This is a genomic window from Saccharopolyspora elongata, assembly GCF_004348985.1.
Classification (GTDB): Bacteria; Actinomycetota; Actinomycetes; order Mycobacteriales; family Pseudonocardiaceae; genus Saccharopolyspora; species Saccharopolyspora elongata.
In genome coordinates this window covers 113823-170583 of the sequence record NZ_SMKW01000007.1, presented here as the reverse complement: position 1 = coordinate 170583, position 56761 = coordinate 113823, and the positions used below count along the sequence as shown (strand labels likewise).

At 70.3% G+C, this 56761-nt stretch carries 54 protein-coding genes and 1 riboswitch (1 of these 55 running past the window's edge); of the genes, 22 read left to right on the top strand and 32 right to left on the bottom strand.

Annotated elements, in window-relative coordinates:
* Positions 1-2 precede the first annotated feature (2 nt).
* Positions 3-605 (bottom strand): hypothetical protein, encoded by a 603-nt coding sequence (locus E1288_RS08380; protein ID WP_132482946.1) that lies wholly within the window; start codon positions 603-605, stop codon positions 3-5.
* A gap of 108 nt (positions 606-713) precedes the next feature.
* Here E1288_RS08380 and E1288_RS08375 point away from each other — a divergent pair, with 108 nt between their 5' ends.
* The 3 genes from E1288_RS08375 (at position 714) to E1288_RS08365 (ending at position 3907) form a co-directional block, all read left to right on the top strand.
* Positions 714-2228, top strand: a complete 1515-nt coding sequence (locus E1288_RS08375) for a N5-glutamine methyltransferase family protein (protein WP_132482944.1) — start codon at positions 714-716, stop codon at positions 2226-2228.
* Positions 2225-2650 (top strand): D-aminoacyl-tRNA deacylase, encoded by a 426-nt coding sequence (gene dtd, locus E1288_RS08370; protein ID WP_132482942.1) that lies wholly within the window; start codon positions 2225-2227, stop codon positions 2648-2650. Before E1288_RS08375 ends, dtd begins: the two co-directional genes overlap by 4 nt.
* 285 nt (positions 2651-2935) lie before the next feature.
* A complete protein-coding gene (locus tag E1288_RS08365; protein ID WP_132482941.1) occupies positions 2936-3907 on the top strand; it encodes a sigma-70 family RNA polymerase sigma factor in 972 nt (323 codons plus the stop codon).
* A gap of 607 nt (positions 3908-4514) precedes the next feature.
* On the opposite strand, the gene E1288_RS08360 is transcribed toward E1288_RS08365, so the two are convergent.
* Positions 4515-5237 carry a tyrosine-protein phosphatase gene (locus tag E1288_RS08360; RefSeq protein ID WP_132482940.1) on the bottom strand — a complete coding sequence of 241 codons (723 nt, stop codon included), beginning with the start codon at positions 5235-5237 and terminating at the stop codon, positions 4515-4517.
* Between the two features lie 190 nt (positions 5238-5427).
* On the opposite strand from E1288_RS08360, the gene E1288_RS08355 reads away from it, so the two are divergent.
* Positions 5428-7080, top strand: a complete 1653-nt coding sequence (locus E1288_RS08355) for a fumarate hydratase (protein WP_132482939.1) — start codon at positions 5428-5430, stop codon at positions 7078-7080.
* A gap of 98 nt (positions 7081-7178) precedes the next feature.
* Here E1288_RS08355 and E1288_RS08350 read toward each other — a convergent pair whose 3' ends face one another.
* Positions 7179-7514, bottom strand: coding sequence for a hypothetical protein (locus tag E1288_RS08350; RefSeq protein ID WP_207954247.1), 336 nt, complete (start codon positions 7512-7514; stop codon positions 7179-7181).
* A 268-nt stretch (positions 7515-7782) separates the two neighbouring features.
* Between E1288_RS08350 and E1288_RS08345 the strand changes: the two genes are divergently transcribed.
* Positions 7783-9027: a YeeE/YedE family protein gene (locus tag E1288_RS08345; protein ID WP_132482938.1), complete on the top strand. Its 1245-nt coding sequence runs from the start codon at positions 7783-7785 to the stop codon at positions 9025-9027.
* Between the two features lie 55 nt (positions 9028-9082).
* Here E1288_RS08345 and E1288_RS08340 read toward each other — a convergent pair whose 3' ends face one another.
* The 4 genes from E1288_RS08340 to E1288_RS08325 form a co-directional block, all read right to left on the bottom strand.
* Positions 9083-9997 carry an alpha/beta hydrolase family protein gene (locus E1288_RS08340; protein ID WP_132482937.1) on the bottom strand — a complete coding sequence of 305 codons (915 nt, stop codon included), beginning with the start codon at positions 9995-9997 and terminating at the stop codon, positions 9083-9085.
* Between the two features lie 54 nt (positions 9998-10051).
* On the bottom strand, positions 10052-12778 hold the full coding sequence (locus E1288_RS08335) for a bifunctional acetate--CoA ligase family protein/GNAT family N-acetyltransferase (protein ID WP_235883421.1): 2727 nt from the start codon (positions 12776-12778) through the stop codon (positions 10052-10054).
* A complete protein-coding gene (locus tag E1288_RS08330; RefSeq protein WP_132482936.1) occupies positions 12747-13922 on the bottom strand; it encodes an acetoin utilization protein AcuC in 1176 nt (391 codons plus the stop codon). Before E1288_RS08330 ends, E1288_RS08335 begins: the two co-directional genes overlap by 32 nt.
* Positions 13923-13997: 75 nt before the next feature.
* On the bottom strand, positions 13998-14849 hold the full coding sequence (locus E1288_RS08325) for a sulfurtransferase (protein WP_132482935.1): 852 nt from the start codon (positions 14847-14849) through the stop codon (positions 13998-14000).
* A 122-nt stretch (positions 14850-14971) separates the two neighbouring features.
* Here E1288_RS08325 and E1288_RS08320 point away from each other — a divergent pair, with 122 nt between their 5' ends.
* From E1288_RS08320 to galE, 3 genes are all read left to right on the top strand, one after another.
* Positions 14972-15667 carry a metal-dependent transcriptional regulator gene (locus E1288_RS08320; protein ID WP_132482934.1) on the top strand — a complete coding sequence of 232 codons (696 nt, stop codon included), beginning with the start codon at positions 14972-14974 and terminating at the stop codon, positions 15665-15667.
* Positions 15664-16842, top strand: a complete 1179-nt coding sequence (galK, locus tag E1288_RS08315; protein ID WP_132482933.1) for a galactokinase — start codon at positions 15664-15666, stop codon at positions 16840-16842. Before E1288_RS08320 ends, galK begins: the two co-directional genes overlap by 4 nt.
* A 72-nt stretch (positions 16843-16914) precedes the next feature.
* Positions 16915-17877 (top strand): UDP-glucose 4-epimerase GalE, encoded by a 963-nt coding sequence (galE, locus tag E1288_RS08310; protein ID WP_132482932.1) that lies wholly within the window; start codon positions 16915-16917, stop codon positions 17875-17877.
* A 44-nt stretch (positions 17878-17921) separates the two neighbouring features.
* On the opposite strand, the gene E1288_RS08305 is transcribed toward galE, so the two are convergent.
* On the bottom strand, positions 17922-19031 hold the full coding sequence (locus tag E1288_RS08305; protein WP_132482930.1) for a DUF4192 domain-containing protein: 1110 nt from the start codon (positions 19029-19031) through the stop codon (positions 17922-17924).
* A 202-nt stretch (positions 19032-19233) separates the two neighbouring features.
* Positions 19234-21015: a Xaa-Pro dipeptidyl-peptidase gene (locus E1288_RS08300; RefSeq protein WP_132482928.1), complete on the bottom strand. Its 1782-nt coding sequence runs from the start codon at positions 21013-21015 to the stop codon at positions 19234-19236.
* 158 nt (positions 21016-21173) lie between these two features.
* On the opposite strand from E1288_RS08300, the gene E1288_RS08295 reads away from it, so the two are divergent.
* Positions 21174-21473 (top strand): hypothetical protein, encoded by a 300-nt coding sequence (locus E1288_RS08295; RefSeq protein WP_093265065.1) that lies wholly within the window; start codon positions 21174-21176, stop codon positions 21471-21473.
* Here E1288_RS08295 and E1288_RS08290 read toward each other — a convergent pair.
* From E1288_RS08290 to E1288_RS08270, 5 genes are all read right to left on the bottom strand, one after another.
* Positions 21421-21834: a hypothetical protein gene (locus tag E1288_RS08290; RefSeq protein WP_132482925.1), complete on the bottom strand. Its 414-nt coding sequence runs from the start codon at positions 21832-21834 to the stop codon at positions 21421-21423. The genes E1288_RS08295 and E1288_RS08290 overlap by 53 nt on opposite strands.
* Positions 21835-21836: 2 nt before the next feature.
* Positions 21837-22592, bottom strand: coding sequence for an SDR family oxidoreductase (locus E1288_RS08285; protein WP_132482923.1), 756 nt, complete (start codon positions 22590-22592; stop codon positions 21837-21839).
* Between the two features lie 205 nt (positions 22593-22797).
* Positions 22798-23946 carry a methyltransferase gene (locus E1288_RS08280; protein WP_132482921.1) on the bottom strand — a complete coding sequence of 383 codons (1149 nt, stop codon included), beginning with the start codon at positions 23944-23946 and terminating at the stop codon, positions 22798-22800.
* A 281-nt stretch (positions 23947-24227) separates the two neighbouring features.
* A complete protein-coding gene (locus tag E1288_RS08275; protein WP_132482918.1) occupies positions 24228-25409 on the bottom strand; it encodes an MFS transporter in 1182 nt (393 codons plus the stop codon).
* Between the two features lie 73 nt (positions 25410-25482).
* The gene (locus E1288_RS08270; RefSeq protein ID WP_132482915.1) at positions 25483-26079 is read right to left on the bottom strand and encodes a TetR/AcrR family transcriptional regulator; all 597 of its coding nucleotides are present in this window, start codon (positions 26077-26079) and stop codon (positions 25483-25485) included.
* A 160-nt stretch (positions 26080-26239) separates the two neighbouring features.
* Between E1288_RS08270 and E1288_RS08265 the strand changes: the two genes are divergently transcribed.
* Entirely contained in the window at positions 26240-26635 is a 396-nt protein-coding gene (locus E1288_RS08265; RefSeq protein ID WP_132482913.1) for a hypothetical protein, read from the top strand.
* A 1-nt stretch (position 26636) separates the two neighbouring features.
* Positions 26637-27560, top strand: a complete 924-nt coding sequence (locus tag E1288_RS08260) for an NAD-dependent epimerase/dehydratase family protein (protein WP_132482910.1) — start codon at positions 26637-26639, stop codon at positions 27558-27560.
* A gap of 163 nt (positions 27561-27723) precedes the next feature.
* Here the strand turns inward: E1288_RS08260 and E1288_RS08255 are convergent, their stop codons facing one another.
* Positions 27724-28116: a cupin domain-containing protein gene (locus tag E1288_RS08255; protein WP_132482908.1), complete on the bottom strand. Its 393-nt coding sequence runs from the start codon at positions 28114-28116 to the stop codon at positions 27724-27726.
* Positions 28117-28167: 51 nt separating this feature from the next.
* On the opposite strand from E1288_RS08255, the gene E1288_RS08250 reads away from it, so the two are divergent.
* Positions 28168-29175: a helix-turn-helix domain-containing protein gene (locus E1288_RS08250; protein WP_132482906.1), complete on the top strand. Its 1008-nt coding sequence runs from the start codon at positions 28168-28170 to the stop codon at positions 29173-29175.
* Between the two features lie 59 nt (positions 29176-29234).
* Positions 29235-29663, top strand: coding sequence for a hypothetical protein (locus E1288_RS08245; protein ID WP_132482904.1), 429 nt, complete (start codon positions 29235-29237; stop codon positions 29661-29663).
* A gap of 14 nt (positions 29664-29677) precedes the next feature.
* On the opposite strand, the gene E1288_RS08240 is transcribed toward E1288_RS08245, so the two are convergent.
* Both E1288_RS08240 and E1288_RS08235 read right to left on the bottom strand, forming a co-directional pair.
* Entirely contained in the window at positions 29678-30511 is an 834-nt protein-coding gene (locus E1288_RS08240; protein WP_132482901.1) for a bifunctional 5,10-methylenetetrahydrofolate dehydrogenase/5,10-methenyltetrahydrofolate cyclohydrolase, read from the bottom strand.
* A 52-nt stretch (positions 30512-30563) separates the two neighbouring features.
* A riboswitch (ZMP/ZTP riboswitch) is annotated at positions 30564-30659 on the bottom strand.
* A gap of 117 nt (positions 30660-30776) precedes the next feature.
* A complete protein-coding gene (locus E1288_RS08235) occupies positions 30777-31358 on the bottom strand; it encodes a hypothetical protein (RefSeq protein WP_132482898.1) in 582 nt (193 codons plus the stop codon).
* Between the two features lie 14 nt (positions 31359-31372).
* On the opposite strand from E1288_RS08235, the gene E1288_RS47910 reads away from it, so the two are divergent.
* A complete protein-coding gene (locus tag E1288_RS47910) occupies positions 31373-31963 on the top strand; it encodes a TetR/AcrR family transcriptional regulator (RefSeq protein ID WP_207954246.1) in 591 nt (196 codons plus the stop codon).
* Between the two features lie 276 nt (positions 31964-32239).
* On the opposite strand, the gene E1288_RS08225 is transcribed toward E1288_RS47910, so the two are convergent.
* From E1288_RS08225 to E1288_RS48670, 3 genes are all read right to left on the bottom strand, one after another.
* The gene (locus E1288_RS08225; protein ID WP_132482895.1) at positions 32240-35068 is read right to left on the bottom strand and encodes a vitamin B12-dependent ribonucleotide reductase; all 2829 of its coding nucleotides are present in this window, start codon (positions 35066-35068) and stop codon (positions 32240-32242) included.
* Between the two features lie 178 nt (positions 35069-35246).
* Positions 35247-35741 (bottom strand): transcriptional regulator NrdR, encoded by a 495-nt coding sequence (gene nrdR, locus E1288_RS08220; protein WP_132482893.1) that lies wholly within the window; start codon positions 35739-35741, stop codon positions 35247-35249.
* Between the two features lie 376 nt (positions 35742-36117).
* Complete coding sequence (locus E1288_RS48670; RefSeq protein ID WP_235883420.1) at positions 36118-36582, bottom strand: LysM peptidoglycan-binding domain-containing protein; 465 nt, start codon at positions 36580-36582, stop codon at positions 36118-36120.
* A gap of 228 nt (positions 36583-36810) precedes the next feature.
* On the opposite strand from E1288_RS48670, the gene lexA reads away from it, so the two are divergent.
* Positions 36811-37536 (top strand): transcriptional repressor LexA, encoded by a 726-nt coding sequence (gene lexA / locus E1288_RS08210; protein WP_132482891.1) that lies wholly within the window; start codon positions 36811-36813, stop codon positions 37534-37536.
* A gap of 154 nt (positions 37537-37690) precedes the next feature.
* Here lexA and E1288_RS08205 read toward each other — a convergent pair whose 3' ends face one another.
* From E1288_RS08205 to E1288_RS08185, 5 genes are all read right to left on the bottom strand, one after another.
* Positions 37691-38746 carry an NHL repeat-containing protein gene (locus E1288_RS08205; RefSeq protein WP_132482889.1) on the bottom strand — a complete coding sequence of 352 codons (1056 nt, stop codon included), beginning with the start codon at positions 38744-38746 and terminating at the stop codon, positions 37691-37693.
* On the bottom strand, positions 38743-40110 hold the full coding sequence (gene hflX, locus E1288_RS08200) for a GTPase HflX (protein WP_165968034.1): 1368 nt from the start codon (positions 40108-40110) through the stop codon (positions 38743-38745). The genes E1288_RS08205 and hflX overlap by 4 nt, the downstream gene beginning before the upstream one ends.
* A gap of 182 nt (positions 40111-40292) precedes the next feature.
* Positions 40293-41135, bottom strand: a complete 843-nt coding sequence (gene dapF, locus E1288_RS08195; protein ID WP_132482887.1) for a diaminopimelate epimerase — start codon at positions 41133-41135, stop codon at positions 40293-40295.
* Between the two features lie 9 nt (positions 41136-41144).
* Entirely contained in the window at positions 41145-42092 is a 948-nt protein-coding gene (miaA, locus tag E1288_RS08190; protein WP_132482885.1) for a tRNA (adenosine(37)-N6)-dimethylallyltransferase MiaA, read from the bottom strand.
* Positions 42093-42233: 141 nt separating this feature from the next.
* Positions 42234-42938 carry a class III extradiol ring-cleavage dioxygenase family protein gene (locus E1288_RS08185; protein WP_132482882.1) on the bottom strand — a complete coding sequence of 235 codons (705 nt, stop codon included), beginning with the start codon at positions 42936-42938 and terminating at the stop codon, positions 42234-42236.
* A 352-nt stretch (positions 42939-43290) separates the two neighbouring features.
* On the opposite strand from E1288_RS08185, the gene E1288_RS08180 reads away from it, so the two are divergent.
* Complete coding sequence (locus E1288_RS08180) at positions 43291-44616, top strand: DUF349 domain-containing protein (RefSeq protein ID WP_132482880.1); 1326 nt, start codon at positions 43291-43293, stop codon at positions 44614-44616.
* Between the two features lie 17 nt (positions 44617-44633).
* Here E1288_RS08180 and E1288_RS08175 read toward each other — a convergent pair whose 3' ends face one another.
* The 3 genes from E1288_RS08175 to miaB all read right to left on the bottom strand — a co-directional run bounded on the left by E1288_RS08175 (position 44634) and on the right by miaB (position 47382).
* Entirely contained in the window at positions 44634-45353 is a 720-nt protein-coding gene (locus E1288_RS08175) for a tyrosine-protein phosphatase (RefSeq protein ID WP_132482878.1), read from the bottom strand.
* 89 nt (positions 45354-45442) lie between these two features.
* A complete protein-coding gene (locus E1288_RS08170) occupies positions 45443-45919 on the bottom strand; it encodes an Rv2732c family membrane protein (RefSeq protein ID WP_165968030.1) in 477 nt (158 codons plus the stop codon).
* A complete protein-coding gene (gene miaB, locus E1288_RS08165; protein ID WP_268951807.1) occupies positions 45907-47382 on the bottom strand; it encodes a tRNA (N6-isopentenyl adenosine(37)-C2)-methylthiotransferase MiaB in 1476 nt (491 codons plus the stop codon). Before miaB ends, E1288_RS08170 begins: the two co-directional genes overlap by 13 nt.
* Positions 47383-47625: 243 nt before the next feature.
* Here miaB and E1288_RS08160 point away from each other — a divergent pair, with 243 nt between their 5' ends.
* The 4 genes from E1288_RS08160 (at position 47626) to E1288_RS08145 (ending at position 50859) form a co-directional block, all read left to right on the top strand.
* A complete protein-coding gene (locus E1288_RS08160; RefSeq protein ID WP_207954252.1) occupies positions 47626-48354 on the top strand; it encodes an amino acid ABC transporter ATP-binding protein in 729 nt (242 codons plus the stop codon).
* A gap of 31 nt (positions 48355-48385) precedes the next feature.
* The gene (locus tag E1288_RS08155; protein ID WP_132482870.1) at positions 48386-49285 is read left to right on the top strand and encodes a glutamate ABC transporter substrate-binding protein; all 900 of its coding nucleotides are present in this window, start codon (positions 48386-48388) and stop codon (positions 49283-49285) included.
* 66 nt (positions 49286-49351) lie between these two features.
* Positions 49352-49999, top strand: a complete 648-nt coding sequence (locus tag E1288_RS08150) for an amino acid ABC transporter permease (protein ID WP_165968033.1) — start codon at positions 49352-49354, stop codon at positions 49997-49999.
* Positions 49996-50859, top strand: a complete 864-nt coding sequence (locus E1288_RS08145) for an amino acid ABC transporter permease (protein WP_132482864.1) — start codon at positions 49996-49998, stop codon at positions 50857-50859. Before E1288_RS08150 ends, E1288_RS08145 begins: the two co-directional genes overlap by 4 nt.
* A 59-nt stretch (positions 50860-50918) precedes the next feature.
* Here the strand turns inward: E1288_RS08145 and E1288_RS08140 are convergent, their stop codons facing one another.
* Positions 50919-52358, bottom strand: a complete 1440-nt coding sequence (locus tag E1288_RS08140; RefSeq protein ID WP_235883419.1) for an FAD-dependent monooxygenase — start codon at positions 52356-52358, stop codon at positions 50919-50921.
* A 64-nt stretch (positions 52359-52422) separates the two neighbouring features.
* On the opposite strand from E1288_RS08140, the gene E1288_RS08135 reads away from it, so the two are divergent.
* Positions 52423-53154, top strand: a complete 732-nt coding sequence (locus E1288_RS08135; protein WP_132482859.1) for a TetR/AcrR family transcriptional regulator — start codon at positions 52423-52425, stop codon at positions 53152-53154.
* Between the two features lie 12 nt (positions 53155-53166).
* Here E1288_RS08135 and E1288_RS08130 read toward each other — a convergent pair whose 3' ends face one another.
* Positions 53167-53856: a nitroreductase gene (locus E1288_RS08130; RefSeq protein WP_235883418.1), complete on the bottom strand. Its 690-nt coding sequence runs from the start codon at positions 53854-53856 to the stop codon at positions 53167-53169.
* A gap of 105 nt (positions 53857-53961) precedes the next feature.
* On the opposite strand from E1288_RS08130, the gene E1288_RS08125 reads away from it, so the two are divergent.
* Positions 53962-54558, top strand: coding sequence for a TetR/AcrR family transcriptional regulator (locus E1288_RS08125; RefSeq protein WP_132482857.1), 597 nt, complete (start codon positions 53962-53964; stop codon positions 54556-54558).
* 47 nt (positions 54559-54605) lie between these two features.
* Here the strand turns inward: E1288_RS08125 and E1288_RS08120 are convergent, their stop codons facing one another.
* On the bottom strand, positions 54606-56090 hold the full coding sequence (locus E1288_RS08120; protein ID WP_132482855.1) for a DHA2 family efflux MFS transporter permease subunit: 1485 nt from the start codon (positions 56088-56090) through the stop codon (positions 54606-54608).
* A 209-nt stretch (positions 56091-56299) separates the two neighbouring features.
* Positions 56300-56761 carry the 3' portion of a transporter substrate-binding domain-containing protein gene (locus E1288_RS08115; RefSeq protein ID WP_132482853.1) on the bottom strand. 153 nt of this gene lie beyond the right edge of the window, so 462 of the gene's 615 nt are visible here — the last part of the coding sequence; its start codon lies beyond the right edge, outside the window; its stop codon occupies positions 56300-56302.

The window sequence follows — 56761 nt, the reverse complement described above, 5'->3', positions numbered from 1 at the left end:
CCTCACCGGTGAGTCGCGCTCGGCCCTCCGGGGCGCCACGTTCCGAGCCAGTCGTCGATCAGCTCGACAACCCGATCCGGTGTGGCTCCTCTTTTCACCAGGGCGCTCACGCGCTGGGCCTCCGCGGTCGTCGGTAGGAAGCCGACCAGCAGCGCAGGCAGCAACAGCCGCCTGACGAGCAGTTCCTGCGCCGACGTCACGTGCGGCCGGCGGACGACCGAGACGTTCACGCGAACCGCGTGCTCGTTGAGCGGCGAAGCACCGGGACGATCGGTCTCGACGGCGGCGTACCGGAAGCCGTGGGCGAGGTTGCACGCGCCGCAGTCCACCGGCCCGCGGCTGAGCCGGCCTCCGCATTCGTCGCAGGCGATCCGGTCGAGCGCGGCGTCCACCACCCGCCAGTCGTGCCGGTCCGGCTCGGCCACCACTAGCCCGGCGACCTCCGCCTCCGGTTCCGCCGCCCACTCGGCGCGGAAGCGCCGCCATTCCTCTTCGACGACGTCGTCCACCAGCGCCCGGCAGCGGCTGCAATCGGGCGCGCCGCTGTATTCGTGCCCGCCGCATTCGCCGCACCGGACGAGGACGGCACCGACCGCAGGTCTCATCCACTCATGTTCCTGCAGGACGAGCTCGGGGCGCGATCGGTTTTCCGGAGCCCCGCGCCGCGGGTGCGCCCAGATGCGCGAACGGGTGGCCGTGTGAGGATCGGGATCGTGATTCCAGACCTGTCCCATGACCGCATCGATCGACTTCGCGACGCCTTCCGAACCGCCGGCTACGACGCCGACGGCGTCGTGCAGCTCCTCGGTTCCGAAGCGCACGCCGCGCTGGGCCGGGGCGAGCCCGTTCCGGCGCTGCGCGCCACCAGCGACGCCGGCGCGCTCGGCACCTTGGTCCGCTTGTTCCTGCTCGGCCAGGCCGAGTCGCAGGCCGCCGTCGAAGCCGCGCTCGCCCCGCTGCCGTTGACCGAGGCGAAGGCCGCTGGGCTGCTCGTCGACGACGGCGACCGGCTACGTGCCGGGCTCGACGTCCGCCCGCACGGCGTCGACGACGAATCGTGGTGGGTCGTCTCGGACCTGGATTCGGACCTGCGCGGCGGCCGCCCGGTGGAGGCCGACCACGTGCTCGGCGTCGGGCACGCGTCGCTGAGCCTGGTCCGGGCGACCTCGCGGCGGCCGGTGGGCTCGGTGCTCGACCTCGGCACCGGTTGCGGCGTGCAGGCCCTGCACGCGAGCACGCACGCGCAGCGGATCACCGCGACCGACGTGTCCAAGCGGGCGCTGGCGCTGGCCGAGGCGACGTTCCGGCTCAACCGCGTCGACGTCGAGCTCGCCGAGGGCGAGTGGTTCGACCCGGTCCGGGGCCGCAAGTTCGACCAGGTCGTGTGCAACCCGCCGTTCGTCGTCGGCCCGCCGCGCACCGACTTCACCTACCGCGACTCGGGGCTGGCCGGGGACGACGCGAGCGCGCTGGTCGTGCGCCAGCTGCCCGGCTTCCTCGCCGAAGGCGGCACCGGGCAGCTGCTGGCCTCCTGGGTGCACCGGGACGGCGAGGACTGGCAGGACCGGGTGTCCCGGTGGCTGCCGCCCGGCGCCGGGGTCGACGCCTGGTTCGTGCAGCGCGACGTCGCCGACCCAGCCCTCTACGTGGGCACCTGGCTGCGCGACGCCGGATACGACCTCAGGTCCCCGCAGGGCCTGCAGAAGGCGGCCGCGTGGCTGGACTGGTTCGAGGCCAACGACGTGATCGGCATCGGCTTCGGGTTCGTCACGCTGCGCCGCACCGACGCGCGCGGCGAGGTCGTCTGCGAGGACCTCCGGCACGCCTTCGACGACCCGCTGGGCCCGGAATCAGACCAGTGGCTGCGCCGCGTCGACTGGCTGCGCGCCCACGACTCCGCCGAGGCCCTGCTGGCGGCCCGCCTGGTCACCGCCGACAGCACCGTGCTGGAAGCGGTCTCCGAGCCCGGCGACGAAGGCTGGCAGCCGCTCGTGCACCGGCTGCACCGCACCGACGGGCCGGGCTGGCAGCACGAGATCGACGAGCTGGGCGTGCGGCTGCTCGCCGGGTGCCGCGGGGCGCTGCCGCTCGGCGAACTCCTCGAGTTGCTCGCGATGGGCTACGGCGAGGACTCCGAGAACCTGACCCGGGCCGCGATCCCGATGGTCCGCGAACTCGTTCGGCACGGAATGCTGCTGCCGGCGGAATGGGCGGGCGGCGACCAATGAGAGCAATCGTCACCCGAGTCACTCGCGCCTCGGTAACTGTCGACGGCGTCGTGGTCGGCAAGATCGAAGAACCCGGGCTGTTAGTGCTATTGGGTGTGACGCATTCCGACGGGCCTCAAGAAGTCGTCAATATGGCGCGCAAACTGCACGAGATTCGGGCGCTGCGGGACGAGGAGTCCTGCGCCACGACCGGGGCACCGCTGCTCGTCGTCAGCCAGTTCACGCTCTACGGGTCGACCAAGAAGGGACGCCGCCCGTCGTGGACCGAGGCGGCCCGGCCGGAACAGGCCGAACCGCTGGTGGACGGGGTTGTGGCGGCGCTGCGCGAACGGGGTGCGCGAGTGGCCACCGGGGCGTTCGGGGCGATGATGGCGGTGGAGAGCGTGAACGACGGGCCATTCACACTTTTGGTTGAGGTCTAAATGTAACGAGGGCTCTCAGGAAATCCTCAGGCTTGGCGGCGCAACGGATGTGACCGCCATGACGTCTTCTCGTCTAGAACTTCGGGAACGAATTCGGCACGCCGGTCGTTTTCCAGGTAACGAAGCTTCGACGGCCATGCCGACAGGCCGCCAAACCCATCGGCAGCACCGGAGAAGACGTCGACGCGGAGCCCGTACAACCGAGCGTACGCGTCCTCCACACCGCGCAACGGCGCGCGAGTGTGATTTGCGCCCGCCAAGCCAGCCCGCCAGGGAGGGAGCTCAATGACCGTCCCGCAGACCACCAAGCCAGACGTCACCGTCACCGAAGACCTGGACACCCAGGGCCCATCGGCAGACCTGGTGCGCGTCTACCTCAACGGCATCGGGCGCACCGCGCTGCTCACCGCACAGGAAGAGGTCGACCTCGCCAAGCGGATCGAGGCCGGGGTTTTCGCCAAGCATCTGCTGGAGACCAGCAAGAACCTCTCCCCCGAGCGGCGCTCCGACCTCGGCGCCGTGGTCCGCGACGGCCGCCGGGCGAAGAACCACCTCATGGAGGCCAACCTCCGCCTGGTCGTCAGCCTGGCCAAGCGCTACACCGGCCGCGGCATGCCGCTGCTGGACCTCATCCAGGAGGGCAACCTCGGCCTGATCCGCGCGGTGGAGAAGTTCGACTACACCAAGGGCTTCAAGTTCTCCACCTATGCGACCTGGTGGATCCGGCAGGCCATCACCCGCGGCATGGCCGACCAGAGCCGCACCATCCGGCTGCCCGTCCACCTCGTCGAGCAGGTCAACAAGCTGGCCCGGATCAAGCGCGACCTGCACCAGAAGCTCGGCCGCGAGGCCACCGACGACGAGCTCTCCGAAGAGGCCGGCATCCCGGTGGAGAAGATCCTCGACCTGATGGACCACTCCCGCGACCCGGTCAGCCTCGACATGCCGGTCGGGGCCGAGGAGGACGCGCCGCTCGGCGACTTCATCGAGGACGCCGAATCGGCCGACGCCGAGAACGCGGTGATCTCCGGGTTCCTGCAGGACGACCTGCGCCGCGTGCTGGCCACGCTGGAGGAGCGCGAGCAGGCGGTGATCCGGATGCGCTACGGCCTCGACGACGGCCAGCCGCGCACCCTGGACCAGATCGGCAAGTCGTTCGGGCTGTCCCGCGAGCGAGTCCGGCAGATCGAGCGGGAAGTCATGGCGAAGCTCCGCCAGGGCGACCGCGCCGACCGCCTGCGCGCGTACGCGAGTTGACCGCGCGATTTCGGGGCGTCGTGTGTCCGCGGAAAGCGCGGACCACGGCGCGGTCAGGATGATTTTGCGGGGGCCGAGCCCCCGCAGACCCCCACGGTGCGGTGGTCGCCTTCGGGATCGCTCCTCACGTTCTTGAGCGTTCCCAGCCTGCTCACCGACCAGCCTCCGGGGGTTCTGCCCCTTCCTCGCTCTGAACCTTCGTAGTTCTGAACCTTGCTAGTTCTGAATCTTTCGGGTTCTGGTTTTCGGGGTTCTGAGCTTCCGGGTTCTGGTTCGGGGCTTTGCGTTCGGTTCTCGATCTTGTGGGCTTCTGGTTCGGGCCTTCGGGTTGGGGAGTTTCTTTTGTCGTTCGGGGTTTTGTACACCCGGATGGCTCGTTGACCTTGTTGGGTTTCGGCGGGAACATCGTTCTTCCCCCCTTTTTTGTTCTTCCGCTTCGGTCTTAGCGGCGGGTTCGCCGCTCGCCACGGGAGGGCGGACTCGTCGTCGGGGCGGGTCCGGCCTCCCGACCCCTCTTCCAGCCCGCACGCCTGCTTCTACACGAACGGCCTGTTCACCTCCTCCGAGGTGAACAGGCCGTTCGCGGCAGGCTTCTCGCCGCCTTGGCTCAGCCGATGAACTTAGCCTGCCAGCGGTCCAGTTCTTCGTTCGTGGCCCCGTGCGTCCGCAGCCAGCCCCTGGCGCCCTCCTCGTGGGTCTCGAAGGCGCTCAGGACGCTCTCGATCGCCTCCGTCGGCGTCGACAGGAGCTCGTGGACCATCTCCTCGTCCACGCCCGGCGGCAGCTCCGGCGCCACGTTCAGGCGCTGCAGGACGCGGAACATGTTCCGGTCCGTGCGCACGTAGTCCGCCACGATCGCGTCGCGGCGCACTCCCACCGCGCCCAGCAGCATCGCCGAGACCACTCCCGTGCGGTCCTTGCCCGCCGCGCAGTGGATCAGCACCGGACCGTCCGCCTCCAGGACGATGCGGAACACCTCGACCAGCTTCTTCGGGGCGCCCTGCAGGATCGACTGGTACAGCGCCGTCAGCTCGTGGGCCGCCTCGTCGACATCGATGTCCGCGTCCCGCGCCTCCTCCAGCAGCGGCACGTGGTGCACGGTGGCCACCGACGCGAGCGGGTGTTCCTGGTCACGGGTCTCCACCGAATCCCGCAGGTCCACCACGACCTTCGGCGGCCACGGCGACGCTCCCTCCGGCACCCGGTCGCCGCTGTGCGGAGCATCGCTCCGGAACACCACGCCGGCCCTCGTCACCACGCCGTCACCGGCGGGCTGCCCGCCCAGGTCACGAAGGTTGACCAGCGCATCGAGGGGATCTGTCGTCGGCAAGGCGACCTCCGTTGCTCCGGCCCCGCGTCCGGGGTGCGATGAGACGTTCGACCGCCAGCCTCGCAGGTGCTCCGCCGCGCCACCAGGGCGGGCGATCCGTCACACCTGGGCCACCCCCGTGGACGCGCTGATCGACCGCGCGGTTTTATTGGTCATCGCGTAACCCGAACGCGCGCAAAGGAGCCGCGACGTGCCCACCACGTTCGATTTCACCGAGGTGCTCCCCCTCGGCCCCGACAACACCGACTACCGCCTGGTGACCACCGAAGGCATCCGAGTCGTCGAGGCGGCCGGGCGACGATTCCTCGAAGTCGAGCCGACCACGCTCACCGCCCTGGCAACCGAGGCGATCAAGGACATCCAGCACCTGCTGCGCCCGTCCCACCTGGCGCAGCTGCGCGCGATCGTCGAAGACCCGGAGGCCAGCCCCAACGACCGGTTCGTGGCCACCGACCTGCTGCGCAACGCGTGCGTGTCCGCCGGCGGCGTGCTGCCGATGTGCCAGGACACCGGCACCGCGATCGTCATCGGCAAGCGCACCGAGACCGTGCTCACCGGTGGTCGCGACGAAGAGGCGATCGCCAGGGGCGTCTTCGACGCCTACCAGGACCTCAACCTGCGGTACTCGCAGATGGCGCCGCTGAACTTCTGGGACGAGCGCAACACCGGCAGCAACCTGCCCGCGCAGATCGAGCTGTACAACAAGCCCGGCACCGACCCGGCCTACGAGTTCCTGTTCATGGCCAAGGGCGGCGGCAGCGCCAACAAGACGTTCCTGTACCAGGAGACCAAGGCGCTGCTGAACCCGACGCGGCTCGGCCGGTTCCTGGAGGAGAAGCTGCGCTCGCTGGGCACCGCGGCCTGCCCGCCGTACCACCTTGCGATCGTGGTGGGCGGCATGTCCGCCGAGTTCAACCTCAAGGTCGCGAAGCTCGCCTCGGCCCGCTATCTCGACGAGCTGCCGCGAGAGGGCTCGGCCTCCGGGCACGCCCTGCGCGACGTCGAGATGGAGCAGCAGGTGCTGGAGATGACCCGGCAGTTCGGCATCGGCGCGCAGTTCGGCGGCAAGTACTTCTGCCACGACGTGCGGGTCATCCGGTTGCCGCGGCACGGCGCCTCGCTGCCGGTGGGTGTCGCGGTGTCCTGCTCCGCGGACCGCCAGGCCAAGGCCAAGATCACCCCGGAGGGCGTGTTCCTGGAGCAGCTGGAGCGCGACCCGGCCCGCTACCTGCCGGACGTGGTCGACGAGCAGCTCTCCGACGAGGTCGTCAAGATCGACCTGAACCGGCCGATGGCGGAGATCCGCGCGGAGCTGTCCAAGCTTCCGGTCAAGACGCGCGTGTCGCTGACCGGCCCGCTGGTGGTCGCCCGCGACATCGCGCACGCCAAGATCGCCGAGCGGCTGGACGCCGGCGAGCCGATGCCCGAATACCTGCGCGACCACCCCGTGTACTACGCGGGCCCGGCCAAGACGCCGGAGGGCTACGCCTCCGGCTCGTTCGGCCCCACCACCGCCGGTCGCATGGACGCCTACATCGAGCAGTTCCAGGCCGCGGGCGGCTCGCTGGTCATGCTCGCCAAGGGCAACCGGTCGGCGAAGGTGACCGAGTCCTGCCACACCCACGGCGGCTTCTACCTCGGTTCCATCGGCGGCCCCGCCGCGCGCCTGGCCCAGGACTGCATCCGCAAGGTCGAGGTGCTGGAGTACCCCGAGCTCGGCATGGAAGCGGTGTGGCGCATCGAGGTCGAGGACTTCCCCGCGTTCGTCGTGGTCGACGACAAGGGCAACGACTTCTTCGCCAACTCCACCAAGCCGACCCTGCAGATCTCCTTCGGCCGCTGACCACACACCGGTACTCCCGCAGGAGCCCCACCTCCTGCGGGAGTACCGGTTTCAGCTCAGCCGATCGACGCGATTGGCAGGTATCACGTGGTCACCGATCAGCGGGGAACCTTGACATCTCGTTGTTCCAGAACGACCTTCCGCGCGTCCAGCGGTGCGTCGAGCTGCACCGCCACCGGCGGGTAGCGCAGGTCCATCGTGCACATTCCCGGCGGTTCCGGGGTTTCTTCGACCAGCACCACCTTCACGTGGTCGGCGGTCTGTTCGGCCAGCTCGGCGTGCACCTTGCTGCAGCCGCCTTCCTGACCGGTGGCCACGACGACCGCTCCGCCGTCCTGGGTCCAGACCTTCTTCGGATATCCCCTGGGTAGCAACGACACGTCGACCGCGGTCTCGGCGACCGGAGCGCGTTCCTGTTCAGGTTTCGGCTGCACCGGGCCGGGCGGAGCCGGAGGCTGGCCGCCGAAACCAACTTCATTGGATGGCTGTTGGGCGCAGGCTGCCAACGCTACGAGCAGAACACCCGCGCCCACTGCGGTTTGTAGGCGTCTCATGCCCTAAGGACGGAGCGCCCCGCGCGGCCGGTTGCGCGAAATCCGCACCGAGTTGGATCCACATCTTTCCCACATTTCGAAACGGCTGGTGGTCGACGGCCTGCGCGTGGTTTCGTCGACGAATCCGCTTCACATTCGGGAGTAGGGAATGTCCACCACCGCCACACCTGCCACATCCGCCGACGCGGCCCCAGCACCGCAAGGCAAGCCGCAGTGGGTTCCGCTGACCGTCGGGTTGATCGCGGCCGTGGCGCTCGTGACCGCTGCGGCCGTTGTGGTCGGCGTGAAGTCCGCCGTGCTGGCCGGGCTGGGCCTCGCACTCGGGCTGACGCTTTTCCACTCCCGCTTCGGTTTCACCTCGGCCTGGCGGCAACTCGTCTCGGTTGGACAGACGTCGGGAGTCCGGGCGCACCTGCTGATGCTCGCCGCGGCGTCGATCTTGTTCGCCCCGATCCTGGCCGGCGGCGTGACGTTCTTCGGCGCCACACCGGAGGGAAACGTCGAACCGCTCGGGCTCGGGCTGGTCGTCGGCGCGGTCCTGTTCGGCATCGGGATGCAGCTCGGGGGCGCGTGCGCATCGGGCACCTTGTTCGCCGTCGGCGGCGGGAACACCTTGCTGGTGGTCACGCTCTTCTTCTTCATCTGCGGTTCGGTCCTCGGCGCGCTGCACCTTCCACTGTGGACCTCGGACGCGCTCACCCTCGGCTCGTTCTCCCTCGCTGAGGACACCGGGCTCGGTTACTTCGGCGCACTGGTGGTTCAGCTCGCCGTGCTCGGCGCGATCGGCTACGCCGCAACGCAATGGGCTCGGCGGCACAACGCGCCCCCGGCGGGCCGCCCGCCGACGTCGCGCGGGCTTTGGCGCGTGCTGCGCGGCTCGTGGCCGCTTTGGGTCGGGGCGCTCGTGCTGGCCGGGCTCAACGCGGTCGTGCTGCTGACTCGCGGCAGCCCGTGGGGCATCACCTCGGCGTTCGTGCTGTGGGGCTCGAAGGCACTGCAGGCGGTGGGTGTGGACGTGGCGAGTTGGCCGTACTGGCAAGGGGAACGCGCAGCGGCCCTGACCGGTCCGGTGCTGGCCGACTCCACCTCGGTGCTGGACTTCGGGATCATCGTCGGCGCACTCGTGGCGTCGGCGGCGTCGGGCGCTTTCGTGCTGGCCAAGCGGTTGCCCGCGAAGGTCGTGCTCGCTGCCGTGGTCGGCGGCTTGCTGATGGGCTACGGCGCGCGGCTGGCGTACGGCTGCAACATCGGCGCCTACTTCTCCGGGATCGCCTCGTTCTCGTTGCACGGCTGGGTCTGGGGCCTGCTGGCGCTGGTCGGCACCTGGGTCGGGCTGAAGCTGCGCCCGCTGTTCGGGCTCGACGTCCCCAAGCCGACCGACTCGGTCTGCTGACGCCCGGTGGGGCGGATCTCCCGCCCCACCGAAGCGATCGGCTTCCGCGATCTCGCTAGGCGTGCACCGAGGAATCGACGGCGGCGATCCAGTCCCGGACCCAGCGGGACAGTTCGCCGCCGTTGCGCACCCAGTTGAAGTGGCCCAGGTTCTCCGCGCCGGACGCCGCCCGGGTGTAGTGCTTGTCGGTGCGCGGCGCCCGCCCGGCTTTCGCCGCCAGGTGGTCCACTGAGGACTTCGGGGCCAGCCGGTCGCCCGCGACGCTGACGGTCAGCAGCGGCTGCCGGACTTCCCGCAGCGCCGCCTCGTACTCGGTCGTCGAGCCGTTGAGCCGGTAACGGCCGGTGCGGGCCTGCCGCGCCCAGTCCTGCATCAGGTCGGTCGCTTGGCGGCCGCCGAAGCCGAACCGGTGGCCGGGCCAGTAGCCGAGCAGCGCCGACGCGGCCGCCACCAGCTGCGTGCCGAACAGGGTGCGGAGCTTGTACATCCCGGGGAAACTCCCGAACCACACCGAACCGGAAGCCACCAGCGCCACGCCCTGCACCCGGTCCGGACGGCATGCCGCGTGCAGCAGCGCGATCTGGCCACCCAGGCTGTGCCCGAGGAGGAAACGCGGCGCCTGCGGGAAAGCAGCGTCGACAAGATCGAGCACGGCATCCACGTCGTCGATCAAGCTCTGGTAGCCGAAACGCACGCCGCGGGCGGCCGACGGCTTGCTCTCGCCCTGCCCGCGCACGTCGAAGGTCACCACCGCCAGGCCCTGGGCGTGGAGATCGGCGACGAACGGGCGGTAGTACCTGGCGGGCACGCCCATCGCGGGGAGCAGGACGACCACCGGACTGGCGGGATCGTCCTGCTTGGTGGCGCGCACGGTCAGCCGGTGCGCGCCGGCCGAAACCTGCCCGAGCACCAGCGAAGCCCGGTCGCCCGAACCGTTCTCGGCGTTGTTCTCGACGGTCTGCTCGTCCACGCCGCCAGATTAACGGAACCAGCCAGTTTCGGGCAGTGTGCCGTGTCGCAGCGGTCAGCGAAGCCGCCGCGGACCGGCGTCCAGCGCCGCCGGCGACGCCCTGATGCCGACCCTGGCCCCGGCGACCACGGCACCCGTCGGCGAGGCGAGCACCGGCTGCAACGCCAGGTCTCGAACCTCCGGCAGGTCCTCGGCCAGCGTCGCCACCCGCAGCACGAGGTCCTCCAGCGCCGCGAGATCGGCCGGTTCGGTACCCCGGTACCCGGCCAGCAGCGGCGCCGCCCGAGGCGCGCGCACCAGCGCAGAGACGTCCACATCGGACAGCGGCAGCGCGCGGTACGCCTTGTCCCCGAGCAATTCGCTGGCCACCCCGGAAAGGCCGAACGACACCAGGGTGCCGAACGACGGGTCCTCGGTCAGGTCGATGACGCACGAAGTGCCCCGGGCCGCCATGCGTTGCACGTAGACCTCGTCGAGCCCCGAGACCTGCCGGATATCGGCGTACGCCGACCGCACGGCATGGGCGCTGCCCAGGTCGAGCCGGACCCCCACCAGATCGTTGCGGTGCCGCAGTTGATCGCTCGCCGACTTCAGCGCCACCGGGTAGCCCAGCTCCTCCGCCACCGCGACGGCCTCTTCGACGCCGGTGACCAGGCGGAACGGCACCAGGTCGATGCCGTAGCAGCCGAGCAGCCGCACCGCCCGGGCGTCGTCGAGGCCGGTGATGCCCTCCGCGAGCCAGCCGTCGACCAGCGCCCGCGCCCGGTCCTCGTCGATCTCCGGCGGCCGCACGAAATGCCCCTTCGGCGCGGCGCGCCACTGCGCGTACCTGGTGACCCGCGCGAGCGCCAGCACCGACCGCTCCGGGCTCGGGTAGGACGGCACCGAGCCCTTGCCGGTCAATCCGTCCGGGCCGGGAACCACGAGCTCGTCGGGTACGCCTTCGGCGGCCAGGAACGTGGTCACCACCGGCTTCGAACGCGCGACACCGGCTTCCTGCAACGCCTCCCGCAAGGCGCGGGCGTACGCGGTGCCGGGAACCGCCACCGGCGGGGCGAACACCGTCACCAACGCGTCGACGTCCGGGCGCAAGGCGGCGTCGCGGACCGCCGCCGCGAACTCCTCCGGCCCCGCCGACGCACCCACGTCGACCGGGTCGCAGGCCAGTTCCAGCTGCTGCGCCTGCGCCACGTCGGCGGCGATCATGCCCAGCGCCGAGGAGTTGCCCACGATCGCGACCCGGTCGCCCTGTGGCAACGGCTGGTGCGCCAGCAGCAACGCGGTGTCGAACATCTGCGCAACCGACTCGACCCGGATGACGCCGGACTGCTCGAACAACGCCTGCACGCTGGTCTCGTCGATCTGCACCGACGTGGCCGCCAAGCCGGGACGCACCGCGTTGCGACCCGACTTCACCACCACGACCGGCTTGCTGCGCGCCAGCCGCCGCGCCAACCGGCCGAACTTGCGCGGGTTGCCGAAGGACTCGAGGTACAGCAGCACGACATCGGTGGCCGGGTCGGTCTGCCAGTACTGCAGCAGGTCGTTGCCGGACACGTCGGCGCGGTTGCCCGCCGAGACGAACGTCGACAGCCCGAGGCCGCGCTCGGTCGCGGTGGCCAGGATCGCCACCCCGAGAGCACCGGACTGGCAGAAGAAGCCGGTGCGGCCGCGGCCGGGCAGCTGCGGCGCCAGGCTCGCGTTCAGCCGGAACTCCGGGTCGGTGTTGACCACGCCCAGCGCGTTGGGGCCGACCACGCGCATGCCGTGCACGCGCGCCGCCCGCACCATCTCGCGTTCCACCTCGCGGCCGTCCGGGCCGGCCTCGCTGAACCCGGCACTGACGATGACCAGGGCCTTCACGCCCTTGGCCAGGCAGTCGTCGAGCACCCCGGTCACGCCGGCGGCCGGAATCGCCACCACCGCCAGGTCGACCTCGTCGGGGATGTCGAGCACCGAGGGGTAGGCGCGCACGCCGCGCACCGAGCGGTGCTCCGGGTTGACCGGGTAGACCGGGCCGGTGAAGTCCGCCGTGAGCAGGTTGGTCAGCACCGCGTGACCGATCTTGGCGTGGTCGGTGGACGCCCCGATCACCGCCACCGAACGCGGCCGCAGCAGGTTGTGCACGCTGCGGGCCTCGGCCGCCTGCTCGCGGGCGCGGGCCACGGCCACCGACTCCTCTGTCGGGTCGATGTCGAACTCCAGGTGCACCACGCCCTCTTCCATGGCCCGGCTCACCTGGTAACCGGCGTCGCGGAAGACCCGGACCATGGTCGAGTTCTCGGCGAGCACCTCGGCCACGAAGCGCCGCAGCCCGCGTTCCCGCGCCGCGGCGGCCAGGTGCTCCAGCAGGATCGATCCCAGGCCGCGCCCCTGGTGCTGGTCCTGCACCACGAACGCGACCTCGGCCGACTGCTGCTCGCCGAGCCTGTCGTAGCGGCCCACCGCCACGATGTCGTCGCCGAGCAGCGCCACCAGCGCGACGCGGTCGACGTAGTCGACGCGGGTGAACCGCTCCACGTCGCGCTGGGGCATCCGCGGGTACGGGCCGAAGTAGCGGTAGTACCTGGTCCGGTCGCTGAGCCGTCCGTGGAAGGCCACCAGCTTCTCGGCATCGGCTTCGGTTATCGGCCGCAGGTGCACGGTGCCGCCATCGGACAGCACCACGTCCGCCTCCCACCGGCGGGGGTAGTCCGCCCGCGGGGTGGCTGCTTCCTGCTGCTCCACTACTCCGTCCACTTCGGACTCCTCAGTCGCGGCTGTCGACCGGGTCGAGACCATGCAACGGAAACACCGCGTGCCGGGTGTCGCGAATCGAGGTGTCCACCGCGGACGCGGTGACCCCCGACCACCGCTGGAAGGCCGGGTCGGCCCCGTCGGTCATCGAAGTCGGCAGCGGAACGTTGTCCGCGACGCGCACGGTGTGCGCGATCCAGTCCTCCGGGATGGTCGTCTCCGGGTCGAGGTCGCGGTCCAGCAGCGTCGCCAGCAGGTGCGTCCAGGCGCGCGGCACCACCCGGAACAGCGAGTAGCCACCGCCGCCCAGCGCCAGCCACTTGCCGCCCGCGTAGCTGTCGGCGAGTTCCCGCAGGTCCTGGTAGGTCGCACGCTGCCCGTCGACGCTCATCGACAGGTCCGCCAGCGGGTCTTCCCGGTGCGCGTCCGCGCCGCACTGCGTCACCAGCACCTGCGGCCGGAACGCGTCGAGCACCGACGGCACCACCGCGTGGAAGGCCCGTCGCCAGTCGGCGTCACCCGTGCCCGGCGGCAGCGGGATGTTCACGGCGGTGCCGTCGGCCCCACCGGAGCCGATCTCCGTGGAGAACCCGGTGCCCGGCCAGAGCGTCAGCGGGTGCTGGTGCAACGAGATGGTCATGACCCGCGGGTCGTCGTAGAACGACGCCTGCACGCCGTCCCCGTGGTGCACGTCGACGTCGAGGTAGGCGATGCGCTCCACGCCCTGCTCCAGCATCCACGCGATGGCCACCGAGCAGTCGTTGTAGACGCAGAAGCCCGCCGCGCGGTCGGCCATCGCGTGGTGCAGTCCGCCGGCGATGTTGACCGCCCGGTCGGCCTTGCCCGACACGATCTGCTCGGCCGCCCGGATCGAGGCGCCCGCGATCAGCGCCGATGCCTCGTGCATCCGGTCGAAGATCGGGTTGTCGTCGGTGCCCAGCCCGTGGCCGACCTCCCAGCCCGCCATCGGCGCCGAGCGCACCGCCGCCATGTATTCGGCGGTGTGCACGCGCTCCAGGTCCGCGTCGGTGGCCGGTTCGGGCTTGATCGTCTCGACGCCGTCGAGCACCCCGAGCTCACGGGCCAGCCGCATGGTCAGCTCCAGCCTGATCGGATGCAGCGGGTGTTGCCCACCCAGGTCGTAGCCGAGCACCGACTCGTCCCACACGACCGCGCACTGAGAACCCATGCCCCGGACGCTACCTGCCCTGTGTCGACCAACACAGTGTTCCGAGTCACCCGCGCGCACCGGCGGAACGATCTGTCATCCGGCCTCCGATCCGGTCGCAGTCGGCCTCGCCGGGTCCGCCGACCAGTTCGACCACGAGCCCGCGTACAGCATCGCCGGGCGCTGCCGGCCGGACAAACCCGCGTGCTCCAGCGCGAGCAGGACCGAACAGGCGGTCACGCCCGACCCGCAGTACGCCCCGACCGGGCCCGCCGCATCGACGCCCAGGTCGGCGAAGTGCTTCGCCAGCTCCGCAGGGGACCGCCACCGGCCGGATTCCGCCACGTGCGCCGCGAACGGCGCGTTCAGCGCGCCCGGAATGTGCCCGGCCCGCGGATCCACCGGCTCGACGTCGCCGCGATAGCGCTCCGGCGCACGGGCGTCCAGCAACGTGCCTTCCCTGGCGAGCCGGCCAGCGGCGTCCGCATCCACCACCGGCATCGAGCCCGGCCGGACCCGGAAGTCGCCCTCCGCGGGCTGCGGCAGGTCCGTCGTCGTGGTTTGCCCCGCCGCCACCCAGGCCGCGTAGCCGCCGTCGAGCACCGCCACCGACTCGTGCCCCGCCCAGCGCAGCAGCCACCAAGCGCGGGCCGCCACCGAACCGTTGTCCGCGTCGTAGACGACCACCGGGCGCTCGGCGTCGACGCCCGCCCTGCGGAACACCGCCTCCAGGTCGGCCGGGTCTGGCAGCGGATGGCGTCCCTCGGGGCCCGGTTCGGCCGCAAGCTCGGCGTCCAGATCGACGAACACCGCACCGGGCAGATGCCCCTTTTCGTAGTCCTCCCGGCCCGGCGGCCCGAGCAGCGACCACCGGACGTCGAGGAGCGTCGGGGGCGGCTGCCGCCGCAACGCGGCCATGAGATCATCAGTACTGATCAAAGGATGCATGACGGCCCTTTCGTAGCCCGGCGACGAGGTCTGTCGGAAATCCTGGAAGTCAACTCCCGGACCACTGACCGCTGTCGCCCGGGGCGACTAGCATCGTGGTTGGGACTGAATGGGGAGCCGACGTGAACGATCTCATCGATACCACTGAGATGTACCTCCGCACCATCTACGACCTCGAAGAAGAGGGCGTGGTTCCGCTCCGGGCCCGCATCGCCGAACGGTTGGAGCAGAGCGGCCCCACGGTGAGCCAGACGGTCGCCCGCATGGAACGCGACGGGCTGCTGACCGTCGCCGAGGACCGCCACCTCGAACTCACCAAGGCCGGCCGCGCCCGCGCGATCAGCGTGATGCGCAAGCACCGCCTCGCCGAACGGCTTCTCGTCGACGTGATCGGCCTCGAGTGGGAGCACGTCCACAATGAAGCGTGCCGCTGGGAGCACGTGATGAGCGAAGCCGTCGAGCGCAAGCTCGTCAAGCTGCTCGGTGGTCCCACGACCTCGCCCTACGGCAACCCGATCCCGGGGCTCGACGAGCTCGGCGTGGACCACGTCGAGGCGCCGGCCGACGGCGACCTGCAGCGGGTCGACGAGATCGCCCGCAACGGCGGGGGCCGCGCCGTCATCCGCCGCATCGCCGAGCACGTCCAGCTCGACCCCGACCTGATGACCGAACTGAAGGACGTCGGCGTCGTGCCGGGCAACGAGGTGGAGATCATGTCGGTGGTCGGGCCGAACAAGCCGATCGAGGTCCGCGGCCAGAACGGCAGCACCGAGCTGTCGGTCAGCATCGCGCACGCGGTCATGGTGCGCACCAAGTGAATCCGGCGGACCGCGCGGCGGCGTTGTTCACCGACGAGCACGGCGGCGCGGCGAGCGCGGTCTGGGCCGCCCCTGGGCGGGTGAACCTGATCGGAGAGCACACCGACTACAACGACGGGTTCGTGCTCCCCTTCGCCCTGCCGCACCGCACCGCCGTCGCGATCCGTCCCCGTCCCGACCGGCTCCTCTCCGTCGCCACTCTCGGCAGCGACGGACGAGTGCACCGCGCGCCCGTCGTGTCGATCGACGAGCTGAGCCCCGGCACCACCACCGGCTGGGTCGCCTACCCGGCCGGCGTCGCATGGGCCCTGCGCGAGGCCGGGTTCCCGCTCGGCGGCGCCGACCTGGTGATCGTCGGCGAGGTGCCGACCGGTGCCGGGCTGTCGTCCTCCCACGCCCTGGAGTGCGCGGTGGCGCTGGCGCTGCTCGACACCGCGCAGCTGGCGCCTGGCGAGCCGAACGCCCCGAGCCTGGGCGAGATCGCGCGCTTGGTGCAGCGTGCGGAGAACGACTTCGCCGGGGCGCCGACCGGCCTGCTCGACCAGACCGCGTCGCTGGCCTGCACCGCGGAACACGCGCTGTTCTACGACGTCCGCTCCGGCGACTCCGAGCAGATCCCGTTCGATCCCCGAAGCGCCGGCCTGGAGCTGCTGGTGATCGACACTCGCGTGAAGCACTCGCACAGCGAGTCCGGTTACGGACAGCGGCGGCAGGGCTGCGAACGCGCGGCGGAACTGCTGGGGATCAAAGCACTTCGCGACGTGCCCGGCGATGACCTCGCGACGACCCTGCCGAAGCTTCCGGAAGAACTCCGACCGCTTGTCCGGCACATCGTCACCGAGAACGACCGGGTGCTGGCCACTGTGGACGAACTCCGCGCCGGGCGGTACGCCGAGATCGGCCCGCTGCTGATCGCCTCCCACGCCAGCCTCCGCGACGACTACCGGGTTTCCAGCCCCGAGCTGGACCTCGTGGTGGACAGCGCGTTGGCCGCCGGTGCACTGGGCTCCCGGATGATCGGCGGCGGCTTCGGGGGCTCGGCGATCGCGCTGGTGCGGGTCGACGACAGGCACCGCATCGAGCGCGCCGTCCGGGACGCTTTCGAGGGTCAGCACCTCGCGGCGCCCCGCTTGTTCACAGCGGTACCCTCCGCCGGTGCGGGGCGGGACCGGTGACCACCGGGCGACCGCTCCCGCCTGCCGGTTGACGGCGCCCTCAGAAGATCTCCCACGGAAGGCAGTACGCAGGTGAAGCTCCTCGTCACAGGCGGCGCAGGCTACGTCGGAAGCGTGTGCGCGGCGCGCTTGGTGGAAGCCGGCCACGAGGTCGTCGTGGTCGACGACCTGTCCACTGGGCACGCCGACGCGGTCCCGGACGGCTGCAAGTTCGTCGAGGCCGACATCTCGACGGCGGCGAGCGAGCTGCTCTCGGAGCCGTTCGATGGCGTGCTGCACTTCGCGGCGAAGTCGCTGGTCGGCGAATCCATGCAGGATCCGCAGAAGTACTGGCAGGGCAACGTGGTCACCTCGCTGCGGCTGCTGGACGCGATGCGCGAGCACGGCACGCCGCGGCTGGTGTTCTCCTCCACCGCCGCGACCTACGGCGAGCCGGAGGTCACGCCGATCACCGAGGACACCGCGACGCGCCCGACGAACACCTACGGCGCGACGAAGCTGGCGATCGACCACGCGATCACGTCCTACGCCGCCGCCCACGGCATCGGCGCGGTCAGCCTGCGGTACTTCAACGTCGCCGGCGCGCACGGGGCGTTCGGCGAGCGGCACACGGTCGAGACGCACCTGATCCCGATCGTGCTGCAGGTCGCGCTCGGCCAGCGGGAGCAGGTGCAGATCTTCGGCGAGGACTGGCCCACCGCCGACGGCACCTGCGTCCGCGACTACATCCACGTCACCGACCTCGCCGACGCCCACCTGCTGGCGCTGGAGAGCGCCGCCCCGGGCCGGCACCGGATCTACAACCTCGGCAACGGCACCGGCTTCTCCGTCAAGCAGGTGATCGACACCTGCCGCGAGGTGACCGGCCACCCGATCCCGGCGAAGGTCGCGCCGCGCCGGGCCGGTGACCCGGCGACGCTGGTGGCGTCGAGCCAGCGCGCGCGGGAGGAACTGGGCTGGACGCCGCGGCGCGCCGACCTCGAGGTGATCGTGCGGGACGCTTGGGAGTTCACCCGGCAGCGCCAGGGATCCTGAACGCCGCCAAGGCATTTCGCTTCGGTTCGTCTCGTCGTGATTCATCACCAGACTCCGTCCTCTTCGAGCATGATCTGGGCGTCTTCGGCGGCGTCGCGGGCGATGACCGCCAGGTCGGCCGGTGAGATGCCGGCTTCGATGGCCTGCCGCAGCAGGATCCCGAGCCGGTGGTCGGGTTGGGCCTGCTCGATCCGCTCCAATGCGGCGCCGGCCAGCACCCCTTCGCCCCGCAGGTAGGCGGAGAACGCCAGCAGCGCGGCGACCTCGGGCAGTTCCGGGTCGGGGGCCTTGCGGACCAGGGTCAGCCACAGCTCTTCGGCTGCCCTGGCCGCATCGCCCAGCGCTGTGCCCAGGGCGATGTCGCGGACCCTGGTGTCGGACACCGCGACCAGCACGCGCAGCAGGTCGTCCTCGGTGAGCGCGGCACCGGCGCCGACGCGTTCGATGGCCGTGAAGACGATCCGGACGTCGCGGGCGACCTTCCCCGGGTCGTAGCCCTCGGCGCGTTCCTCGGCCAGCAGGTCGAGCTTCGCCGACCAGCGCGCCAAGACCTCGTCGGACTCCGGCGCGACGAGCGTCCTCAGCTCATCGCGGCTGCCGAAGGTCACCGCCCCCTCCGCGGCCAGCGCCGCGCCGACCGCGGAACCCCGAGGATCGGCGATCACACCGGCGCAGCCCGGATCGGCGTAGCACTCCCACTCGGCACCGGCTCGGATCTCCGGCACCCACAACGCATGGGCTGTCACGACCCCGGCGCGGTGGAACGCGTCGCGGATCACTTCGATCAGGTCGGCGTGCGGCGGACCGGTATCCCGATCATCCACTGTGGCTCGTTCGAGGCTTTCGCACCGCCCGGCGCAGGCGTCGCCGCAGGCCGCGGTGCTGGTTTTCTCCCCGACGACGACCAGGATCACGGCTTCTATCCGCCGCTGACCCAATGGGCCGTCGAGCAGGTGTTCACCGAAGCCGCAAACACCCATCGGGCATGGCAGGTCGGTGCGCAGCGTCACGCCGAACGTCGGCGTTTCCGCCACGTCGTGCAGGGTCAGCACCACCAGCGAATGCGCCGGGTGGAACCCGAGCATGTGCGGCACGGCGGCGATCAGGTCGGCGGGTTCGGTCAGCGAGATGGTGGCGTTGAGTCGTGTTGTCATGCCGCAACGATCGACGCCGAACCCGCCTCGGCGAAAGGGCATTTTCGGAATTTGTGGACAGATCCGTCCGTTGTGGACAACTCGGCTGCCATAGGCCGATATATCCACTATGGAGTGACGATCGGACGGGCCAATCACATCACTACTTCGACGCTAACTCTCCGTTTTCACGCCTCAATCGCGAATCTTCGTCGCGGTCGGCCTACTCGACCGACCCGGCGATCGGCAGCTGGAACCGAGTGCGGGACAGATCGAGCTCCAGCCCGGCACCCGGCTTCGGGCGCAACGTGAAGTCGTGGTCGCTGGACAGCACGACGATCCCGAGCCGGTGCCCCGGCGCGAACACGTAGTCGTCAGGCTGCATCACCACGTTGATCGAGTAGTTCTTGCCCGGCTCGATCGGCGACGTCCGGTCGATCGCGTGCCGGTTCTGCGGATCCGCCCAGCCCCGGGTGACCACCGTGACCGCGCCGTCCGGCGCCTGGTCCACCAGCAGCGCCGTCACGTTGGCGGCCGGCCGGTCGAAGGTCAGCGCCAGTTCGGCCCGAACCGTGCCGCTGACCCGGGCCGGAGCCGCCAACGGGGCGCCGAAGTAGGCGAGCCGGTTCGGCGAACTCGGCGCCGCCGCGAGGTCTTCCGCCAACTGGCCCGCGTCGTCGCGCAGGCCCTCCGAAACCCGGCCCGGAACCCGCGCGGCCGTGAGCCCGCCCCGCTCGGGGCCACCAGGGGTGGGCCGCAAGGTCACCTCACGGGCGTCCGGCGCAGGCCACTCGGCCTCGTCCGCCCAGCTGCCGTCCTCCCGCTGCACGGTGGCCCTCGGCTCGCCCTCGACGCCGTTGGGCACGTCGTACAGGTACCGGGTGAACCACCGGTTCAACGTGCGAAGCCACTCCTGCTCCCGCAGCCGGAGCGGGTCGGTGTGCCCCGACTGGTGCCACCAGATCTTGTGCGGCACGTCGTGTTCCCGCAGCGCCGCGTACCACTGCGCGGCCTGCCGGGTCTTGACGTTCCAGTCGTTGAGCCCGTGCACGGATAGCACCGCGGCGTGGACCTTGTCGACTTCGTCGAGGTAGTTCCGCTCGTCCCAGAACGGGCTGTAGTCGCCGGTGATCCGGTCCTGGTCCGCCGTGAGCCGGTCGAGCACCGTCCGGCACGGCTCCCGGTCCGCCCGGGTGTGCACGTATTTGGCCAGCACGTCGGCGTCCTCGCCCTGGTAGCCGCCGGGCGCAACGACCGCTCCGTCGGAGCGGTAGTAGTCGTACCAGTTCGAGATCGCGCCGATCGGCACGATCGCCTCCAGCCCTTCGACGCCCGTGCTGGCCACCGCGTTCGGCAGAGTTCCGTTGTAGGAGACGCCCATCATGCCGACCTTGCCGGTCGCCCAGGCCGCCTCGACCGGCGCGCCGGAAGCGTCGTGCCCGGGTGCGCGGGAGTTCAGCCAGTCGACCACCGACTTGGCGCCGGTCGTCTCGTTCTCGGCACCGGTGGTCGGGCAACCGGTGGACAGCCCGGTGCCCAGCGATTCCCCGTACACCACCGCATATCCCCTGGCCAGCAGGTATTCCTCGTAGGCCCAGCTGATGTCGGCTGCCGCAGCGACGCGTTCGTCACCGCCGGCGGTGCGGATGGTCCGGTTGCCCGGTTGTTCAGGCACGTGCAGCTCGGTGTCGACGTTGTGGTTCGGGACGTCGTTCCCGCCGGAGAAGTACGGACTGGCCTGGTAGACGACCGGCACTCGCAGGCCCTGCGTCGTTTCCGCCGGCCGCACCACCTGGACGTGCACGACGTCGTCCTGCCCGTCGCGATCGCTGTCCACCGGCGCGGTGACGAACAGGTCCTCGCGCACCGCCTGCGCCGGGTCGAACACCGGTTGTGCCTCGCCGTCCTGGAACACCGGGCCCTGCTGTGGTCCCGCGAGAGCCGGCATCCCGGTGAGCGGCAGGACGCAAACCGCCGCCAGCAAACCCATCCGAACGCGTCGCATGCAGGCTCCCGGGGACCGAAGGGATTTCGACACCAGCACTTTTCTTACAGCGGAACGCGAAGTCAAACACTCCCCCGGCGGGTTTACGCCAGAACCCACCGCTTGCCGCCCAGTAGAGTCGATGCAGGGAGCCGGAACCGAACCCGCGAGGAGCGAGCATGTCCATTCCGTCCAGCCTGTTGACCTCGGCCGGATTGATCGGCGGCTTCGCGGTCGCCCGCGCGACCAAGCACCGGCACTGGGGCGGCGTGGTCGCCGCGGGCGCTGGCCTGGGCGCGATGGAGGTGTGCCGCCGCCGGACCGGGGTGGCGCCGGCCCTCGCGCTGGGCGCCACCTACACGGCGGCGTTGGCCGGCTCGCACCCGCTGGCCAAGAAGGTCGGTGCCTGGCCGTCGGTGTTCGCGGTCACCGGCGCGACAGCCGTCGCCGCTCACCTGCTGGCAAAGCGCCGCGGGTGAGCACCAGCAGCACCACCGGGATCGTCGCGGTCACGACGAGCGCCACCACCAGCAACGTCCCCGCGGTGTGCGAGGGATGCGCGGCGTGGAACACCAGGTGCGGAACCGCCCAGACGAGGTTCGACGTCAACGCGACGTAGACCAGTGTCCGTTCCAGGAGCACCGCACCCGTGCCGAGCACCACGGCCATGGCGAGGTTCATCGCGCCGAAATCGCGGAAGAGGTGCTCGTTGAACGGCGGGTAGTCGCCCACCGTCGGTACCCGGCCGTAGAACGAGTGCGGGAAGAGCAACGTCCAGGAACCCACTGCGACGTGCGCGAACGTCAGGAAGATCAAGCCTGCCCGCAGCCAGGCGCGCACCGTCACCGCCCGGCCAGGAAGTCGTCGAAGGTGATGCGGCCGACGGCGTTGTCCGGGGCGAGGTGACCGCCTCGGCGGTATGCGTCGAACGCCGCGACCGGCAACCTCACCGGCAGCAGGATTCGGCGGCGCCCGGTCGAATCCAGGTAGGCCCGGGTCAGGTCGCGATGACTGCGGACCTCCGGCCCGCCCATGTCCGCTACCCGGCCGGCCGGTGATCCGGCCGCGAGCTCGGCCAGGCGCTCCGCGACGTCGCGGACGTCAATGGGCTGGAAGTTCACGCCGGCGAGCGTCGCGACCACCGGGGACCGGCGCTGCGCCGAGGTGATGCGGGCGATCAGGTCGTGGAACTGGGTGGTCCGCAGGATCGTCCACGGCAGCCCCGAGTTCGTCACCCGCTCTTCCGCTTCGAGCTTGGCGCGGTAGTACGGGATCGGTACCCGGTCCACGCCGACGATCGAGATGTAGACCAGGTGCGGATCGCCGTTGCGGCGCGCGGCATCGATCAGGCATTGGGTGGCCGCCACGTCCTTGCGCCCCAACGTGGTGGCGCAGTGCACGATCGCGTCCACATCGGAGGTCGCCGCATCGATGCCCGCTCCCGTGCGCAGATCCCCGGTCGCCCACCCGTGCTGGACGTTCGCGGGACGCGAGCCGCGGCTGAGCACCCGCACTTCGTGCCCGGCGTCGAGCAGCTGCCGCACCACTGCCCTGCCCAACGTGCCTGTCCCGCCTGTCACCAGGATCGGCTTCTGCATTTACCCGTCCTTCCTGAGCTGGTCACGGGTAGGACGAGGCGGCCCTGCCGGATGTGACAGGTCATCCGCCCGGCGAGGGTGCCACGGCCGCAGCACCCTCGCCGGAACCGACGCAGTCCGCGCCGGATCGCCGCTCCCGCCAGCGCACGAAGCTGCGGCGAACAACCAGCTCAGAGCCGCGTGCGGCAAGACGACTGCCCCGAGGCTACGTCCGGATGGTGTCGTCCCCAACCGGCGCGAGCCGCCACAACGTCGTGACTTCGGCGGCTCGGGCGGCGTGCAGCGGATCGGTGGGATCCCCGGCCTTCGGATGGTTCGGCCGGGCTTCCGATCTCCCGACGATGCGGAGCCCGGCCCCGCTGATGGCCGCGAGCAGGTCGTCTCGGGTGCGCAGTCCGAGGCGTTCGGCGAGATCCGAGAGGATCAGCCAAGCCTCGCCGCCCGGTTTCAGGTGTTCCGGCACCCCGGCGAGGAATTCCAGGAGCATCCGGCCTCCCGGGTCGTAAACGGCGTGGTCGAGCAGCGAATGGGGTTTCGCCGGCAGCCACGGCGGGTTGCACACGACCAGTTCCGCGCGCCCGGGCGGGAACAGGTCGACCTGCACCGGCTCGATCCGCCCGGCGAGGCCCAGCCGCCCGGCGTTGTCCTCGGCGCACCGGACCGCCCGCGCCGAGGTGTCCGTGGCCACGACGCGTTCGACGCCGCGGCGGGCGAGCACCGCAGCCAGCACACCCGTCCCGGTACCGATGTCGAAGGCGAGTTCCACCGGGGGCATCGGGGTTCCAGCGACCAGGTCCACGTACTCGCTTCTGGTGGGGGCGAAAACGCCGTAGTGCGGGTGGATTCGCGCGCCGAGCGCCGGGACCGGAACGCCCTTCCGGCGCCATTCGCAAGCCCCGATCACGCCGAGCAGCTCCCGCAGCGGGACCACGTACGGAGTGTCCGCCGGACCGTACGCCTCCTGGCACGCCGTCCGGACATCCGGCGCGCGCCGCAGGTTCAACGCATGGCCGGGATCGAGCCGCACCAGAACCAGCGCCAGCGCGCGTGCTCGGCGTGCCTGCTGCTGTCGATGCAGCCGGAACGACTCGGCAGCGGACGAGCCGCCTCGCCGACTCCGCTGGAGGCGGCGAGACACGGCGCTGAGCAGTTGGCGCGCGTTGTGGAAGTCGCCGTGCCACAGCAAGCCCGTTCCGCGCGAGACCAACCGGTGCGCCTCGTTCGCGGACATCCGGTCATCCGCGTCGACGATCCGCGCCGGTGGGCGGGAACCGTTCGCCGAAAGCCAGCGGAGGGCACCGCTTTCGGAAACGACGTGCTGCGGGCGCGCAGCACTGCTAGGGGGAAGATTCATGAACCGCTCCTGCTGATGCGGCCGAGCGCAGGTCAGCAACCTGCGAAAGGTGAGAAGTGGACGGCTTGCGCCCCGGCACCCGGCGAGCAACAGCGGAGTCGCTGGATCAGCACGAACATCCCGGCCAAGGGGCACGGGCACGTCGATCGGCCGGTGGGGCAGCAGCCCGGAACTAACCGACCACAGCAGCATGAACGGGTGTCATCACGCCACGGAGTCTAGCCGGACGGCATGAGTGGCAGTGGCTCGCCAGGGCGGCCACCGCCACTCACGACTGCGGGCTACTGGCTCGCGAGGCTCGGCTCCGGGGCAGGTTGCGCCGCAGGCCGCCGCCGACGGGCGAGGTCGGGCAGGAGCGTGACGATGCCGATCGCCGCCAGGGCCGCGCCCAGCCAGAGCGGCGCGCGCAGGCCGAATCCGTCGATGACCAGCCCGCCGATCCAGGACCCGATGATCACGCCAAGCGTGATGAAGGACGAGTGCACCGTGTTGACCAACGGCCGGGCGTTGCCGGTGCGCTGCACTCGGGTGATCATCGCCGGGTTCATGGTGACCCCGACCAGCCCGATGCCGAGCATGAAGACGACCGCGGGCACGCTGAGGTGCGCCAGCAGCGCGAAGCCGACGAGGAAGCCCGCGTTCAGGACCAGCCCGCCGAGCAGGACCGGGAGCGTGTACCGGTCGGCGAGGCGTCCGACGATCGTGTTGCCGACCACCGTGGCGGCGCCGTAGGCGACGAGCAGCAGCGGGACGGCCCCGGTGCTGAACCCGGCGACCTGGGTGAGGATCGGGTTGAAGTAGCTGAAGGCGGCGAAGGTAGCGCCGATGATGAGCGTGCTGGTGGTCAGCACCATCCACAGCTTCGGCTTGCGGAACGCGACGAGCTCCTGCCGGAAGTTCCCCTCATCGCCGGCTCGCCCCAGCTTCGGCACGCCGAGCGCGGTGCACAGCGCGGCGATGACGGCGAGCGCGGCGATGGCCCAGAACGCCGCCCGCCAGCCGAACCGCTCACCGACCAATGTGGACAGCGGCATGCCCAGCAAGGTGCCGAGCATCAGGCCGTTCATCACGACCGCGATGGCCCGACCGCGCACCTCCGGGCGGGTCAGCTGCGCGCTGAGCGAGATGGCGATCCCGAAGAACGCCTGCGAAGCCACGCCGGTCACGATGCGGGCCGCCAGCATGAGGCTGTAGCCGGTGGCGGTGGCCGCGAGCAGGTTGCCCGCGAGGAAGATCGCGAACAGGGCCAGCAGCGCGAGTTTCGGGCTCATCTTCAGCAGCGCGACGGTCAGGAACGGTCCGCCGAAGGCCATCGCCGCCGCGAAGGCCGTGATGAGGTAGCCGATCTGCGGGATGGTGGCCGAAAGTCCCTCAGCCATCTGCGGCATCAGCCCGGCGACCACGAATTCGCTGGTCACCATGGCGAAGATGCCGAGGGCGAGTATGTAGACGGCGCGTGGCATGATGCTCTCCATGTTTTAGATTGATCAGTTCAAAACTTGGGCATGAAAGGACTCGCGGTGGACGAACGCGATTTCAGCGGGCCAACGCGTCCATGGCGGTTTCGGCGATGGACTCGAGGACGGCCCGATCGGCCCCGGCCTGCCCGGCGATCCGCATGCCGCCGATCACCGCGTTGACGAAGCGGGCCAGCGAACCGGCATCACGCGCGGACGCGATCCCGCCATCCCGCTGCCCCGCCTCGATCACGGCCCGCAAGGCGACCAGCCGCGCCTCGGTGTCGCGATCGAGCAGCTTCGCGGTCTCCGGATCGCGCCCGGCGAGCTCAACGGTGGAGTTGACCGTCAGGCAACCGAAGCTGCGCCCGTCGCGGCGGTTCTCCAGCTCGGTGTCGACGATCACGGCTAGCAGCGCGCGGATGCGATTCACCTCGGATCGCCCGGAATCCTCCAGGATCGCGAGCTGAACGGCCGAGGTCGTGTTGATGTAGCGGGTCAGCGCGCGCATGAACAGGTCGTGCTTGCTGCTGAAGGTGTTGTAGATGCTGCTGCGCCCGAGACCGGTCGCCTCACAGAGGTCCTGCGTGGAGGTGGCCTCGTAGCCGTTCGCCCAGAAGGTGCGCATCGCCGCTTCCAGCGCCCGCTCCTCATCGAACAACCTCGGTCGTGCCATGTGGCGACCCTACCAATTTTTGGAACACCCTGTCCAATACTGGTCGGGCGCGACACCAAGCCCGCTCGACAAGAGGCCGAACGCGGTCCTGTCACATCCGCCCGGCCGATCTCGTCTGTTGCACGAACGCCGGATTTCGCCCGACCTGGGAGGGCAGCAGATGAGAACCCGCCGACACGCCTTCATCACGACGGTCACCGTCCTGGGGGCGGTCATGATGATGATCCTCGGCGCCTGGTGCCGCTTCGCGCCCGCGAGCTTCGCGCAGTGGGCCAACTGGCCGAACCACGAGCACTTCCTCCACGACGCCGGGGTCTTCCAGATCGGCATCGGTCTGATGATGCTCGCCGCGCTGTGGTGGGGCGACGTCCTCGCCGTCGTGCTGGCGGGCTTCGCGGTCACCAACATCCTGCATGCGATCAACCACATGCTCGACACGGGCGGCGGCCGCCCGTCCGACGGGTGGTCCCTGCTCACCGTTTCGGCCATCGCCGCGGTCGCGCTCGCGGCCCGGATGCGCAGCCTGCGCCGATCGACGACCAGAACGGAGATCTGACATGAGAATCGTGCTCGCCGGCGCAACGGCAACGATCAGCTCCGAGCTACTCCCCCTGCTTCTCTCCGCAGGCCATACAGTGCTCGGCCTCACCCGCACGACCAGCGGAGCCGAACGCCTGCGCGCCGCCGGAGTCCAACCCGTGGTCGCAGACGTGATGGATGCGGACGCTCTGCTCACCGCCCTCGACGGGCGAACCGCCGACGCGGTGATCCACCAGGCCACGGCGATCACCCGCACGCCGACGTTCCACCGCGATCTCTACGCCACCGATGCACTGCGCGAGGAAGGCACGCGCAACCTGCTGCGCGCGGCGAGGAGCCTGGGCGCAACCCGTTTCATCACGCAGTCGTTCTTCCTCGGCTACGGCTGGCGCGACCACGGCCCGGCCCGCCTCACCGAGGAACACCCGTACGGGCAGCCCGGTCGCGGTGCGTTCGACCGCCACCTGCGATCGCTTCGGTCCAATGAGGACCAAGTGCTCGGCGCGGCGGGCATCGACGGCATCGCGTTGCGCTACGGCTTGTTCTACGGACCGGAGCGATCCACCCTCTCGATGATGGACATGGCCCGGCGACGCCGGCTTCCGGTGCCCCGCCCGGCGGGGACCATGCACCTCGTCCACATCGCCGACGCGGCCTCCGCGACGATCGCCGCGCTCGAACGCGGCCGCGCCGGCCAGGCCTACAACATCGTCGACGACGAGCCCGTCGGCATGGACGACTACCTCGACGCCGTGGCGGCCGCCGCCGGCGCACCCGCTCCGCGGCGGATTCCCGGCTGGCTGCTGCGCGCCACCCCCTACCTGCATTCCCTGCTGGTCGGCACGCACATCCGGCTGGACAACGGCAAAGCCAAGCGCGAGCTGAGCTGGGCACCGCAGTTCCCGACGTACCGGGAGGGCCTGCGGTCGGTAGCCGCCTGACCCGAGCCAACGTCCGCTTGTCGGCTCGCCTGACCGGGACACGGCGCCGGCCGGCGGCAGCGACGACTCGATGGACCGCTTCGCCGGAATCGGCGCATCAGCCGGGCCTCCGCCGCTGGATCGCCAGTGGGAGCGGGGAACCGAACGGCTCCCCGCTTCCCGGTCAGGCGAGTGCGTGTCCGGTGGTCGCCGTGATGTGGTCGGGGATCCGGTCGTGCCGGTCACCGACGTTCGACGTCCCGGTCGGCTCGAACATCAGGATGGACGCACCGCCGGTCGAGAACGGGCGGTGCTCGACGCCGCGGGGGACGACGAAGACCGATCCTCGGGGCAGGGTGACGACGCGCTCGCCGCTGGCGTCGCGCAGCCCGATGCCCAGTTCTCCTTCCAGGACGAGGAAGAACTCGTCGGTGTTGTCATGGCTGTGCCAAACGAACTCGCCTGCCACCTTGGCGATCCGGACGTCGTAGTCGTTGACCTGCGTGACGATCCTGGGGCTCCACAGGGCATCGAAGGCCCCCAGCGCGGCTTGCAGGTCGATCGGTTCATCACTCACGACGCGATCCTCTCCGGCGACGAGTCGTTGCGGGAGTGCTAGGAATTGCACATGCCGCAAGGATCCTCGCACCGGGTGGCCGTGATCGTCGACGAAGGCTCGAACCCGTTCGAGCTCGGCGTGGCCACGGAACTGTTCGGATTGCGCCGCCCCGAGCTGGACCGGCCGTGGTACGAGTGCACGCTTTGCTCGGCCGAGCCGGTGGTGCGCATGCACCGCGGGCTGTTCACGATGTCCGGGGTGGCCACACTGGAAACGGTCGAGGCGGCCGACACCGTGATCGTCCCGAACAGGCCCGATCCCGAGGTGACGCCCGCACCTGCGGTGCTGCAGGCCATCCGGCGGGCCGCCGAGCGGGGGGCCCGGTTGGTGAGCTTCTGCACCGGGACCTTCGCGCTGGCCGCGGCAGGCGTTCTCGACGGTCGCCGGGCGACGACGCACTGGCGGTGGGCCGAGTTGTTCGCCGCCCGCTACCCGGCAGTCCGGCTGGAGCCGGATGTTCTGTACGTGGACGACGGCGATGTCCTGACCGCCGCGGGCAGCGCGGCCGCGCTGGACCTCGGGCTGCACCTCATCCGCCGCGACCACGGCGCCGAGATCGCGAATGCGGTGAGCCGCCGACTTGTCTTCGCCGCGCACCGCGATGGCGGTCAGCAGCAGTTCATCGAGCGACCGGTCGCGGCCGTGCCGGACGCATCCCTGGGCCCGGTGCTGGCCTGGGCACAGCGACGTTTGGACCAGCCCATGGCGGTGGCCGACCTGGCCGAGCGAGCCGCGGTGAGCCCGGCGACGCTGCACCGCAGGTTCCAGGACGAGTTGGGGACCACGCCGCTGGAGTGGCTCACCTCCGAGCGCGTGGCGCTGGCCTGCCGGTTGATCGAGCGTGGCGAGCTCCGGCTCGACCGCGTGGCCGCAGCGAGCGGGTTGGGGACGGCAGCCAACCTGCGGGCCCAGATGCGTCGCCGGACCGGCCTCACGCCCACTGCGTACCGCCGGAAGTTCGGCCTCACCGCACCAACCGGCGGAGAACCCGGGCAACGAACAAATGGCGAGCGGTAGCCCCGTGCCCCGCGCTACCGTCGAGTGCACCGCCGACCGCTGCCCGTCCTGGAGAACCCGTGCCGCCTGAACGCCTCTTCGAGATCCAAATCGGCTTCTACGCGACCGAAGAAGACACAGCGCGGCTCACCGAAGGATGGACCCGGCTGCTGGACGGCCGCGCAGTGCCGTACCAGCTCTCCGTTGCGCGAAAGGAGAACTCGGCGTCGATGCCGCTAGCCGAGTTCTACGAGGACCTCCCCCGGCAATGGGGGTTCGGGCATCCTGAAGCCGACCCCGGATCCCGGCGGATCCACCAGGTCCGGGTCGGCCTGCTCACCTCCCGCCCGCAGATGGACGTCCTCCGAGACGAGCTCACCCGCGTCATCTGTCCGGACCCCGAGCACAACTCGCCCTGTTCGGTGCCGTGGGAGTCCGGCTACACCGACAGCGAGGAGAGCCCGGACACGGCCGAAGACCTGAACGAGCGGTACGGGCACCTTCGCTGAAGCCACCGGGTACGTCAGGGAAGCCCTGCCTGCCGGAAGGCCGCCTCGACGGTCTGCTCCATCAGCAGCGCGATCGTCATCGGCCCCACTCCGCCAGGGACTGGGGTGAGCAGTTGCGCCCGGGTACCGGCCTCGTCGAACGCCACGTCCCCGACGTTGCCTTCGTTGTAACCCGCATCGACCACGACCGCGCCGGGTTTGAGCCATTCGCCCCGCACGAACTCCGGCTTGCCCACCGCGGCAACGACGATGTCCGCGGTCCGCACGATGGACGGCAGATCGCCGGTCTTCGAATGGCAGACCGTGACGGTGGCATCGCGCGCCAGCAACAACATGGCCATCGGCTTCCCCAGGATCGGACTGCGCCCGATCACGACGGCATGCTTGCCACTCGGATCCACGCCGTAGGCGTCGAGGAGACGCATGATCCCCGCCGGCGTGCACGAGGCGAAGCCGTCGCGGCCGAACGCCATCGCTGCGAACGACGACGAGCCGACGCCGTCGACGTCCTTGCCGACCGGGATGGCATCGAACGCCGCGCGCTCGTCGATGTGTCCGGGAACCGGGTGCTGGAGCAGAATCCCGTGCACAGCAGGATCATCGGCCAACTCGGTGATCGCGGCGACCAACGCTTCCGTCGTGGTGGAAGCCGGAAGGGGAACGTGCCGCGACTCGATGCCGAGCTTCGCGCACCGGTTCCGCTTCATCCGCACGTAAGTAGCCGATGCCGGGTCATCGCCGACCAGAACGGTCGCCAGGCAAGGCTTTTCGCCCGTTTGCTGCTCGAATCGCACTGTGCGCTCGGCGGCGCAAGCCATGATCTCGCGCGCCGATTCGGTACCGGGCATCAGAGGGACATCAAGGGTTTCGGCCACGTTCGCGCCTCGGGCGTCGGTCTTCCGATGGCACCCAGGCGCGCGGCTGCGAGCCGACGATCAGCCGACCCGGGCCGTTCCCCGGTGGTGCTCCACCCGAACGCCAGTCACGACCCGCCCCCAGTCTAGAGGTGATTGGAGAATGGGCTCGTGGGCCGTGACCGCCTGGGCGCAGGCGCCGATTTCGCGCGACCGGGCGCCTTCGGATGGCGTTCCCGGAGCTTTCTGAAGCGACTCCTCAGCCCGCGCTGCTGGTCTTGTGGGTGGCGGCGGACCGCGCGGCACGGGAAAGCAGATAGCGAAGGGTGCAGCGGTGGACGAGAATCAGCGTCGGCCAGAGGATTCGAGCGGCCCTGCGCTGGTGCTCGACGAAGGTCGCCAGAACGATCGAGGACGATTGAGCGTGCAACACCAGGTTCGCCCGCAGTCCGATCTTCCAGAAGACCTCCAGACGAATCCATTCCGGGTGGTTCTCGCCGATCTGCCAACCCAGGACGTGCGCTGGGGATTTCGACGGGCCGAGTTGCGCTCCGAACATCGACCAGCCGATCCGGAGGAAGGCGCGGACGGGCGCCGGGGCCGATTCGAAAACCTCCCGGATCCAGCATTCGGCGTCCCGACGAACCTCCTCGCCGGCCTCGACGGCGAACGCATCCTGGTAGTCGGGGTTTCGCAACGAGGCGCGCGATCTGACATCGCCGGGGACGGCGATCGCCGTCGCCCTACCGCTCGCTGTTTCGGTACCGGTCATCACACCCGCCTTACTAGACACGTGTCTCGTAACGAGAAGAGCGTACGACCCGTACGAGACATGCGTCAATTAGTGTTTCCGGCATGGGAGCACGACGACGACTGCCACCGGATCAGCGCCGCGGCGAGCTGCTCGAAATCGGCGCGCAACTGTTCGCGACGCGGCCCTACGACGACGTGCTGATGGAGGAGGTAGCGGAGCTGGCCGGGATTTCCCGGGCCAACCTGTACCGCTACTTCGCGAGCAAACGAGACCTGTTCGCCGCGATCTACCAGCGCGCGGCCGACGAACTGCTGGAGGTGGCGAAGGTCGATCCCGCCCGCCCGATGGCCGAACAGGTGTCGGCGGGTCTGGACGCGCACATCGACTACTTCGTCGCCAACCGGCAGACCGTGCTGGCCGCGAACCGGACGCTATCGGGCGACCCAGTGATCCAGGCGATCATCGCCGACGAGATGGGGCAGCTCCGGCAACGCATCCTCAACTCGGCCGAACTCGGCGGCCTGAGCCGCGAGGTCGCATCGGCCGCGCTGCACGCGTGGCTGGTGTTCGTCCGCGCGATCTGCGTGGAATGGCTGACCAACGAGGCGTTCTCCCGCGCAGAACTGCGGGAGACGTGCCTCGGCGCGCTGCAGGGCGCGTTGAGTTCGGCCGCTGCAGCCCGTCGAGACTGATCAAGAAGAGGCGGAACAGCCACCGCGGCCAGCGGTATCCGGGCGACCTCGGTGGTCGTCTATGGGTGATCGCACCGAAATCGCCTGGCCCGCCCGGACCTTTGCAGCGCGCCCGTCGAGTGTGAGAGCGAGGTTCGCGGTCACGTTCCGGCCGGTCGAGCCCAGTCCCAACGCACGCGAAAGGGGAGCCGACCGAATCGGCCGACTCCCCTTCCAGCACCTTCACGCCTTGGCTTCAGGTGCCCGATGTTGTGCTATTCGCGATGAATCCCGACCTCAGCTGCAGCCGGAGGTCGAACCGCAGCCCTCGCAGAGGTAGCAGGAGCCCGACGGACGCATCTTGGTGCCGCAGGTCATGCACAGCGGCGCGTCCGCGGCCTTGCCCAGGCGCAGCTCCAGCAGCTCGGTCGAGCTGCCCGCCCGCTGCTCCTCGGCCTTCGACTCCGCAGACTTCTTCGAGTAGTCCACAGTGGAACGCATCGTGTCCAGCTCGACGGCCGCGTCCTGCCCGGCCGGCGCCACATCGGTGCCGTTGACCTGCGCCTCCCGCTCGTCGACGGTGAAGACGCCCAGCTGGGCCCGCTTCTCGTAGGGCAGGTAGTCCAGCGCGAGCCTGCGGAACAGGTAGTCCAGCACGCTGCTGGCCATCCGGATGTCCGGGTCGTCGGTCATCCCGGCCGGCTCGAAGCGCAGGTTCTGGAACTTCGAGACGTAGAACTCCAGCGGGATGCCGTACTGCAGACCCACCGAGATCGACATCGAGAAGGCGTCCATGACACCGGCCAGCGTCGAACCCTGCTTGCCCAGCTTGACGAAGATCTCGCCCAGCCCGTCGTCCGGGTACGAACCGGCGTGCAGGTAGCCCTCGGCGCCGCCGACGGTGAACGACACCGTCTGGCTCGGGCGCTTCTTCGGCAGGCGCTTGCGGACCGGGCGGTACTCGATCTGCTTCTCGACCGCCTTCTCCGACTCGCCCTTGTCGCCCTTGCCCGCCGACAGCGGCTGGCCGACCTTGCAGTTGTCGCGGTAGATCGCCAGCGCCTTCAGGCCCAGCTTCCAGCCTTCGAAGTACAGCTGCTCGACCTCTTCGATGGTCGCCGACTCCGGCATGTTCACCGTCTTGGAGATCGCGCCGGAGATGAACGGCTGCACCGCGGCCATCATCCGCACGTGGCCCATCGGCGCGATCGAGCGCTCGCCCATCGCGCAGTCGAAGACCTCGTAGTGCTCCTGCCGCAGGCCCGGCGCGTCGACCACGTGGCCGTGCTCGGCGATGTACTCGACGATGGCCTCGATCTGCTCGTCCTGGTAGCTCAGCGCCTGCAGCGCGCGCGGCACCGTCTGGTTGACGATCTGCATGGAGCCGCCGCCGACCAGCTTCTTGAACTTGACCAGCGCCAGGTCCGGCTCGATGCCGGTGGTGTCGCAGTCCATCATCAGGCCGATGGTCCCGGTCGGGGCCAGCACGGAGGCCTGCGCGTTGCGCCAGCCGTTGCGGGCACCGACCTCCAGGCCCTCCTGCCACACCTTCGTCGCCAGCTTGTGCACGGCGGCGTCGTTGCGGTGGTAGGTGCGGACCAGGTCGTTGGCCGCCGCGTGCTTGCGCATCACGCGCTGGTGGGCCTCGGCGTTGCGGGCGTAACCCTCGTACGGGCCGACCACGCCGGCCAGCTCCGCCGACCGCTTGTACGCGGTGCCGGTCATCAGCGAGGTGATCGCCGCCGCCAGCGCGCGGCCGCCGTCGGAGTCGTAGGCGTGGCCGGTCGCCATCAGCAGCGCGCCCAGGTTGGCGTAGCCGATGCCCAGCTGCCGGAACTTGCGGGTGGTGTCGCCGATCGCCTCGGTCGGGAAGTCCGCGAAGCAGATCGAGATGTCCATCGCGGTGATGACGAACTCGACGGCCTTCTCGAACAGCTCGGCGTCGAAGGTCAGGTCATCGCGCAGGAACTTCAGCAGGTTCAGCGAGGCCAGGTTGCAGCTGGAGTTGTCCAGGTGCATGTACTCCGAGCACGGGTTGGACGCGGTGATCCGGCCCGTCTCCGGCGAAGTGTGCCAGTCGTTGATCGTGTCGTCGTACTGGATGCCCGGGTCCGCGCAGTCCCAGGCGGCCTTCGCCATCTTGCGGAACAGGTCGCGGGCCTGCACCGTGTCCAGCACCTCGCCGGTCATCCGGGCCCGCAGGCCGAACCGGCCATCGCTCTCCACCGCGCGCATGAACTCGTCGGAGACGCGCACCGAGTTGTTGGCGTTCTGGTACTGCACCGAGTTGGAGTCCGCGCCGCCGAGGTCCATGTCGAAACCGGCGTCGCGCAGCGCGCGGATCTTGTGCTCCTCGCGCGACTTGGTCTCGATGAACTCCTCGATGTCCGGGTGGTCGACGTCCAGGACCACCATCTTCGCCGCGCGGCGGGTCGCACCGCCGGACTTGATGGTGCCCGCGGACGCGTCCGCGCCGCGCATGAACGACACCGGGCCGGACGCGGTGCCGCCGGAGGACAGCAGCTCCCGCGAGGAGCGGATGCGGGACAGGTTCAGGCCCGCGCCCGAACCGCCCTTGAAGATCAGGCCCTCTTCCTTGTACCAGTCGAGGATCGACTCCATCGTGTCGTCGACGGACAGGATGAAGCAGGCCGACACCTGCTGGCGGGAGTTGGTGCCGACGTTGAACCACACCGGCGAGTTGAAGCTGAACACCTGGTGCATGAGCATCCAGGTCAGCTCGTGCTCGAAGATCTCGGCGTCGGCGTCGGTCGCGAAGTAACCGTGCTCGACGCCCGCCGCGACGTAGGTCAGCACGACGCGGTCGATGAGCTGCCGGAGGCTGCTCTCCCGCTCGTCGCTGCCCACCGCGCCGCGGAAGTACTTGCTGGTGACGATGTTGACGGCGTTCAGCGACCAGAAGTCGGGGAACTCGACCCCGCGCTGTTCGAAGTTGACCGACCCGTCCCGCCAGTTGGTCATCACCACATCGCGGCGCTCCCACTTGACCTCGTCGTAGGGATGCACCCCCTCCGTGGTGTAGACGCGCTGCACCCGGATGCCCTCGCGGGCACCTGCTGCCGACTCCCCCGATGCGCCGGCCGGGCTACCGACGGTCTCTGTCATGACCTGACCCTCTTCCTTCTTGATCGCGCGCGTGTCGCTCGCTCGTCGTGCTTCGTCGGCCCCGTCCGGGCTCCCCGTCCGGTTCGGTCGTGCCTCAATCCTCAGCGGCGCCCCACCCTGGGCCGCCGGCTGACGCTTTGCGTTTCCGCCCCCTCGGCGGGGCGTCCGCCGACGCGGCTTACTCACGGCCGGTCTCCGCGTTCTGCTCCGCACCGGCCTGCGCGGCGCGGCGCGCCGCGCGCAGGTCGGCGATTTCCTTCTCGAAGTCCTCCACCGAGGAGTACGCCCGGTACACGCTCGCGAACCGCAGGTAGGCGACCTCGTCCAGCTCCCGCAGCGGCCCCAGGATCGCCAGCCCCACCTCGTGACTGGGCAGCTCGGAGACCCCGAGGGACCGGACCGTGTCCTCCACCTGGTGCGCGAGCTGCTGCAGCGCGTCCTCTTCGACGGGGCGCCCCTGGCAGGCGCGCCGCACGCCGCGGACCACCTTCTCGCGGCTGAAGGGCTCGGTGACGCCGGAACGCTTGACCACCGAAAGCACCAGCTCCTCGATGGTCGTGAACCGCCGACCACACGTCGAGCACGATCGCCTGCGCCGGATCGCCTGGCCTTCCTCGACCTCGCGCGAATCGACGACCCGGGAGTCCTCGCCGCGACAGAACGGGCACCGCACCGGCCCTCACCCCCTTCCCCAGCTTGGCCGCGACCACACCTCGGCGACCGTCGACCAACTCACCGTCCGTGGGCGCTCGAACACCCTACAAGCCCAACCTATGGACTAAATACACGGACGTAACTACTAGATGTTGTGGTCGACTCTAATCCGCGGCGTACCGCGACGCAAACCCGACACGCCCTCGCCGCGCGCCCGGCCGGCGCCGAGCGACACCGCCCGCGAGAACCCGCTGGTCGCCGCCGAAGCACGGCCCCGGACCCCCGGGCACCGGGCCGCCACCGGCCGGCATCACACCGACGACGACCGCCCGAGGGTGCCCGGCAGTCGATCGATCACCGGTCGGCGCCACCCCCGGCACCGGCCCGGGCACCGATCAATCGCCGACCGGGACCACCAACAGGCGGCCCGCCTCGAGGGCGGCCTCGTCCAGCCCGTTGAGCTCGACGATCTTCGCGACCACGGCGCGCGGGTCGCTGTCCGGCGCCACCCGGCCCGCGATCCCCCACAACGTGTCCCCGGCGTGCACTTCGACGACCGCGTTGCCGCCCGCCACCGGCGCGTCGCCGAGCCCGAAGAACCCCATCAGCATGACAATGAGGAAAGTGAAGACCGCCACCGAGGTCAGCCAAAGCCACTCGCCGCTCCGGCGAGCCCGGCCGCACGCCGCGCCGGACTCCTCGGCCGGCGAATCCGGCGCGCGGAAGACGACGCGACCAGGCGCCCGCCGGACGCCGTGGCGCGGCCGCGGCGCCGCGACCGACTCGCCCGCCTGCCGCCGGTCGGCGACCTCCCGCTCGACAGGACGCGCCCGCCTCGCCGCATCGATGAACGTGGTCATGACGCCTCCCGCACCCGAGATCATGATCGAATGAATGTTCGATCGAACCTGCGTGCGATTGTGTACTACGAGCACACCGCAAGGCGAGACTTAAGGCCCAAAATTAACTCGAACAGGTGTTTGATCTCTGGGTTTCTCGCGTCTACTGTGGAAATCGGGCGGACCGACACTCCCCCGCGATCAGCACCGCAGTTCACACGGAGCAGTTCACACGGACAGGAGGCAGCGGTGGCGAGGAATGCGACCGGCTCGATCAAGGGCCGCGTACAGGACGTCAAGGACGACGACTCCCGGGCCGACGTGCACACCCTGCCCGAGCAGCCCAGCGGGACCGACGAGCTCAGCGACCGCCAGCTGAAGGTGCTGGAGGCCATTAGGACGTGGATGCGCGAGCACGGGTATCCGCCAAGCGTCCGCGAGATCGGCGACGCCGTCGGGCTCACCTCGACGTCCTCGGTGGCGTACCAGCTCCGCGTGCTGGAGCGAAAGGGCTACCTGCGCCGAGATCCGCACCGACCACGCACCGTCGGCGTGCTCGTCGGCGGCGAGCCCGACTCCCCCGAGATGGCCGGGCAGGCCAAGCCCGCGTACGTGCCGGTGGTGGGCCGGATCGCGGCCGGCGGCCCGATCCTGGCGGAGGAGTCCATCGAGGACGTCTTCCCGCTGCCGAAGGAGATCGTCGGCGACGGCACGCTCTTCCTCCTCAAGGTCGTCGGCGACTCGATGGTGGACCTCGCCATCACCGACGGCGACTGGGTCGCCGTGCGCCAGCAGCCCGACGCGGACAACGGCGACGTCGTGGCCGCGATGATCGAGGGCGAAGCGACCGTGAAGACGTTCAAGCGAACCGACGACCACGTGTGGTTGATGCCGCACAACCAGGCTTACGAGCCGATCCTCGGCGATGACGCGGCGATCCTGGGCAAGGTCGTCGCGGTGCTGCGACGCCTCTGAGCTTCAGGCAATCGGCGCCCCCGCTGGACGCTCGCTGCGGGATTCCCGGGCTCGACATGAGCCGGCGAATCCCGCAGCGGCGACGGAGAGCGCACGCCGGTAGTCACCCTGCAATCGATGGAAGTGCCCGCGAAGGCCGCTCGGGTCGGCGGTTCTAGCGCGCGCGGCGGCGCAGCCGACGGGTCACGAAGATGAGCAGTCCGGACAACGCGGCCGCGAGGAGCAGGGCCTGCCCCGCGGACATCCCGGTACCGCCCGGGGCGGCTGGCGGCTGCGCCTGGTCCGCGTCGCCGCCCGGCGGCGGAGCCGCGGTGCCTTCGCCCTGCGCACCAGGCGTTCGAGCGGCCGCCTCGACTCCGCGGATGTGGCGGACCGGCTGGTTCCCTTCGGACCCGGACAGCAACGCACCGTCCGGTTCCCAAGCGATCGCCTCGCCCTGCTGCTCGTTCGGCAACGGGATGCGCAGCGGTTCGCGCTGGAATGCCGCGACCAGGTCGCCGTCCGGCGCTTTGTACACGTACGCCTCGGTGTAGGTGCGGATGGCGACCATCGTGCCGTCGTGGCTCACGGACCCGCCCGTCACTAGCACCGAACCGAACGCGCCGCGCACCGGACCGCCCGGGGTTTGGGTGGAGCGCAGTGAGATCGAAGCGACCTGCTCCAGCGGCACGGTGCGGTCCGCTGCCAAGGGAGCGCTCGGGCGGTAGACCCCGGCAACACCCAGCGGTTCCTTCGTGACGATGTGCGGCACGCCCGTCCGGTCGAGCAGCAGCGCTTCCGCGTCGTGCGGCCCGTCCGGGTAGGTGAGGTGGTACAGCGTCGCGCCACCGCCCGGCGGCATCACGTGCAATCCGATGTTGTCCCGGCGGCGGCGGTTGTCCCCGGTGTCGGCCAGCCAGAGCGATCCGTCGGGCCCCAGCGCGAGGTCTTCGACGTCGTACGGATCGTTGGAGGCCGTCCGGACCCCGCGGACCGAGCAATCGGCCGGGTCGAGCACGAACACCCGCAGCGAGCTGCCGCCATCGCTGATGGCGTACCAGGCGGAACCGTCCGACGCGAGGCCGGACAGTTCGGCTAGGCGCTTGTCCCCGACACGGCACTTCTCGACCGGTGCGGGCGGCTGCTCAGCGGCGGCGGCCGGAACCAAGCCCGACGCCACCGACAGCAGCAGCGCGGCGACAGCCGCACCACCCGCACCGGCAGTGCTCACCCGATTCCCACGAACGGCTGGAGCGCGCTGGCCAGGTCCGGCCGGACCTTCGCGCGGATCCTGGTGCCCTCCGGGGTGTGCTCCTCGTCGACCACTTCGCCGTCCGCGTGCACCCGCGCCACGAGTTCGCCGCGGGTATACGGCACCAGCGCGTCGACGAAGACGTCGGGTCGGGGCAGCCGCTCGGCGATGGCCTCGCGCAGCTCCTCGATGCCCTTGCCGCTTCGCGCGGAGACGAACACCGCGGCGGGCAACAGCCGCCGAAGCTCGGCCATCCGGGTGGCGTCGACCGAGTCGATCTTGTTGACGACCAGCAGCTCCGGCGGCATCGCCGTCTCGTGGTCCTCGGAGATCTCGTTCAGCACCTCGCGCACCGCCGCGACCTGCTCGTGCGGCGAGGCCTCGGAGCCGTCCACGACGTGCACCAGCAGGTCCGCACCGCCGACCTCTTCGAGGGTCGAGCGGAAGGCCTCGACCAGCTGGTGCGGCAGGTGCCGGACGAAACCGACCGTGTCGGTCAGCGTGTATTCGCGGCCGTCCGGCGTGCCCGCCCTGCGGGTCGTCGGGTCCAGGGTGGCGAACAGCGCGTCCTCCACCAGCACCCCGGCGCCCGTCAACGCGTTGAGCAGGCTGGACTTCCCGGCGTTGGTGTAGCCGGCGATGGCCACGCTGGAGACCTCGTTGGATTCGCGCCGACCGCGCTTGGTGCCGCGCACCGTGCGCATGGCGGCGAGTTCCTTGCGGAGCTTGGCGATGCGCTTGTGGATGCGCCGCCGGTCGGTCTCCAGCTTGGTCTCACCGGGACCACGGGTGCCGACGCCGCCGTTCGCCCCGGCCCGGCCACCGGCCTGCCGGGACATCGCCTCACCCCAACCGCGCAGGCGCGGCAGGAAGTACTGGAGCTGGGCGAGCTCGACTTGCGCCTTGCCCTCCTTGGACCGGGCGTGCTGGGCGAAGATGTCCAGGATCAGGGCGGTCCGGTCGACCACCTTGACCTTGAGCTTCTCCTCCAGCTGCCGCAGCTGGCCGGGCGAGAGCTCACCGTCGCAGATGACGGTGTCCGCCCCGGTGGCGACGACGATGTCGCGCAGCTCGCGGACCTTGCCGGAGCCGACGTAGGTGCCGGGGTCCGGGCGGTCGCGGCGCTGGATGATGCCTTCCAGCACCTGCGAGCCGGCGGTCTCGGCGAGCCGCGCAAGCTCGTCCAGCGACGCGTCGGCGTGTGCCGCGTCGCCGTCGGTCCAGACTCCGACCAGCACCACGCGTTCCAGGCGGAGCTGGCGGTATTCGACCTCGGTGATGTCCGCGAGCTCGGTGGACAGCCCGGCGATCCGCCGCAGCGACGCACGGTCTGCGCGCTCCATCTCGCCCGTGGAGGGTTCCGCAGTGAGGATGGGGTCGTATTCGTCGGGTTCGACCGCGTCGCGGTCTGGCTCGGCGGACCAGGTCAGGGAATTTTTCATATCAGAACCATTGTCCCACGGTCCGCGACCGATTTTCACGTGTCGCGCCCGCCATTACCCGTTTGCACTGTTGTGACGCCCACCTACGGCCGCTGCCACCAGGTGGGATCGAGGTTCCCGCGCGCCACCAGCACGGCTGGGCCGGTGAGCGTGGAGGTCGTCGCGGTGACCTCCACCTCGACGGTACCTCCCAGGACGTGGACCACCCGGCGCCCGGTTTCCGCGCCGGCCGCGCGCAGGGCCGCGACCGTGGCGGCGACCGTGCCGGTGCCGCAGGAGCGGGTTTCGCCGACCCCGCGCTCGTGCACGCGCATCTGGATGTGGTCGCCCTCGAGCGGCCGGACGAACTCGACGTTCACGCCGTGCGGGAAGAGGTGGTGGTCGTGCGGCGGCGCCGTCTTCAGGTCGAGCTCGGCGAGGTCCACGTCGCCCACGCAGGCCAGGTGCGGGTTGCCGACGTCCACCGCGACTCCCGCGAAGGAGTGACCGGAGGCACTGGTGGTGGACTCGCCGAAGATCTTGGCCTGGCCCATGTCGACCGTGACCCGGCCGTCGTCGTGGATCCGGACCGGTCGAACGCCCGCGCGCGTGCCCACCGGCAGCTCACCGGGGGCGGCCAGCCCGGCGTCGACGAGGTAGCGGGCGAACACCCGCACGCCGTTGCCGCACATCTCGGCGATCGAGCCGTCGGCGTTGCGGTAGTCCATGAACCACACGTCGGCCGGCACGTCGGCTGGGGCGTCCTCCAGCGCACCGGCGCGGATCACCCGCAGGACGCCGTCCGCGCCCAGGCCTCGGTGCGGGTCGCACAGCGCCTGGACCCGCTCGTCGGTGAGGGCGAGCTCGCCGTCCGGGTCGGGCAGGATGATGAAGTCGTTCTGGGTGCCGTGGCCCTTGACGAACTCGGGGCCCTGGGAGGAATGCACGGGGCCAGTCTACGTTCGCCCGGACGGCTCTTGACGCTCAGCCGTGCCCGAGGTCAGCAGCGCTCGGACGTCGGTGGCCAGGGTCGGGGCGGCGGCGTCGAACCAGTGGATCCGCCCGTCCCGGCGGAACCAGGAGCGCTGCCGCCGGACGAAGCGGCGGGTGAGCTTCGCGGTCTCGGCCGCGGCGGCGGCCATGTCGCCCGCCCCGTCGAGCTCGGCGAGCACCTGCTGGTAGCCGAGCGCGCGGCCGGCGGTGCGGCCTCGCCGGAGTCCGAGCGTTTCCAGCTGCCGGACCTCGTCGACCAGCCCGGCGTCGAACATGCTGGTGACGCGCCGGTCGACGCGGTCGTCCAGGTCCTCGATCGGGCGATCCAGGCCGATCAGCACCGCGCCGTAGCGGGGCGGTCCGGGCTTGGGCAAGTTCGCCGAGAACGGCCGGCCGGTGATCTCGATGACCTCCAGCGCCCGGACGATGCGGCGACCGTTGCTGGTCAGGATGGCTTCCGCGGCCACCGGATCGAGCTCCCGCAGCCTCCGGTGCAGTTCGTCCGGGCCGACCCGCGCCAGCTCCTGCTCGTACTTGTCCCGCACCTGGGCGTCCGTGCCGGGGAACGACAGGTCGTCGACGACAGCCTGCACGTAGAGGCCGGAGCCGCCCACCAGCACCGGCGTCCGGCCGCGGGCGAGGACGTCTTCGACGGCGCTGCGCGCCTGCTCCTGGTAGGCCGCCACGGAGGCGGCCTCGGTGACGTCGAGGACGTCCAGCAGGTGGTGCGGGATGCCGCGGCGCTCCGCCTGCGACAGCTTGGCCGTGCCGATGTCCATCCCGCGGTAGAGCTGCATGGCGTCGGCGTTGATCACCTCGCCGTCGAACGCCGCGGCGAGCTCGATGCCGAGGTCCGACTTGCCGGTGGCGGTGGGACCGACGATCGCCACCAGATGCGAAAGGGACTGCACCCCTCGACCTTAGAAGCGCCTGCCCGGCCTGCCGCACTGCGGTCCGCCCGGCTCCGGACCGGTCGGCCAAGGGCCGTGAGTGTTCTGGGGCGCTATGGCACCCCAAAACGCTCACGGGTGGTGACCAGTGGCAACACCTGTTCAGGCCGTGCGGGTCCAGGTCGCCACGTGGTAGGTGACGCCGAACGGAGTGGCCGAGTACAGCAGTTCGCCGCGCCAGGTTCCGCCGGTGGCCGCTACGACTCCGGGCAGAGCCTGGAGCGCGGCCCGACCCGCGACGCCCAGCTCTGCGCACAGCTCCGGCTCCAGCGCGAGCAGCGCGTTCGTGTCCACATCGGCCAGCGCGGCGCGGATCTGCTCGTCGACCGGCTTGGCGCGCTCGTCCGGCGGGTACGGCGAACGCTCGTCGGAGCGGTTGGTGCCGTCGGCGAGCACCAGGAGACCGACGTCTTCCGCCGCCAGCTCGGTGCCGAGCCGTTGGCATTCGTCGGCCGGTGCGTCCGGCGCCAGCAGGTGCGTCGTGACCGTCCGCGCCCCTGCTTGCTCGCGCAACAGGCCCGCGATCAGCGCAGGCAGCGGCAGCCGCGGATCCGGGGTGCCGGCGCCGCCGAGCGTCACCGGGACGTCGACACCGAAGCCCGCGAACGTGCCCGCCGCTTCCGGCCCGAGCACCACCGGTCCCGACTGATCTACGCCAAGGGCCACCCATTCGGCGGCAGATTCAGTCAGACTGGACACGGCGCGCAGACAGGCGCCCCGCAGGCTAGCGGTTTCCGGGTCGGCCCGCACGGTCAGTTCGGGAACCAGCAACGGCGGGTAGGGCACCACAGCGACACGGGTGATCACACCTGTGCACGGTAGAGGTCACGGGCGAGTTGGCTGGAGCAGGGAGTCGCAACCGGCGGCAGGACACGGCGCGGGTTTCCCGCCCCCTGCCCGCTGCGACCGAACCGGTGCCTGATGACAATGAACCCGTGCAGGTCACATGCCCGGCCCGGTCACCACGTCGCGCGGCACGCCGATCCGTCGGCGAACCGAATCCGCGACGGAGTACCGATTCGCGCCCTGACCTGTTTGAATGCGCCAGCGGAGGCCGGACCACCGAACGGTTCGGGTCGACGCTTGCTGGGCCCCGCCGATGCGGGGCGCCCGTGCCGGACACGGGCATCGGAGCGGGCACGCAAGGAGGAAGCCGGCCATGACGCACCAGGACACGACCCCCGAGGCAGTCGCCAACAAGGCGGCCGCGGACTCGACCACCAGCACCACCGGGTCACCCACGGCTGCGCCCGCGGTACCGACCGCTTCCGCAGATCCCACCAAGTGGGGGCGGGTGGACGCCGATGGCACGGTGTACGTCCGCACCCCCGACGGTGAGCGCGCGATCGGTTCCTGGCAAGCCGGTGATGCGGCCGAGGGCCTGGCCCTCTACGCGCGCAAGTTCGACGACCTGCTCACCGAGGTCGAACTGCTGGAGACCCGGCTGGGCACCCACGCCGGCGAGCCGAAGCACACCCTGACCAGCGCGAAGCACCTGCACGAGTCGCTGGCCGAAGCCGCGGTGATCGGCGACCTGGCGGCGTTGACCGCCCGGATCGAGCACCTGCTGGCGCGCGCCGAGCAGGCCGTCGAGGGCGCGAAGCACGAGAAGGAACGCGCCCGGGCGGACGCGATCGCGCGCAAGGAGGCGCTGGTCGTCGAGGCCGAGGAGATCGCCACCGAATCCACGCACTGGAAGAGCGCCGGTGACCGGCTGCGCCAGATCCTCGACGAGTGGAAGAAGATCCGCGGCGTCGACCGCAAGACCGACGAGCAGCTTTGGCGCCGGTTCTCGAAGGCGCGGGACGCCTTCAGCCGCCGCCGGGGCTCGCACTTCGCCGAGCTGGACCGGCAGCGCGCGGCGTCCAAGGCGCACAAGCAGGAGCTGGTCGAGGAAGCCGAATCGCTGACCGAGTCCACCGACTGGGGCGAGACCGCCAACCGCTACAAGCAGCTGATGGCCGACTGGAAGGCCGCCGGCCGCGCCCCGAAGGACAGCGACGAGGCGCTGTGGCAGCGCTTCCGCGCCGCGCAGGACCGGTTCTTCAGCCGCCGCTCGGAGGCGTTCTCCGAACGCGACGCCGAATTCGCCGCGAACGCCAAGCTGAAGGAAGAGCTGCTCGTCGAGGCCGACCAGATCGATCCGTCCGCCGACCTCAAGTCCGCGCAGGCCCACCTGCAGCGGATCCAGGAGCGTTGGGACGAGATCGGCAAGGTGCCGCGGGAGCGGATGCGGGAGCTGGAAGGAAAGCTGCGCACGGTCGCCGACCGGGTGCGGTCGGCAGCCGACGCGCAGTGGCGGCGCACCGACCCGGAGGCGCAGGCCCGCGTCGACCAGTTCCGCGACCGGGTGGAGCAATTCGAGGCGCAGGCCGAGAAGGCCCGCACAGCGGGCGACGAACGCCGTGCGAAGCAGGCGGAGGCGCAGGCCGCGCAGTGGCGCGAGTGGCTGGAGGCTGCGGAGCACGCGATCGCCAGCCGGTAGGCGTTTCGCTCGCGCCGTCAGGCGGGCGGCGCGAGCAGCCTCGCCCAGAGGGCGTCGAGGTCGGCGTCGGCGCAGCCGCCGGCGCGCAGGTGCTGCTCGGCGTCGAAGGCGTCGAGCGCCGAGTGCAGGACCTCGTGCTTGGTGGTGCCGTGTTCAGCGAGCGCTTCGTCGATGAACGGTTCCTGGTCGGGCTTGCCGAGCCGGTGGAACATCGGCCGCAGCCGGTCGTGGCTGAGCTGGTGGTCGGCGACGATGTCGTCGGTCGCCACCCCCGCGAACGCGAGCAGCACCAGCGCGATGATCCCGGTGCGGTCGCGGCCCGCAGTGCAGTGCACGAGCACCCCACCGGGTTCGGCGTGCGCGATCGCGCTGACGACCTTGGCCGTGCGGTCCGGGAAGCGGTCGAGGAACGGCCGGTAGTACAGCGGCGTGCCGTGCAGCCGGTTGCCCCAGTTCCCCCAGAACTCGGTGTCGTGCACCGGGTTCAGCGGCATCTTCAGGCTGTTCAGCCCCGGTGGCCTCGCCGCGATCTCGGGCAACGACTCGCCGTCGTCGGTCAGGTCCACGACGGTGCGGACGCCGTGCTCCCGCAGCTGCGCCCAGCCCGCTTCGGTCAGGAACGCCGGGCTGGCAGAGCGCACGACCGCGCCCCGGCGGATCTTGCTACCCGCCGCGGCGGGTAGCCCGCCGAGATCGCGGATGTTGTAGCCGCCGTCCCAGGCGAGGTCTCGTGGCATGCCGCTGAGGCTATGAGCCGGATCAGACGATCATCGCGGTCCCGGCCGGAAACCTCGGCGGAATCCCGATCCCGCCTGAAATCGGGAGGTCAGTCGCGGGACCAGACGATCCGCATCCACTGGACCGCCAGGATCGCCATGCAGGCCACCGCGAGCAGCAGGCCGATCGACGGGCTCTCCACGCCGCTGGTCTGACGCGACCAGATCGCGATCACGCCTTCGAAGGTCACCACCACGCCGGCAAGCCCGGCCAGGAACGCGACGATCCACCGCCGCGTGATCAGCGCCAGGGCGCCCAGGCCGATCCCGACGATCGTCGAGTTGATCGCGAACAGCCGCGGCAGCAGGCCGACCTTGAGCGCCGGGTCGGTCTGCCCCATCAGCACCTGCCAGCCCGCGGCACCGCCGGCCCACGGCAGCAGCGAGCACAGGACGAGCACGAGCATCACCGACGCGATCACCAGCGCGCGCGAGCCGGGGTCGATGCGGCGCAGGACCTCGCGCTCCGACTTGGTCGGCTCGTGGCGCGACTCGTCCGCACCTTCCGGCTTGCTCAACACGCACATCCCTGCTGTTCGGCGGGCTGCGGCGGCGGGGTTCCGAACGACGGCAGCCCGAGGCTGACTCCGGAGGTCTTGGGCCGCACGCCCGCCTCCCAGTGGTCGCCGGCGGTGGTCCGCCGGTGTCCGGTGATGTCCGCGTCCGCGACCAGGTGGTGCGGCGCGGCGCGGGTGATCGTGGTGTGCACGACGTCGCCGGGCCGGACCTCGCCGTCGATGGCGCCGGTCGGCGTGAAGTGCACCAGCCGCCCGTCGCGGGCCCGGCCGGAGAGCCGGTGGGTCTCCGAGTCCTTGCGGCCCTCGCCCTCGGCGACCAGCAGTTCCACCGGGCGGCCGACCAGCTTCTTGTTCTCGTCCCAGGAGATCTCGTTCTGCAGCTCGATCAGCCGGTCGTAGCGTTGCTGCACGACCTCCTTCGGCAGCTGGTCGGGCATGTCCGCGGCGGGCGTACCGGGCCGCTTGGAGTACTGGAAGGTGAACGCGCTGGAGAACCGCGCCTGCCGCACGACCTCCAGCGTCTGCTCGAAGTCCTCCTCGGTCTCGCCGGGGAAGCCCACGATGATGTCGGTGGTGATCGCCGCGTCCGGCATCGCCTCGCGCACGTTCCGCACGATGTTCAGGTACCGCTCGGAGCGGTAGGAGCGGCGCATCGCCTTGAGGATCCGGTCCGAGCCGGACTGCAGCGGCATGTGCAGCTGCGGGCACACGTTCGGCGTCTCGGCCATCGCCTCGATCACGTCATCGGTGAAGTCGCGCGGGTGCGGCGAGGTGAAGCGGACCCGCTCCAGCCCTTCGATCTCCCCGCAGGAGCGCAGCAGCTTGCCGAACGCGAAGCGGTCCCCGAACTCGACGCCGTAGGCGTTGACGTTCTGGCCCAGCAGCGTCACTTCGAGCACGCCTTCGGACACCAGCGCCTGCACCTCGGCCAGGATCTCGCCGGGGCGGCGGTCCTTCTCCTTGCCGCGCAGCGCGGGCACGATGCAGAACGTGCAGGTGTTGTTGCAGCCGACCGAGACCGACACCCAGCCCGAGTAGGCCGACTCGCGGCGCGCGGGCAGCGTGGACGGGAAGACGTCCAGCGACTCGAGGATCTCGACCTCGGCCTCGTGGTTGTGCCGGGCGCGTTCCAGCAGGGTCGGCAGCGAGCCGAGGTTGTGCGTGCCGAACACGACGTCCACCCAGGGGGCCCGCTTGACGATCGTGTCGCGGTCCTTCTGCGCCAGGCAGCCGCCGACGGCGATTTGCATGTCCGGGTTGCGGTCCTTGGCCGGCCGCATGTGACCGAGAGTGCCGTAGAGGCGGTTGTCGGCGTTCTCGCGGACCGCGCAGGTGTTGAACACGACCACGTCAGCGGCATCTGAATCCGCGCGCACGTATCCGGCGTCCTCCAGCATGCCGGCGAGCCGCTCGGAGTCGTGCACGTTCATCTGGCAGCCGAAGGTTCGGATCTCGTAGGTCCTCGTGCTCACCGTTCCACCGTAGCGCCTGGTCAGATCGCAGATTCACCCGCCCGGCGGCCTCGGCGCGCGCGACGCGATTACTGCAAGTGAGGTATCACGCACGACTGGCGACTTCGGAGCGTAACCGAGTTGCAATCTCACCTGGCCCGTTCTGTCTGGACTATCCCCCAGCAGAGGCTTAAGTTTCGGCCAACGAATCCAATTCCGATGCGTTCAGGAGAACGAATGGCCGCAGCTTCCACGGACTCCCCGATGATCCGGATGTCCGCGGTCGACAAGTACTTCGGTTCCTTGCACGTGCTGCGGGCGATCGATCTCGAGGTGCCTCGAGGGCAGGTCGTCGTCGTGCTCGGGCCGTCGGGCTCGGGCAAGTCGACGCTGTGCCGCGCGATCAACCGACTGGAACCGATCAATTCCGGCCGCATCGAGATCGACGGGGTTCCGCTGCCCGCCGAGGGGCGTTCCCTGGCCGAACTGCGCGCCGACGTCGGCATGGTGTTCCAGCAGTTCAACCTCTTCGCCCACAAGACGATCCTGGAGAACGTCACGCTGGGTCCGATCAAGGTGCGCAAGCAGGCCAAGGACGCCGCCCGGGAGACCGCCATGGAGCTGCTGGAGCGCGTCGGCATCGCCGACCAGGCCGACAAGTACCCGGCGCAGCTCTCCGGTGGGCAGCAGCAGCGTGCGGCGATCGCCCGCGCGCTGGCGATGAAGCCGAAGGTGATGCTGTTCGACGAGCCGACCTCGGCGCTGGACCCGGAGATGGTCAACGAGGTCCTGGAGGTCATGACCGGCCTCGCCGCCGAGGGCATGACGATGGTGGTCGTCACCCACGAGATGGGTTTCGCGCGCCGCGCCGCGCACCGCGTGCTCTTCATGGCCGACGGCGAGGTCGTCGAGGACGCCGAGCCGGCATCGTTCTTCGGCGCGCCGAAGAGCGACCGCGCCAAGGACTTCCTCGGCAAGATCCTCACCCACTGACCGACCACTGCACAGAGAGGCAGCGAACGAAATGCGAGCCAAGAAAATGCGGCTGGTGACGGTGCTGGCGGCGTCGCTGGCGCTGGCGCTGACCGGTTGCGGGCGCGAAGGCGGTCCCGGCGGGGGCGAACCGCAGGTCCAGCAGGACGTCGCCCAGAACGTGCAGGTCCAGGGTTCTCCGACGTTCGACCGGATGAAGCAGAAGGGCCGCGTCACGATCGGCGTCAAGGAGGACCAGCCGGGCCTGGGCTTCCGCGACCCGGTCACCAACCAGTACTCCGGTTTCGACATCGAGGTCGCCCGGCTGATCGCCGCGCAGCTCGGGTTCGACCCGAACACGCAGATCGACTACAAGCCGATCCCGTCCACCGCGCGCGAGCAGGCGATCTCCACCGGTGAGGTCGACTACTACGTCGGCACCTACACGATCAACGACAAGCGCAAGGAGCAGATCAGCTTCGCCGGGCCGTACTTCATGGCCGGGCAGGACCTGCTGGTCCGCTCGGACAACACGGACATCACCGGCAAGGAGTCGATCAAGGGCAAGAAGGTCTGCTCCGCGACCGGCTCGACGCCGATCCAGCGGGTCAAGCAGGACCAGCTCACCGAGCCGCAGAACATCGTCGAGTTCCAGCGCTACTCGGAGTGCGTGCAGCAGCTGCTCGACCGCCAGGTCGAGGCGGTCACCACGGACGACGCCATCCTCAAGGGCTACGCCGCGCAGGACCCGGACAAGCTGAAGGTCGTCGGCAAGCCGTTCTCCGAGGAGCCCTACGGCGTCGGCCTCGCGCACGACGACAGCGCCCTGCGCAACAAGATCAACGACATCCTGGAGCAGGCCGCGACCAACGGAGAGTGGAAGCGCGTCTACGACGCCACCCTCGGCAAGTCCGGCTCGACCGCCGAGCCGCCCAAGGTGGACCGCTACTGATCCCGTCATCGGATGCCCAGGGCCGACCGCGCCCTGGGCATCCGATTACTTCAGGAGTACTCATTGATCGACATCTTGGTGGAGTACGGCGACGTCCTCGCCAGGGGTTTCCTGCGGACGATCGAGCTCTTCCTGCTGGCGGCCGCCGGTTCGCTGGTGCTGGGCACGATCCTGGCGACGCTGCGGGTCAGCCCCATCCCCGCGCTGCGGGCGGCCGGCGCCGGCTACGTGACCCTGCTCCGCAACACGCCGCTGACGCTGATCTTCTTCTTCTTCGTCTTCGCCTACCCCAAGCTGGAGCTGATCCAGTTCCCATTCTTCACCGCCGCGGTGATCGCCCTGACCATCTACACCTCCGCGTTCGTCTGCGAGGTGTTGCGGTCGGGGATCAACACGGTGCCGGTCGGGCAGGCCGAGGCGGCGCGCTCCATCGGGCTCGGGTTCGCCCAGTCGCTGACCAACGTGATCCTTCCCCAAGCCTTCCGCGCCGTGGTCCCGCCACTGGTCAGCGTGCTGATCGCGCTGCTGAAGAACACGACCGTCGCGGCCGGGTTCAGCGTGGCCGAGGTCGGCTCGGTCATCCCCTACCTCAACGAGCAGGGTGAGCCGACGCTGAACGCATTCATCTGGATCGCAGTCGGCTTCATGATCCTGGTCATCCCGCTGACCCTGGTCCAGCGGAGCTTCGAGAAGCGGTGGAGCGTGGCCCGATGAGCAGCGTCCTGTTCGACACCCCCGGACCGCGCGCCCGCATGCGCAACCGGCTCATCAGCGTCGTCAGCACCGTCGTGGTGCTGGGCCTGCTCGGCTACGTGGTGTTCCGCTTCTACGAGACGGGGCAGTTCGACGCGAGCAAGTGGGAATGGCTGCTCTACGAGCAGATCCAGCTGGAACTGTTCGGGGCGCTGTGGAACACCGTCCGCGCGTTCCTCATGGGCGCCGTGCTCGCGCTGGCGTTCGGCGCGGTGTTCGCGCTCGGTCGGCTCTCCGACCATGCCTGGATCCGGGTGCCGTGCACGGCGGTCGTGGAGGTCTTCCGCGCGATCCCGCTGGTCATCCTGATCTTCTTCCTGTACTACGCGGCGCCGGGGCTGGGCGTGAACTTCGGCCAGTACTGGTCGGTCGTGCTCGGTCTGACGCTCTACAACGGCTCGGTGCTGGCCGAGGTGTTCCGGGCCGGCGTCGCCGCGCTCCCCAAGGGGCAGAGCGAGGCCGCGTACTCGATCGGGATGCGCAAGAACCAGGTCATGCGGACCGTGGTGCTGCCGCAGGCGATCCGGATGATGCTGCCCGCGATCATCAGCCAGCTCGTGGTGCTGCTCAAGGACAGCGCGCTCGGCTTCCTGATCACCTACCAGGAGCTGCTGTACTACGCTCGCTACCTCGGCGGCATCCCCACGCTGGACCGCCCGATCATCCCGGTCAGCCTGGTGGTGGCGGCGATCTATATCACGATGTGCCTGCTGCTCACGTGGTTCGCCACGTACCTGGACCGGCGCAACCGCCGGACCAAGAAGACCAGGCAGCTCGCTCCGGCCGCCAAGCCGCTGGCCGAGGCCACGGCAGGCGACTGAGCACCGCGCCGAGTGGAGGGCGCCTTCGACCGGGCCGGTCGGAGGCGCCCTTCGCTTCGTCAGGCGCGGAGCAGCTTCTCCAGGACGTTCGCGGGCGCGGTGGGATCGGTACCGCGCCAGGCGACCACGTCGTCGGGGCGGATCAGGACGCCCTCGCCCGCTCGCAGGAAATCGACGTCGAGGCGGTGGACCGGGATCCCGGCGGGCTGCCAGCGCTGCGGATCGTCGGCCACGGCCAGCGCCCACCCGGGACCGGCGAGGTCCACTGTGGACCTGGTGCGGGCGGTGTCCAGCCAGCGGTGCGGGATCCGGGTGCCGACCCGTCCCGCCGGCGCGAACTCGGTGACCGGTTCCGCCTCGCCGCCCTCCGCCGGGCCTCCGGAGATCGCCCCGGCCGAGTACTGGAACCCGCCCGCCACCAGCACGAACGGATGCGCCAGCGTCGGATCGGGGGCGGCCGTCAGGTCCGTCGAGCGCCTGCTCGACTGGTCCGCGGCGAACCAGCCCGCCGGACGGCGCTCCGCGTCGTAGCTGTCCAGCAGCGACGGCGCCGCGGCGCCGGAGAGCACCGCCGCGAGCTTCCAGCCGAGGTTGTGCGCGTCGGCGATGCCGGTGTTGGCACCGACTGCGGCGTACGGGGGCATGACGTGCGCAGCGTCGCCGGCCAGGTGCACCCGCCCCGACGAGTAGCGGTCGGCGACGAGCATCTCGGGCCGCCAGGGCAGCACGCTCATGACTTCGAGGTCCGGCGCGGGCACGCCGAGCGCGGTGCGCACCAACGCCGGCCAGTCGCGGTCGACCTCGCCGCCCGGGGTCATGAACACCCAGTCCAGCCGGCCGTCCACCGAGAGCAGCCCGCCGGGCGCTTCGGGGTGCTGGATCTGGCAGATGTTGAACTCCCGGCCGCGCACGACATCCGCCAGATCGGCGCGGAAGTAGACGTTCACGTTGTCCTCGCCGATGGCACCGCGCCCGGAGCGGCCGATGCCCAGCGCCGAGCGCACCGGGCTGCGCGCCCCGTCGGCGGCGACCAGGTGCGCCGCGTGCAGCCGGGATCCCGCGAACTCGGCGACGACTCCATCGGTGTCCTGCTCGAATGACGCGAGAGCGGTCGAGAACCGGATGTCCGCGCCCGCGTCCTGGGCCGCCCGGCGCAGCACCGGCTCAAGCACGTTCTGCGCCACCAGGCAGGGCAGTTCCGGGCTGACGTCCAGCGACTCGCCCGGCCCGGACGGCCGCCACGGCGGCAACTGCTCGGCCTCCGCCAGGGTCCGCCCGACGGCCATGCAGTCGTGGTCGGCGAGCCCTCGTGCGGCCTCGTGGACGGTCTCGGCCAGCCCCAGTTCCCGGAAGATCTCCAGGCTGCGCACGTGGAAGCGGCGCGCCTTGGGCTGCGGCGAGGTCGTCGCGCGCTTCTCGACGAGCGTCACGTCCACGCCATGGTGGCGCAGCACCAACGCCGTCGTCAGCCCGACGAGTCCACCGCCGACGATCAACACCTGAGTCTGTGTACGTTGTACATTCACGATGTACGTTGTACACGCGAGTTAGTATCCGAGGCAAATGACTTCTGCGAAACCTCCGGGCGGCCTGGTCTGGTTCGACGAGCCGCCGCCCCCGCCGGCCACCACGCAGCTCAGCCGCGAGCGGATCGTCGCCGCGGCGATCGCGCTCGCCGACGAAAGCCCGACCGGCGAGATCACGATGCGGGCGATCGCGAGCCGCCTCGGCACGCGCAGCCCGATGGCGCTGTACCGCTACGTCGGCAGCAAGGACGGCCTGACGGACCTGATGGCCGACGAGGTCTACGGCGAGATCACCGTCCCGCCGCCCGGCGACTGGCGGGCCTGCCTGCGCGAAATGGGCCACTCCGCATGGGCGGCGGTGCAGCGGCACCCCTGGTTCGCGCGGATGTCGTTCAGCCGGCCGCCGCTGGGACCGAACGCGCTGCGCCTCTACGACGCAGCCCTCGCCGCCGTCGACGAGCTGGACCTGGACGCCGCGACCCGCATCAGCTTCGTCAACACGGTGCTCGGACAAGCCCTGAAGTCCGGGCTCGCGCTGCTGGAAGAACGCGCGATGCGGGAACGGACCGGGCTGGTGTCCGATGCCCAGCTCGCCGAGGCGGCACACCCCTACCTGGAGCGGATCAGGGCGGAAGGCAAGTACCCGCACTACATCCGGTGGCTCGGCGAACCGGACTGCCTGGCCGACGTGGTGTCCTCCGAGCAGCACCTGGAGTGGCAGCTGGACGGCCTGCAGCGCCTCGCCGAAGCCCGGCGCACCGCCACCTGATCCGGCCGGCGGCTACGCGCGGAACCTCGTCGTCTCGCCGAGTTCCGCGCGGCCGACCGCGATGTGGTTCACCGGAGCGGATTCGCGGGCGTATCCGAAGGAGACGCCGAAAAGCACCTTGCCGCCCCGGATTTCCAGCGACTCGCGAATCGCGTCCCCGTAGAAGCCCAGCAAACCCTGCGGGCAGCTGGCGATCCCGTACGCGGTCATGGCCAGGAGCAGCGTCTGCCCGTACATGCCGACGTCCGCGGCCATCCGAGCGTCCGCATTGGACGGTGCGAACACCAACGCGACGTGCGGCGCGCCGTAGAACCGCAAACTCTCCGCGTTGTAGGCGTCGCGGGCTTCCCGGTCTTCGCGACCGATGCCGAGCGCCCCGTACATCGCTTCGCCGAAGTCCTTGCGCCGCCGCTGGTGCACCTCGTCGTAGAGATCCTCCCGGAACGGGAAGTCCACGGAGAGGCGTTGCTGCGCGTGCGCCGCCAGCAGCGCTTCGCTCAGCCGGTCGCGCGCCGCCCCGCTGACGACTTCGACACTCCAGGGCTGGGTGTTGGAGTTCGACGGAGCCGCGCTCGCCAGCGAGAAGACGGCGCGCATCGTCGCGTCCGGGACCGGATCCGGCCGGAAGGAGCGGACGGCTCGCCGGCCGCGGATCAGCTCCTCGGCGTGATCGGGCGAGTAGTTCCCCATCGCGGTGCCCACCAAGGCTCTCCCCTTCGATCGCGGTAAACGGAAACGTTTACATAACGCGCCGTGAGGCTACCACGCAGAACCCGCTTAAAGTAAACGGATGTGTACACTTTGCGGGTGGGTGAGCAACAGACAGTCCAGCGCCGCCGAGGCCGGGGCGGGCGCGAGCGCATCATCGCCGCGGCCACCGCGCTCTTCGAGAGCCAGGGGATCATCGCGACGGGCATGGAACAGGTGGCGGCCGCCGCCCCGGTCTCCAAGCGCACCTTGTACGCGCACTTCCCCACCAAGGACGAGCTGGTCGTGGGCTACCTCCGGCACCTCGTGGAGTCCGGGCGCACGATGGAATCCGTGCTGGAGCGCGAAGATCTCGCACCACGAGAGCGGCTCCTCGCGCTGTTCGCGGTGCCGGACGAGGGCGATGGCCCGATCCGGGGCTGCCCCTTCATCGACGCGGCGGCCGAGTTCCCGGACCCGCAGAGCCCGGTGCACCGGTACGCGGCCGAGCAGAAGCGGCGGCTCGCCGACCGGCTGGCCGAGCTGGTCGGCGCGCTCGGGGTCGCCGAACCCGAGGTCCTGGTCGAACAGCTCGCGATCCTCGCCGACGGCGCCGCCAGCCGTTCGATGGTGCTCAACGATGCCGGCTGCGGTCGATACGCGAGGGCCGCCGCGGAATCGCTGCTCGACGCAGCCATCCCGACGGCGGCCCGGTAGCGGTGAGTCGTGCCCGGCCGGCAGTCACCGGCCGGGCACGGCGAGCGTCACGACTTGGACACCGCTCGGCTTTCTTCCCGCGCCTCCTCGTGATCCGCCGGAGCAGGCTTCGGCGCGCGGTGGAGGAACAGCGACGCGACGAACGCGAGCACGCCGATGCAGGCGGCGGCGATGAACGCCGTGCGCAGGCCGACCGCGTCGGGCGCGCCGGAGGGGTCGGTGGTCGACACGGAGGCGATGGTGATGAACACCGCGATGCCGAACGCGCCCGCGACCTGCTGGAGGGTGGCCAGGATCGCGCTGCCGTGCGAGTAGAGGTGATCGGGCAGCACGCTGAGGGACTCGGTCATCAGCGGAGTCATCATCAGCCCGAGCCCGGCCATGAGCACGATGTGGATGCCCACAACCGCGATCACCGGCGAACCCGGTCCGAGGACGGCGAACAGGCACAGCGACAACGCCATGGCCAGCGCGCCGGGGATCACCAGCGGCCGGGCGCCCAGGCGGTCGAACAGCCGGCCCACCGGACGCCCGAGCAGGCCGAGGACCAGCCCGCCTGGGAGCACGGCCAGCCCGCTGACGAAGGTGCTGGCATGCAGGACCGCCTGCAGGTACATCGGCAGCAGGATCGCCCCAGCGCCCAGCAGGCAGATGAACAGCAGGATGCTCAGGACCAGGGCCACCAAGAACGCGCGGTTGGTGAACGGGCGCAGGTCGAGCAGGGCCCGGTCGTCGCGCTGCAGGCGGATCTGGCGCGCCACGAACGCCGCGAGCGAGACGGCGCCGACCGCGATCGGGATCCACGGCGCCACCAGGTGCGGCTCACCGCTGGACTCCCCGATGGAGGACAGCCCGTAGAGGACGCCGCCGAAGCCGATGGCCGACAGCACGACCGAGGGCAGGTCCAGCGGCACCGACCGCGTTTCGGTGTCCAACCGCATCCAGACCGCGCCCATGACCAGCGCGAGCACCGCCAGCGGCAGCACGATCCAGAACATCCAGCGCCAGCCCAGCGAGGCCAGCACCGCGCCGCCGATCGTCGGCCCCACCGCGGGCGCGACGGCGATGACGATGCTGATCGTGCCCATCGTCGCGCCGCGCTTCTCCGGCGGCACGAGGCGCATCACCGAGGTCATCAGCAGCGGGATCATCACCGCTGTGCCGCACGCCTGCACGACGCGCCCGACCAGCAGGACCGCGAAGCCCGGGGCGAGCGCGCTGAGCAGCGTGCCCACGCTGAACAGCGTCAGCGCGGCCAGGAACACCTGGCGCGGCGTGAAGCGTTCGAGCAGGAAGCCCGTGGTCGGGATGACCACGGCCATCGTCAGCAGGAAGCCGCTGGTCAGCCACTGCACCGTCGTGGTGGTGACATCGAGATCGATGGTGAGCTCGCGCAGCGCGACGCTCAGGATCGTCTCGTTGAGGATCATCACGAACGCCGAGGCCACCAACACGGCTATCAGCACTGGGGCGCGCGGTGGCGTCGTTTCGCGGCCGGCATCCGCGGTCGTAGCGCTCGCGGAGTCGATCATCGTTGGGGGCACCTCACTGAAGTCGGGTCGCGCTCGACCGCGGGCACGGCCGCCGTTGGCCATGCCCGGCAACGAGCACGAGGTGTGGACTACGAGTCTGCTCATCCGCCGACGAATCGGCACGTCCTTTTCCGGAGAGCAGGCGGCTCCGGGGCCTCGTCCCCGAACCCGGTCGCGTCGTGGTGGTCAGCGCACTTCGGGAATCCCTGTCACGAGCCCGGCCGGGCCTGGATCCCGGCCGCGCCGAGGGTCGCGTCGTAGGCGCGTTGCCAACTGCCGTCCGCGACCGCCTCGTCGAGCATCCGCTGCAGCTCCTCGACCAGCTTACGGTCGTCGGACTTGACCACGAGGTAGCGTTCGCTGCCGGTGATCACGTACGGCCCGACCTGGGCCAGCTGCGGGTTGTCGGCGGTCCCGCCGAACAGGACGTCCACGTTGCCCGCGGCCACGCCGTCGAGCAGCAGGGTCGACGGCAGCCGCCGGAACTGCACCTGCGTCGGGTCAAGGCCGATGCGTTTCGCCAGGTCGCGGGCCATTTCGACGTCGAATCCCCGGTATTCGCCCGCCCCGTCCCGGGTGGCGAACTGGGGCGCGTCGTCCCGCACACCGACCAGGAGCAAGCGCCGCTGCTTGATCCGCGCGAGGGTCGGGGAGGTGTCGAGTTCGACCGA

Coding starts and splice junctions, on each gene's coding strand:
- E1288_RS08145 (WP_132482864.1), top strand. CDS start 49,996: ATGAGCAGCGTCCTGTTCGACACCCCCGGACCGCGCGCCCGCATGCGC.
- E1288_RS08305 (WP_132482930.1), bottom strand. CDS start 19,031: ATGACAACACGACTCAACGCCACCATCTCGCTGACCGAACCCGCCGAC.
- E1288_RS08365 (WP_132482941.1), top strand. CDS start 2,936: ATGACCGTCCCGCAGACCACCAAGCCAGACGTCACCGTCACCGAAGAC.
- E1288_RS08380 (WP_132482946.1), bottom strand. CDS start 605: ATGAGACCTGCGGTCGGTGCCGTCCTCGTCCGGTGCGGCGAATGCGGC.
- E1288_RS08240 (WP_132482901.1), bottom strand. CDS start 30,511: ATGCCCGGTACCGAATCGGCGCGCGAGATCATGGCTTGCGCCGCCGAG.
- E1288_RS08275 (WP_132482918.1), bottom strand. CDS start 25,409: ATGCCACGCGCCGTCTACATACTCGCCCTCGGCATCTTCGCCATGGTG.
- E1288_RS08260 (WP_132482910.1), top strand. CDS start 26,637: ATGAGAATCGTGCTCGCCGGCGCAACGGCAACGATCAGCTCCGAGCTA.
- E1288_RS08120 (WP_132482855.1), bottom strand. CDS start 56,090: ATGATCGACTCCGCGAGCGCTACGACCGCGGATGCCGGCCGCGAAACG.
- E1288_RS08155 (WP_132482870.1), top strand. CDS start 48,386: ATGCGAGCCAAGAAAATGCGGCTGGTGACGGTGCTGGCGGCGTCGCTG.
- E1288_RS08345 (WP_132482938.1), top strand. CDS start 7,783: ATGTCCACCACCGCCACACCTGCCACATCCGCCGACGCGGCCCCAGCA.
- E1288_RS08300 (WP_132482928.1), bottom strand. CDS start 21,015: ATGCGACGCGTTCGGATGGGTTTGCTGGCGGCGGTTTGCGTCCTGCCG.
- E1288_RS08135 (WP_132482859.1), top strand. CDS start 52,423: ATGACTTCTGCGAAACCTCCGGGCGGCCTGGTCTGGTTCGACGAGCCG.
- E1288_RS08250 (WP_132482906.1), top strand. CDS start 28,168: ATGCCGCAAGGATCCTCGCACCGGGTGGCCGTGATCGTCGACGAAGGC.
- E1288_RS08170 (WP_165968030.1), bottom strand. CDS start 45,919: ATGTGCGTGTTGAGCAAGCCGGAAGGTGCGGACGAGTCGCGCCACGAG.
- E1288_RS47910 (WP_207954246.1), top strand. CDS start 31,373: ATGGGAGCACGACGACGACTGCCACCGGATCAGCGCCGCGGCGAGCTG.
- E1288_RS08265 (WP_132482913.1), top strand. CDS start 26,240: ATGAGAACCCGCCGACACGCCTTCATCACGACGGTCACCGTCCTGGGG.
- E1288_RS08175 (WP_132482878.1), bottom strand. CDS start 45,353: ATGCCACGAGACCTCGCCTGGGACGGCGGCTACAACATCCGCGATCTC.
- E1288_RS08285 (WP_132482923.1), bottom strand. CDS start 22,592: ATGCAGAAGCCGATCCTGGTGACAGGCGGGACAGGCACGTTGGGCAGG.
- E1288_RS08335 (WP_235883421.1), bottom strand. CDS start 12,778: ATGGTCTCGACCCGGTCGACAGCCGCGACTGAGGAGTCCGAAGTGGAC.
- E1288_RS08180 (WP_132482880.1), top strand. CDS start 43,291: ATGACGCACCAGGACACGACCCCCGAGGCAGTCGCCAACAAGGCGGCC.
- hflX (WP_165968034.1), bottom strand. CDS start 40,110: ATGGAGCGCGCAGACCGTGCGTCGCTGCGGCGGATCGCCGGGCTGTCC.
- E1288_RS48670 (WP_235883420.1), bottom strand. CDS start 36,582: ATGACCACGTTCATCGATGCGGCGAGGCGGGCGCGTCCTGTCGAGCGG.
- E1288_RS08330 (WP_132482936.1), bottom strand. CDS start 13,922: ATGGGTTCTCAGTGCGCGGTCGTGTGGGACGAGTCGGTGCTCGGCTAC.
- dtd (WP_132482942.1), top strand. CDS start 2,225: ATGAGAGCAATCGTCACCCGAGTCACTCGCGCCTCGGTAACTGTCGAC.
- E1288_RS08295 (WP_093265065.1), top strand. CDS start 21,174: ATGTCCATTCCGTCCAGCCTGTTGACCTCGGCCGGATTGATCGGCGGC.
- E1288_RS08160 (WP_207954252.1), top strand. CDS start 47,626: ATGATCCGGATGTCCGCGGTCGACAAGTACTTCGGTTCCTTGCACGTG.
- E1288_RS08280 (WP_132482921.1), bottom strand. CDS start 23,946: ATGAATCTTCCCCCTAGCAGTGCTGCGCGCCCGCAGCACGTCGTTTCC.
- E1288_RS08225 (WP_132482895.1), bottom strand. CDS start 35,068: ATGACAGAGACCGTCGGTAGCCCGGCCGGCGCATCGGGGGAGTCGGCA.
- E1288_RS08325 (WP_132482935.1), bottom strand. CDS start 14,849: ATGCATCCTTTGATCAGTACTGATGATCTCATGGCCGCGTTGCGGCGG.
- E1288_RS08270 (WP_132482915.1), bottom strand. CDS start 26,079: ATGGCACGACCGAGGTTGTTCGATGAGGAGCGGGCGCTGGAAGCGGCG.